This is a genomic window from Sulfitobacter sp. 1A12779 (assembly GCF_043557315.1).
In the GTDB taxonomy this organism is placed as follows: domain Bacteria; phylum Pseudomonadota; class Alphaproteobacteria; order Rhodobacterales; family Rhodobacteraceae; genus Sulfitobacter; species Sulfitobacter faviae.
In genome coordinates this window covers 1-57379 of sequence record NZ_JBIFFU010000013.1, presented here as the reverse complement: position 1 = coordinate 57379, position 57379 = coordinate 1, and the positions used below count along the sequence as shown (strand labels likewise).

Below are 57379 nucleotides of genomic sequence, written 5' to 3'. Positions count from 1 at the left end.
ACCAATGCGCTTGGCTCCCCCGATACCTCCGTCGGGCCGGTGACGCCGGGGACCGAGTGCAAGATCGACGACCAAGCCCCCGGCGGCAACGGCGCGGGCGAGGGCGAGGTGCTGGTGCGCGGCCCGCATGTGATGAAGGGCTATTACCGCAACCCGACCGAGACCGACAAAGCCATCGACGCCGAAGGCTGGCTACACACCGGCGATCTGGGCAAGCTCGATGAGGAGGGGCGGCTGCACATCCTCGGACGCTCGAAAGAGTTGATCATCCACGGCGGTTTCAACGTCTACCCGCCTGAGGTGGAGGCCGCGTTGAACGATCACCCGCGCGTGGTGCAATCGGCGGTGGTCGGACGGCGACGCGAGGGCGATGAAGAGGTGCTGGCCTTCGTGCAGGTGGCACCGGGGGACGAGGTCACGGCGGAGGAGCTGCGCGGTTTCGTCAAGGAACGGCTCACCGGCTACAAACGACCCGCGCAGATCATCGTGGCCACTGATCTCCCCGCAGCGCCCACGGGCAAGATCCTGAAACACCGCTTATTGACGGCCTTTGCCGATCAATTGGCGTGACGGGGCGGGGCGCAGAAGCGCCCCGCATCTTTATCAGACGTAAGTCCCTTCGGCGGCTGCGCGGATCGCGCGGATGTTCTCGCCGTAGGGCGCCGGATCGCTGACCGAGCCGCCTTTGAAGACGGCGGAACCCGCCACCAGCACATCGGCCCCGGCCTCAGCCACCAGTGGCGCGGTCTTGGGATCGACCCCGCCGTCGATCTCGATATGCACGGGCCGGTCGCCGATCATGCTGCGCAGCTCGCGGATCTTGGCGGTCATGTCGATGAACTTCTGCCCGCCGAAACCGGGGTTCACGGTCATCACGCAGACCAGATCGACCATGTCGAGGATCTCGGCCACGGCGCTTGCCGGCGTGCCGGGGTTCAGCGCCACGCCTGCCTTCGCACCCGCGCCACGGATCGCTTGCAGCGTGCGATGGATATGGGGCGTGGCCTCCACATGTGCGGTGATGAAATCGGCGCCCGCCTTGGCGAAGGCTTCGATATAGGGATCGACCGGGGCGATCATCAGATGCACGTCCATCACGCCCTTGATATGGGGCCGGATCGCCGCGCAGGTGGCGGGGCCGAAGGTGATGTTGGGCACGAAATGCCCGTCCATCACGTCCACATGCACCCAATCGGCGCCTTGGGCTTCGATGGCTTCACATTCGGCGCCGAAATTGGCGAAATCGGCGGCAAGGATGGAAGGGGCGATCTTGATCGAACGGTCGAAAGTCATGGGGGCAGGCCTTTGTTACGAGGGTTGGCCCCTCATAACGGCTGACCGCCCCCGGGGAAAGAGGGCTAGAGGTCGAGCTCCAGCACCCCGCCGGGCTGTGCTGCGCGGGACTGGCAGAGGATGATCGCCCCCTCGCGTTGCTTGGAGGAAAGCACGAAGTCGCGGTGCTCCACCTCGCCTCCGCGCAACACGCATTTGCAGACGCCGCAGATGCCGTCGGAGCATTTCAGATCCACCGGCACCCCCGCCGCGATCAGCGCCTCGGCGGCTGTCTCCTCGGCCCCGACGTCGATCTCGCGGCCCGAGGTGAGCTTGAGCGTGAAGGGGTGGTTCTCGTAATCCGGCAGCTCGGGTGTAGAGAAATACTCCAAGTGCCGCGCCTCCTCGGGGATGCCGGCGTCTTCGGCGGCGCTGAGCACCGCCTGCATGTAGGGCTCGGCCCCGCAGGTGTAGACATGGGTGCCTTCGGGCGCGCGGGCCATGATCGCGGGCAGGTCGGCGCGGCTGCCCTCGGCGGAGATATGCAGATGCACCCGGTCGGCCCATGGCATCGCGGCCAGTTCCTTGGCAAAGGCCGCGGCTTCGCGGGTCGAGGCAGAGTAGTGCAGATCGAAAGGCCGCCCGAGCGCATGCAGACGATGCGCGAAGGCGATCATCGGCGTGATGCCGATGCCGCCGCCCATCAGCAGGCTGTGGGGGGCGTCTTCGATGAGTTCGAAATGGTTCACCGGCTTGCCGACGAAGATGCGCCTGTCCTTGGAGAACACCCGGTGCAGCAGCGCCGAGCCGCCCCGGCCCGCGTCCTCGCGCAGCACCGCGATGCGGTAGCGACTGCGGTCTTCGGGATCGCCCAAGAGCGAATAGGGGCGCAGGTATTCCGGGGCCACCACCAGATCGAGATGCGCGCCCGCCGTCCATGCGGGCAGGTCATGCCCCTCGGGGTGGGCGATGTCGTAAAGCCGGGTCTTGGCGTTCAACTCCTCCACCGCGGTGATCCGCAGGTCGAGCACCGGGGTATCGCTGCCGACTTTGTAGAGATGCAGGTGCTCGGTCTCCCCCGCTGCCGTCTTGCGGCGATGTTCGTCGGCGCTGATCAGGGCGGCATGGGCCTTGATCCCGGCCTCGCGGTTCATCGGGTCGGGATAGGGCCACGGGTGCGGGGCCAGCGGGGCGGGGTAGACGGCGAGGGTCTGGTCTTCAAACTTGAGGTCCAACTCCGGTTGCAGGTCGCGCGCGTTCACGGGTTGCGCGGGGGTGTCGAACTGGCCCGAGGGCTTGCGCTCGATGTCCCACCACCATTTCTTCACCGGGTTCAGGCGTCCTTTACCGACCTTGTCGTCGAGCTTGGCCAGCAGGGGTGCGGCGGCGGGGATGTTCGACGCGGCCCAACGAAAAGGCGCCTCGGCAAAGAGCCCTTCGAGGTTCCACGGGCAGGTCTTCATGCAGCGCCCGCACATGGCGCCGCCTTGGTTGGTGATCCGGTAGGTGGCGCATTTCTGGCTGTCGGATTTCCAAATCTCGTAGCCGTTGAACATCTTCTTCGGCCCGGCGGTGATCGCCCCTGAAGGGCATTCGCGGGCGCATTTGTTGCAGGCCTCGCAGAACTTTTGCAGGCCGAAGTCGATGGGCTTGTCGTGGGTCACGGGCAGGGTGGTGGTGACCACGCCGGATTTCAGCCGCGGGCCGAGGAAGGGGTTCAGGATCACCTCCCCGATGCGGCTGACCTCGCCCAAGCCCGCCAGCAGCAGAAGCGGCGGTTGCAGCACGTCGCCGTCCATCACCGTATGGGCCTTGGCGGAATGCCCGAGGTTGCGCAGATGCTGCGCCAGCACGCCGCCGAGCATCGAGAACCGCAGGTAGGCGCGCATGGATTGCGACACGGCGATCCAGTCATCACCCGAGGACCCCTCCATCGTGTCATAGCCTTGGTCGATGATCAGGCTCAGCGCTTGGTCATGCGGCGGGGTGATCGGGGTGCCGGTGGCGTCGTGGCTGTACCATGTCCAGTCCGGGCAGGCCGAGAGGCCCGCGGCGTCGGCGCCGAGGAAATAGCTCGCCGCCTTGAGGTTGGCGGCATTGCGGGCGGCGTCCTCGGCCTCGGGGGCGTCTTCGTTCACCGGCCCGTCCTGCAACAGGATCAGCGCGCCCAGCAGGCGGCGCTGTGCGGCGGAGGGGGCGGATTTGATGACGTGGTGCCCGCCCTTCATGGCGTTCTGCACCTTTGGCCCCATGTCGCCGAACTGGCCGCGCGCGAAAAGATCACCGCGTTTCGGCACGCGCGGCACGTTGGCGGCGTCGATATAGGTCGTGGGCTCCTCGACCCTCTTCAACGTCTCGAAAGGATGCGGCCCCATGGCATAGTCGCGCCGGGCGTAAGGGTCGACGTCGCGGGCGCTGACCCCGCCGTGGGTGCCCAACTGCCAATGCGGGCCTTTAAGCACCGACCAGGGCTGTTCGGCCAGAGGGGCAAGCGGCATGTCGGGCGCGAGGGCCATGTCGGTCGTCACCACCGCAAGGCCGAAGCGCGGGCCGATCCATGGCGCTTGCAGGATGTCGTCCTCCATCACAGCCAGCCCCGCCGCCACGGCCAGTTGCCCGAGGCTCACGTCGGAGGTGGTGGCCGAATGCACCTTGGCCGCGAAGCCCAACTGCCGGATGTATTCGGCAAGCACGGTGGCGTTCTCGGTCCCGCGCAGGCAGGCGCGCTCGGCTTGCGCGTCCATGATCCAGTCGCTGCCCGGCTCGCCCTCACGCGGGTCGCGGGGGTAGGCGGTGAGGATCACCAGCGCATGACTGTGGCCGTCGATCGGGGTTTCCGGCGCATCCACGGCGTCGCGCAGGTTGGCCATGATCACATCGACGCCCGCGGCCAGCGTCTTGGTCTGGCGGCTGCGCAGACCTTCGGCCAATTGCGCGGTGCCTTGGCTGCGGCGCGGGTAGGGTAGCCGCGCCTCGCGCGGCAAGGCGCCGACGCCCATCATCGAGGCATCGTTGTAATAGCCAAAGGATTTCAGGTGGTTGGCCCGATCCTGCGGGCTGTCGGGGATCACCGCGCCCGCCCTGTTGACCGGCCCGTCGCGCAGCACGTCCATCATCGCCTGAAAGGGCGCCATGGCGTTGCAGATGCTCTGCGGTGCCTCGGGCCGCTCAAACCGCAGTTCCGGCTCGGGCGTCTTGGGCAGCCGGTCATGCGGTGCCTGCAACCGGCGCAGCCGTTCCAGCGGAAAGGGGCCGAGATGCATGGGGCGGGTCTTGGATGAAAAGAGCTTCATGGGCAAATCGATGCCACGCTTTGGGATGATATGCTAGTCTTGGTTGTATCGGTAAACACTGCTCTCGCTTGACTTTTTGCGCAGCCGCCGACCATGCTGCGGCAAAATTGGAGGAGTAAGATCATGACCCTGTTCACCCGCCGTCAGGCCATCGCAACTTTGGGCGCCGCAACGGCTGTGGGGCTGGCGGCACCGGCACTGGCGCAGAACCGCAAGATCACCCTGGGCGCGCTGCGTTTCACCAGCCACGCGGGCAGCTTCGTCGGCTTTGAACGGGACTATTTCAAAGAGGCCGGTCTGGATGTCGAGCTGCGCTTTTTCGAGGCCGCGCAGCCGATGGCTGTGGCGATTGCCAGCGGCGATGTGGACTATGCGATCACCGCGATTTCCGGCGGGCTGGTGTCGCTGGCGCAAAAGGGCGCGGTCAAGGTGATCGGCGGCGGCCTGCAAGAAGAGCAGGGCATCGACGGGCAAAAGTTCCTCGTCTCCGACGCGGCCTATCAGGCGGGCATCACCGCGCCGGGCATGTTGGACGGCAAGAGCTTTGGCATGACGCAGGCGGGGTCGTCCTTCCACTACATGGGCTCCAAAATGGCCGCGGCTGAGGGGATCGACCTCAAGTTCAAGCCGCTGCAAAAGGTCGGCGCGGTGATCGGCGCGCTGAAGTCGGGCCAGATCGACGCATGGTCGATCGTGCCGCATATCGCCAAGCCGCTGGCCGGGTCGGGTGCCGTGCATATCATCGGCGATGTGGCGACCTATCTGCCGGATTATCAGGTGACCACGGTCTTCACCTCGACCAAAAACGCCAGCGACGAACAGGAGATGACCAAGAATTTCCTCGCCGGTTACTCCAAAGGCGTCGCCGATTACAACGCGGCGATGATCGCTAAGGAAGGCGGCGATGCGGGCGTGGATGAGATGGTCGATCTGATCCACAAATATGTCTACACCGACCGCCCGCGCGACAAGGCCGCACCTTCGATCATCAACGGCACCATGCGCCTGAACGAAGGGGCCAAGCTGAATGTCGCCTCGGTCCGCGATCAGTTGGAGTGGTTCCAATCCGAAGGGTTGGTCGATGCCGACATCACTTTGGAGACGCTGCTCGACACCTCTTATGTCGAGACCGCGGGCAGCTAAACGCTCGCCCCTCTGGAAGGCTACGCTGCTCAAGGCGCGCTCGCCACGGGCGCGCCTTTTGCTTTCGGGCCTGCGAGGGGATTTCGGCAACGCATGACTGGCAATGCCGCCGCGCCAAGATACCTATGATGCTGATATGGGGCCAAGCCCCTGAGCAGAAAACGGGAATCGGCAGTGAGCGACGGCAGTTTTTTCGCCCTGAACGGCTATCATTTCGCATTGGGGGCCGTGGGGGCGGTGGTCATCCTTGCCCATTGGCTGCCCCGCTTTTTCAGCCGTCGAGAGCCTGCGGCCTCGGGGTTGTTGATCCTGTTGGGCATGGGGGTTTTCGCCCTTGTCCCCGGCATGCCGACATTCCCCGACCCCCGCGCGATGCCCTTCCCATGGGAGGTCGTCTCGGAGCTTTGCGTGATCGTCGCGCTTTTCGCGACGGGGCTGCGGATCGACCGGCTTTCGGATTGGTCCCGCTGGGGGCCGACGGCGCGGTTGCTGGCGCTGACCATGCCGTTGACGATCCTGTCGGTCGCGCTGATGGGCTGGGCCTTTGCGGGGATGACTGCGGCGGGCGCGATCCTCTTGGGGGCGGTGATGGCGCCCACCGATCCGGTTCTGGCCGCCGATGTGCAGGTCGGCCCGCCGCATGAGGGCGGCGAGCATCCGGTGCGTTTCGCGCTGACGACCGAGGCGGCACTCAATGACGGCTTGGCCTTTCCTTTCGTCTACCTTGGCATTCTGGTCGCTGCCGAGGGGTTGGCCCCGGCGTCTTGGGGCGTGGAATGGCTGGCGCGCGATGTCTTTTGGCGCATCGCCGTGGGGGCCGCCATGGGGGCTGCGGGGGGCTGGGCCTTGGGGCAGGTTCTCTTTGCGGTGCCGCGCAATGCGGTACTGGCCGAAACCTCCTCCGGCGTGGTGGCCTTGGCGGGGGTGCTGTTGTGCTATGGCACCACCGAATTGGCCGAGGGCTATGGCTTTATCGCCGTGGCAATGGCCGGTCTGGTGATCCGGCGGGTCGAGGCGGATCACGCATTTCACCGGCGTTTGCACGATTTCACTACCGCTGTCGAACATGCGTTGACGGCGCTTGTGCTGGTGGCGATCGGCGCGGTGCTGCCTGCATTGCTGAGCGATCTGACCCTTGCAGGCGCGGTGATCGTGCTGGCGCTGATCTTTGTTGTGCGCCCCTTGGCGGGGTGGCTGTCGCTTATGGGCACGCCGCTTGAGACGCGCCCCCGCTGGGTTATCGCGCTCTATGGGATACGGGGGATCGGGTCGATCTATTACCTTGCCTATGCGGCGGGGAAGGTTGAGTTTCTGGACGAGGAGCCGCTGTGGGCGATGGTGGGTTTTGCCATCCTTCTGTCGACCTTGGTGCATGGGTTCACCGCCGGGATCGCGGTGGATGGGCTGCGCGGCAAGGGGCAGCCGCCCTCCTAACCGACCCCGCGGTGCAGGGCGGTCGCGCCCGCTTGCGGATCGCACATTGCGCACGGTGCGTTTTTGCTGAAAAAGGGCGGCATGGACCTCAAGCTTTCCTCCGTCAGCCATTACTATGGCGATACCCAAGTGCTGCGTGACATCACGCTCGACATTCCCTCCGGCCAGATCGTCTGCATCGTTGGCCCGTCGGGCTGTGGCAAATCCACTCTGCTGCGGATGCTGGGCGGGTTGGAGCGCCCCAGCGAAGGCCGGGTGTTGCAAATGGGCGATGCGCCCGAGGGCTGTCTGAACCCGCTGACCTATATTTTTCAGGACTTCGCCCTGCTGCCTTGGCGCAGCGTGCGGGGCAATGTGGCGCTGGTGCTGGAAGGGCATGGGCTGGGCAAGGCGCGGCGCGAGGCGATCATCGCCGATGTCTTGGCGCGCACGAAGCTCACCGATTTCGCCGATGCGCTGCCCAAACAGTTGTCGGGCGGGATGAAACAGCGGGTGGCGATTGCTCGGGCGCTGGCGGTGAACCCCGCCGTGATGCTGATGGATGAGCCGCTGAGCGCGCTTGACAGCCAGACCCGCGAATTGCTGATGGATGACCTTGTGGCGCTCTGGACGCGGCAGCCTTTCACGGCGGTCTATGTGACCCACAACCTCGCCGAGGCCGTGCGGCTGGGGCATAAAATCGTCGTCCTGTCGCGCCGTCCGGGCGAGCTGCGTGAGGTGGTGGAGTTGGACATGCCACTGGCCGAGCGGCGCCACGGCGACCCGGGTTTGGAGGCGCAGCAGCAGCACCTTTGGGGCTTGATGCGTGATGAGGCCGCGGCGGCGGATGCGGAGTTGATCGATGGCTGAAATGACGGATGTGAACGCCCGCGAGGTCACCTTTCGCGGCGGTGGTTTCCAGCCCGGCACGCGGCGCGGCGTGGGGCTTGCGGTTTTCGTGGTGCTGATCCTGCTGGCGGAATGGGGCACGCGCAGCGGCTTCATTTCACCCCTGACCCTGCCGCGGCCCAGCGATGTCTTGCTGACCTTTCAAGAGCTTTATCAGTCGGGGATGCTGTTCAAACATCTTGGCCCCTCGCTGACCCGTTTGGCGGTGGGCGCGCTGATCGGTGCCTCATTGGGCATCGGCATTGGCGTGTTGATCGGGTTGTTTTCCTTGGTCCGCGCCGGGTTGGTGCCGCTGGTGGCGGCGATCTTCCCGATCCCCAAGATCGCGCTGTTGCCGCTCTTCGTGATTTGGTTCGGCATCGACGAGGCCAGCAAATACGCGCTGATCGCCTTCGGCACCTTCACGCCCACGGTTGTGGCGACCTATGCGGCGGTCGACAATGTGGACCGGGTGCTGATCCGCATGGGGCAGAGTTTCGGCCTCGGCTGGTGGTCGGTCGTGTCCAAGATCGTGGTGCCCGGCGCGATGCCGGGGATCCTTTCGGGACTGCGGATTTCGCTGACGATCGCGATTATTCTGCTGGTGGCGGCAGAGATGCTGGGCGCGGAATATGGGATTGGGGCGTATATCCTGCAGGCGGGGAGCTTGTATGATCTGGAGCGGCTTTTCGCGGGCGTGGTGATCTTGTCGCTACTGGGGGTGGCGGTGTCTGCGGCTGTGGCGGCGGTGGAGCGGCGCGTGTTGAGCTGGCGGGTATAACACAAGGGCCAGCGCCTGCCCGCGGGTCGGCGATCCAAACGGCGGTTCATGCCACTTTATGGCTCAACCGTGATAAGACCTCGCCAGGGCGGGCCTAGCCTCACCAAATCGCCTACCCGTCCGGGCGGGCAGGCGATGGCCCGGCGCCTGCGGCTTGATTCCGGGCTTGGGGTGGTAGTCAATACCGGGGGAGGGCCGGGCGCCAAACACTCAGTTCCGGGCCGGGGTGGTAAGAGCGCATCATTTGCGTATCAATACCGCCAACCGCCCTCACCAACGGACCCCCACCATGACCGAACACACCACCACCCACGCCGCCGACGAAGACGCCCGCAACCGCGACATCAAGATCTACGTCAACGGCGACATCGTGCACCGCGACGAAGCCAAAGTCTCGGTCTATGACGCGGGCTTCATGCTGGGAGACGGCATTTGGGAAGGCATGCGCCTCTATAACGGCACATGGGCCTTCTTCGATGAGCATATGGACCGCTTCTTCAACTCCTGCAAAGCGATCTCGCTCGACGTGGGGATGGACAAGGCCGGCATCGCCGACGCCCTGCGCCGCACGGCGGAGGCGAACGACATGCATGATGACGTGCACTGCCGCCTGATGCTGACCCGCGGGATCAAGGACAAACCGTTTCAGCACCCTTCGCTCAGCACCACCGGGCCAACGCTGGTGATTATCATGGAACATTCCAAACCCGTCGACCGGCTGCAGTCCAAGGGCATCCGTCTGGCCTCGGTCCCGCAGGTGCGCGGCCTGCCGCACAGCCAAGACCCGAAGCTCAACAGCCATTCCAAGCTCAACTGCATCATCGCCTGCCTTCAGGCCGAAGAAGCGGGCGCGGATGAGGCGCTGATGCTCGACCCGCATGGTTTCGTGAACACCACCAATGCCTGTAACTTCTTCATCGTGCGCCGGGGCGAGGTTTGGACCTCCACGGGCGACTACTGCATGAACGGCGTGACGCGGCAGAAGGTCATCGACCTCTGCCATGAAAACGGCATTCCGATGCGGGAGAAGAACTTCTCGCTCTACGAGGCTTACGGCGCGGATGAGGCTTTCCTCACCGGCACCTTCGGCGCGCAGACCCCGGTGGCCGAGATCGACGGCAAACCCATCGGCACGGGCGAGCGCCCTGTCACCAAACGCATCCAAGCGCTGTACAAAGAGCTGATCAAACAGCACACGGCCTGAAAGCCGATGGGTGCCCGCCCCCGCGAAGAGGGGCGGGCGGCATCTTAGGAGACCATGCGCTTGAGCGCCGGCACGCGGCGCAGCAGGAGCCAATCCAGCAGACCTACGACCAGCAGGGTGACCCCCGCCATCGGAAAGGCCAGCGCCACGGCCAGACCGACCACAACCGCACCTTTCCACAGCGTCATATTGCGCGGCGCAGGCGGGGCCGAAAGCCAACCGGCAGGATTTGCCGGGCGGCGTTTCCACCACATCACCACGCCGGAGACGCAGAGAAAGATCACCGAGAGGCAAAACAGCGTATTGGCCAAAACGCTCGGCCAACCCAAGGTGCCCATATGCAGCGCGATGCCTACGGCCATCGCCTTGCCGGCCAGCGAATAATCCGCATAGCGCACATCGGCGAGGATCTTGCCCGTGTGCCGGTCGATATGCACCGTCCGGTCGCTGGTGGGGTCTTCGGCATCGGTGTTCATCGAATCCCGGCTCAGCGTCCAAACACCGTCCTCGCCGCGCGGCAGGTTCATCTGATAGCGCGCGTCAAAGCCGATCTGCCGGGCCAGCGCGTCGATGGTGTCAAGTGTGGCGGGCGTGCCTTCGGCCAGTCCCGCCACCCCGGCATCGCTGCCTGAGGCGGGCATCGGGGTCTGCTCCAGCGCCCAAGGCACCTCCTTGGGTCCGTGGTTCATGCTGGCGTGAAGGTCATCTGACAGCGGGGCCTCCCATTTCTCCGCCGGGAACTGGCTCCATGCCTGCACCATCTTTTCACCCCAAATACCGGCCCAAGAGAGGCCTGAGATCAGGAAGAAAAACAGCACCACAGAGACCCAAAGCCCGATCGCCCCGTGCAGAGATTTCCACAAGGCGCGCCCACGGCCCAGTCGCGGAAGCAGCGCGGCCCGCAAACCGGTGCCGCGCGGCCACCAGAGGTAGAGCCCCGTGGCGATCAGCACCATGCCAAGCGAGGCCGCGATCTCGATCATGCGGTCGCCGGTGACACCCAGCAGCAGGCTGCCGTGGATGTTGTCGGCCATGTCGTACCAACCGCTGCGGCGTGGGAAACTGGCGAGGACTTCGGCGGTATAGGGATCGACGGCGACCATGGTCGCCACGTCATGCGCGTCCACCCGAAAGATCGCGGCCAGATCATCGGCGCGGGGGGCGACATATTGCACAAGGGTGCCGCCTTCGATGCTGGCCTGCGCGGCGGCGGCCTGATCGGAGAGGGCGAGGGGTGCGTCTTGGGGCGTGACGGCAATCCGCTCTCCGTCCCGCCCGCCGATGAAGGCGATCCAGAGCATCACAAGCCCCGTTAGGGCGAGCATGATGAAAAAGGGGATGACATAGACCCCGGCATAGAAATGCCAGCGCCAAGCGGCGCGGTAAAAGCTGTTCGCACGTTGCGTGTTGTCGTTTTGCAGGGCTGCCGTGCCTGCAGGATCGATGGAAACCATGTGTTTGGTCCTCTGACTGAATTGATATGTGGTAGGTGGGAGGTCAGAGAAACCGTGGCGGCGCCCTTGCGCGTTTCACAGCCGTGCGGCGCGGTTTGGGGCGCGTTGCCGGGGCGGGGGGCAGCGGTGGCGCCGGGTGAAAGGTGACGGCCAAGGGCTGCACCGCCAGCCCCCTGCGTAGGGCCGCGAGGGAGTGCTGGTTCCAATCGCAGGGCTTGTGTTCGGGCTGCACCGGTTCGCCATCCGGCCCGATGGTCACCGTCTCGACCCCGTAGCCCGTGCACAGCACCATGGTCAGCGCGCCTTGCTGGCGCTCTGGCATGGTTCCGGGCGCGAGCGCCGAGAACGCCCCAAACAACAACACCACCGCCCAGAGGCAGAGGTGTTGAAGCGGGCCGGTCAACGCCTTGCGGCGCATTCTGCGATGGGCTGGGGCTTAGTGTTTATGCTCGTGCGAGGAGTGATCCATTCCGCCCGCGTCATGCCCGCGGCGGCTTTCGACATTGAACGTCACATCCAAGGTCCCGGCCTTTTCAAAGGTCAGGGTGGCGGGGATTTTCTCGCCTTCCTCAAAGGGATCACCGTCGAGGCCCATGAACATCACATGCAGCCCCCCGGGTTTGAGGGTAACGGTTTCGCCCGCGGGCAGGTCGATGAAGTCCACATGGGACATGCGCGCGACGCCCATGTCATCGGTGGTCGTCTCATGGAGAGAGACTTCGTCAAAGCCCTCGGCGCTGATGCTGACAAGACGGTCGGCAGTGTCGCCGCCATTGGTGATCGTCAGATAGCCGCCGCCCACGCGGGCGGTTTTCGGGGTCTCATAGGCCATCGGGTGATCGACGGTCAAAGCGCCTGCGGTGTACTCATGCGCGGCGGCGGGCAGGGCGAGGAGGGCAGCCAAGGCTGCGGTATAGAAAGATTTCATTGTCATGTTCCATTGTCTGAGATGTGCAAAAAAGGTCGTAGCTCAGACGAAGGGAGGCCCCCGGACAGGCGGTGGCGCCCCGGCGGGACTGCGTGGTGCGCCCAGGGCGCGGGTCAGGCGGGGCGTGGCAAAGTGCAGCGCCGCGCGCGGCAGCAAGACATCCGCCGGGCTGGGCAAGATCAGCGCGTTGACGATGCGGCAGGCTTCGCAATCCAATGCCGCATGGTTCTGCCCTTCGACCGGCCCATCGCAAAGGTCGCTCAACGTGCCGCCCGCTTGGATAAAGGCGATGAACGCCGGATCCTGCTGCACCTGCGCGGTCGCCCGATGGGCGAAAGGCAAGCTGGCAAGGGCCAGCAGCAGCAAGAGGGTCAGACTGACCCGAAGCGAGGATATGCGCGAAACGGCGGACATGCGCCCTGATACCCCGGCTGTCGCGGCAAGGCTATAGGGTGCTTTGATCTGCGACGCGATGTCATAGGCCGGGCGCTGCGCAGGGGGGCTATCGGGGGAGAGTGTTGGCTGGGATGGTAGGATTCGAACCTACGGTACACTGTACCAAAAACAGTTGCCTTACCACTTGGCTACATCCCAACACAGGGCGCTAACTAAAGTTCTCTGGCCCGGGGTGCAAGACCCGTTTTAAAGAAATTAGCCTATTCTTCGGCAGCATCAACAGAGAGCAGGTCTTTGCTGGGCAATTCGGCACGTTCCTGCGCGACGATGCGGGTCAATTCCCGCTCGGTTTGGGGCTCGACGGGCTGGGCGGCGGCCGGATTCGTGGGTGCGGCTGCCGTTTGCGGCGAATCGATGGGCGCGTCGGAGGGCGATTCGCTTTGAGAGAGTAGCTGATAGGCCGGTGGCCCCGCGGTGAGGCCCGCCGCATCGAAAGCCGAAAGGGTCAGGCGAATCGCTTCGCTACGGGCGGCGAGCAGATCGGTGCTTTCTTGATTGATCCAACCGGCGAATTGCATGTTGATCCAGTGATCGGCGACCTCGTCCACCCAAGCGGCGGCTTCGGGGCTGGATAGGACAAAGGGCAGACCGTTCAGCACCTCCAGCGCCAAATCACGGGCGCGGGCCAGATCGGCGTCGCTGGCGACCGAGAGGGTAAAGGTGAACCGCCGTTCGGCGTTGCGCGAATAGTTGGTGATCCGGCTTTTAAAGACGGTGGCATTGGGGATGCGCAGGTGGTTGCCGTCAAAGGTCAGCAGGATCGTGGCACGGCTCGTCAGGCGGATCACCTTGCCGGTGTCGCCGTCGATCTCAACGGTGTCGTTGGGGCGAAAGGGCTGGCGGATCGATAGCATGATGGAGGCGATGAAATTCTCGACCGTGTCGCGCACCGCAAAACCGATGGCGAGGCCGACAATCCCCGCCGCGCCAAGGATGCCCGACAGCAGCGCCGTGGCGCCTAGGATATCCAGCGCCACCACCAGTGCCGCGATGACAAAGGCCAGCCGGATGATCTGGCGGTAAATGTCAGCGATGAACGCGTTGGGGGCGAGCCGATCCCACGGGTTGCGCAGCCGCGCCAGCGCCAGCCCGGCGACGACGATCAGGCCAAAGACCCCAAGCGCCACCAAGGCCAGCGGCAGGAAGGCCAGGACTTGCGCCATCCGGTCACGGAAGCGCTCTACGGCGGGGTTGAGCCGCTCGGCCACATCGGTGCTTTCGCGCACCTCGTTGCGGATCGCCACCACCCCTTCGACACGGCCCGCCAAATCGTTCAGCCGCGCGGCGCTGGCGGTGTCGAGCGTGGTGCCGGTCAGCGTGACGATGCCGGAGGCGACAGAGACGCGGACCTTCTCGAACCCCTCAAGCTCGCGCAGGATGGCGCGGATGCGTTTGGCGATGGCGGCGTCTGCCGTGGCGTCGCCTTCGACGGCGATGGTGCCTTCGGGCTGGTCGCTCGTTTGCGCAAAGGCCGGGGTGAGGGGCAGCGCGCAGCTCAGCAGCAGGCAGAGGAACAGGCGGGGCAGGGCGGCGGTAAGGCGCATGGGGGAACTCCGTCAGCGGGATGGGCCACCGCCCCCGGGCGACGGGGACGGCAGCTTGGCCAATTAGCGTGTTACCCCTGACAATCGAGCAGCACCGCCCCGCTGCGCTGTCCGGCCTCGACCAACTCATGGGCGCGGGCGGCCTCAGAAAGCGGCAGGACCGTGTCGACGGGGCAGCGCAGGGCGCCGTCCTCCAACGCGTGGTGCAACCGGTTGATTGCCTGTTCGCGCGGGCCTGCGGGCAGCAGGTAGATCAGGATGATGTCGATTGTGACCGCTTTGAACAGCAGCGGATAGAAGGGCAGTACCGGCGACATCTCCGCCGCCGAGCCATAGGCGGCGATGCGGCCATTGGGGGCGATGACCTCGGTGTCGGTGGTGATGTTCAGGCCGAACTCCGTCTCGACGATGGTGTCGACCGGGTTGCTGCCATTGGCATCGAGCACGGCGGCAGCGAGATTGGGGTCGGCGTAGTTGAACACGGCATCGGCGCCTGCGTCGCGCAGCAGATCGTTGTCGCGGGGGCTACAGGTGGCGATCACCTTGGCCCCGCCCCATTTCGCCAGTTGCACAGCAAGATAGCCCACCGTGCCTGCGCCGCCTTGGATCAGCACGGTTTCCCCAGCCACCCCGCCGCCGCCAAAGACGGCGTGGCAGGCGGTGAGCCCCGGAATGCCAAGCTGCGCGCCGACCTCCGGCGAGACGCCATCGGGCAGGGGCACGGCTTGATGCGCGGGCAGGGTGATCTGCTCAGCCGCCGTGCCAAAGCCGCGTTGCCACTGGCCGTTCCAGATCCAGACCTTCTGGCCCACCCGGCCCGCATCGACGCCCGCGCCCACGGCGACGATCTCTCCCGCGCCATCGCTATGGGGGATGACCTGTGGGAAGGGCGGTTTGGTCACGCCGGGGCGCGTGCCCGCGCGGGCCTTCACGTCCGATGGGTTCACGCCCGAATGGCTGAGCGCGACGCAGACCTCTCCGGCTTGCGGGGCGGGGCTGTCGACCTCCGACAGGCGCAGCACGTCGGCGGCGGCTCCGAATTGGTCATAGGTGATGGCTTGCATGGCGCTCTCTCCGGCTTGAATTTTGCCGGCAGAGTGGCGCAAGCGCCGGGATCATGCAATTGCGGCGGCGAGGGCGGGCGTTACTCGCGCAGTTCCTTGGGGCCGACGCCCCAGAGCCGCACCTTGGGCGCCCAGCCGGTGAAACCGCCCGAGCGCAGTTCGCACCATTCCAGCGTGCATTCGCCCAGACGGGCCACGACGCCCAACTCAAGCCGCGCCACCACGGCGGCTTTTGGGTCGGGATTGATGCGCAGTTGCAGCATGTCCTGTTCGACCAGCACCGTGCGGGTGCCCGACAAAAGCGAGTAATGCACCCAGCCGCCCATACCGTCGCGGTCTTCGACCCGGCGCCAATGGCCATGTTCGGCGGTGATCCTCAGCGGCAGGTCGCGGCGTTTGTAGACCCAGTCGATCCGGTGTGACAGGGACGGGCCGCGGCGCACATTGCCTTCGGAGGCTTTCATCGAAACGAAACGGGGCAGGGGCAGGTTCGTGACCTGACCACGCGCCTCTTCTGCAACGCCGGAGGTCGGCTGTGCCAAAAGCAGCGCGCCCACCATCAGGGCGCTGCGAAAGAAAGCGGTTATCATGGAATTGCCTGCTATGCGGTTCACTGCTGTGGGTCGGTGCTGTGCAAATCTGCGGGTTATTGTTGCTCTTTTTCCGGCGCGAGTTCTTGTGCCTCGTCGCTGCATGAGACACCATGCCCGCGAAACGAGGCGACGCCAAGACCGGGAGAGCAGGCATGTCAAAGAAGCGGTTGAGTGTTGTAGTGACGCGACGGTTGCCAGAGGCCGTGGAAACACGGCTGTCAGAGCTGTTTGACGTGACCCTGCGCGAAGATGACAGGCCGATGACCCGCGAGGAATTGGGCGCGGCGATGCGTCAGGCCGATGTGCTGGTGCCCACCATCACCGATGAGATCGACGCGCCGCTAATCACCCAAGCGGGCGAGCGGCTCAAGCTGATCGCCAATTACGGGGCCGGGGTCGATCACATCGATGTGGCCACCGCGCGCCAGCGCGGCGTGCTGGTGTCGAACACCCCAGGCGTGCTGACCGACGATACCGCCGATATGACCATGGCGCTGATCCTCGCTGTGACCCGTCGCATGCCCGAGGGCATGGCGGTGATGCAATCGGGCAATTGGGACGGCTGGGCGCCCACGGCACTCTTGGGCGGGCGCGTTGGCGGGCGCCGGCTGGGCATTTTGGGCATGGGCCGCATCGGTCAGGCCGTGGCGCGCCGGGCGCGGGCCTTTGGCATGCAGGTGCATTACCACAACCGCAAACGGCTGCGCGAAGAGATCGAGGGCGAGCTAGAGGCCACCTATTGGGAAAGCCTTGATCAGATGGTCAGCCGGATGGACGTGATCAGCATCAACTGCCCCCATACCCCCAGCACCTTCCACCTGATGAACGCCCGCCGCTTGGGCCTGATGAAGCCCGACGCGGTGATCGTGAACACCTCCCGCGGGGAGGTGATCGACGAGAACGCGCTGACGCGGATGCTGCGCTCGGGCGATATCAAGGGCGCGGGGCTGGATGTCTATGAACATGGTCGCGAGATCAATCCGCGCCTGCGCGAGTTGAAGAACGTCGTGCTGCTGCCGCATATGGGCTCCGCCACGCTGGAAGGGCGGATCGAGATGGGCGAGAAAGTCCTGATCAATATCAAGACCTTCGATGACGGCCACCGCCCGCCGGATCAGGTCGTGCCCTCCATGCTCTGACCCACGGACGGCTGCGGCAACGCGGGCCTTTCGTGTGATTGATTTACAAAGATGCCGCCGGAGGATTCTGCGGCGTGAGGATGCTATTGGGAGATAGAACGTGACGAAAATCGCAGATTTGCCGCGAAATGAGGTGGGGATCACCGCCGCGCTGGACGAGTTGCAACAAGCCTTCGGGGACAATCTGCTGACCGGCCAAGCCATTCGCGAACAGCACGGCCATACCACCACATGGATCGACACGCAGGCGCCCGACGCGGTGGTCATGGCGCGCTCGACCGAAGAGGTGGCGCAGGCGGTGCGTATCTGCGCCGCCCATCGGGTGCCGGTGATCCCCTTCGGCACGGGCACCTCTCTCGAAGGGCATGTGAACGCCCCCGCGGGCGGGATTTGCATCGATGTCATGCAGATGGACCGCGTGCTTGAGGTCAATGCCGGCGATCTGGATTGCCGGGTGCAGCCCGGCGTGACCCGCGAGGCGCTCAACACCCATCTGCGCGATCAGGGGCTGTTCTTTCCGATCGACCCCGGCGCCAATGCGTCGCTCGGGGGGATGACCGCGACGCGGGCCAGCGGCACAAATGCGGTGCGCTATGGCACGATGAAGGACAACGTCCTGAGCCTTGAGGTGGTTCTGGCCGATGGCCGGGTGATCCGCACCGGCGGGCGGGCGCGGAAATCTTCGGCGGGCTACGATCTGACGCGGCTTTTCGTGGGCTCTGAAGGGACGCTTGGGATCATCACCGAGATCACCCTGCGCCTGCAAGGCATCCCCGAGGCGATGTCCTCGGCCCGCTGTTCCTTCCCGACGGTACAGGCCGCCTGCGAGACCGTGATGGCGGTCATCCAATACGGCCTGCCCGTGGCGCGGATCGAGCTTCTAGACGCCGATGTGGTCAAGGCCGTGAACGCCTATTCCAAGCTGACCCTGCCCGAAACGCCGCTTTTGCTGCTGGAATTCCACGGCTCCGAGGCGGGCGTGGTGGAACAGGCCGAGACCTTTGGCATGCTTTCAGAAGAGTTCGGCGGCAGCGGCTATGCCGCGACGACGACCCCCGAAGAGCGCAGCAAGCTATGGCAGGCCCGCCATGACGGCTATTGGGCGGTGCTGGCGCTGAGACCGGGCTGCAAAGCGGTGGCCACGGATGTCTGCGTGCCGATCTCGCGCCTCGCCGATGCCGTGGTGGCGGCTCAAGCGCGGGCGGAAGAGTTGCAGTTGATCGCCCCCATCGTGGGCCACGCAGGGGACGGGAATTTTCACGCGTCCTTGTTGATCGACATGGACGACCCCGCAGAAGTCGCGCGCGGCGAGGCCTTCGTCAGCTGGTTGGCGGAACTGGCGATTTCGATGGATGGGACCTGCACCGGCGAACATGGGATCGGGCAGGGCAAGCGGCCCTATCTGCGCAAGGAATTGGGGGCTGCGGTGGATGTGATGGCGACCCTAAAGGCGGCGCTGGATCCGCAGGATATTTTGAACCCAGGGAAGATTTTGCCGGAGTGAGTTGGGTGTTTTGCCCTGATGTTGTGCGGCGGGATGGGTCGTGCAGGGTATTTGGGAAAGGATGAAGGTGGGGGGCGGTGTGGTCTGCGTAGATGTTGTGCGATGGGAGAGGTTGTGCAGGGTATTTGAGAAAGGATGAAGGTGGGGCGCGCGCGCTTGGGCTGAGGTGGCGCTTTGGGTGAGCGGGTGAGGTCGGTTTTTGGCGATGTTGGGTCGGCTGCTGCCTGCGGGGCGTGGTGCTGCTGCGTACAACGGGAGTGGGCCTAGCGCAGGGGGATTGGCAGATGAAAACGCAAGTCAAAGCATTGGTTGTCGGGGGCGGCGCGGTTGGCACGTCGATCGCCTATCATCTGGCGAAGGCCGGTTGGGATGATGTGATGCTCTTGGAGCGGGACGAGTTGACCTCTGGCTCGACATGGCATGCGGCGGGGCTGTTGCCCTTGTTCAACATGTCTTATGCGACGACCCATATTCATCAATATTCGGTCGAGTTTTATAAGACGCTGGAGGCGGAGACGGGGTTGAACGCAGGCTTTGCCGTGGTGGGCAATCTGCGCATGGCCCAGACCGACGCGCGGATGGATGAGTATATGCTCTATGCTTCCACCGCCGAGACCTGTGATGTGCCCTATCAATGGCTTACCCCCGATGAGATCAAGGCGAAGTGGCCGCTGATCGAGACATCGGACTTGAAGGGGGCGCTTTATCACCAGACCGATGGCTATATTAACCCTGCCGATGTGACCATGGCGATGGCCAAGGGCGCGCGGCAGCGTGGTGTGGCGATCGAGCGCAAGTGGCAGGCGGATGGGTTCCATTGGAATGGAACGCATTGGGAGGTGACCTGCACCAAGATGGTCGAGAAGGGCGGCAACCTTGTCCCGTCGGACGAGCAGATCGTCATCACGGCGGAACATGTGGTGACCGCGAGCGGCAACCATGCGCAGCGCACGGCGCGGATGCTGGGCATCAAGATGCCAGCGATTCCCGTGGAACATCAGTTCATCATCATGGACCGCGATCCGGCCTTGGTCGATTATCGGGCGGCGGGCAACGGGGAGCATCCGGTGATCCGCGATGCCGATGCGCAGAGCTATGTGCGCGAAGAGCGTGGTGGCTGGATCCTTGGGGTTTATGAGAAGGGCGCGCCGGCGCGGTTTGAATATGGGGTGCCGGACAGTTTCCGGGCCGATCTGTTTCAGCTCGATCTTGAGCGGATCGAAGATCAATATATAGCGATGAACCACCGCATCCCCTCGGCCGAGGATTGCGGGCTGAAGGATGATTTCAACGGACCGATTTGCTATACGCCCGATGGCAACCCCTTGGTGGGGCCAGCGCCGGGGCTGCGCAATATGTGGCTGGCGGAAGGGTTTTCCTTTGGGATCACGGCGGCGGGCGGCACGGGCTATTATCTGGCGCAGATGATGGTGGAGGGCGAGTCCGAGATCGATATGGCGAGCCTCGATCCCAAACGCTACGGCGATTGGATGACCACGGAATATGCCGCGCGCAAGAACGAGGAAGCCTACGACCACGTTTATATTCTGCACCATCCTGATGAGGAGCGGCCCGCGTGCCGCCCGCTGCGCACCTCGCCCGCCTATGACCGGCAGGCGGCGCGGGGGGCGCAGTTCGGGCAGGTGAATGGTTGGGAGCGGCCGAATTATTTCGCGCCGGAGGGGTTTAGCGATCATGACAGCCGCTCGTTCCGGCGCGGGGGCTGGTGGCAATATGCGGTAGAAGAGGCGAAAGCCATCCGTGAGGGTGTGGGTCTGATTGATGCCACGGCCTTTACCAAACATCTGGTCCGCGGGCCGGGGGCGACGGCGTTTCTGGATTGGTTCACCTGCAACAAGCTGCCTTCGGTGGGGCGGATCAACCTGACCTATGCTTTGACCGGGGCGGGGACGACGCGGACGGAATATACCATCGTGCGTTTGGCGCAGGACGAATATTACCTCGTCTCGGCGGGGGCGTGGACGGCCTATGACAGCGATTATCTGCGCAAGGCGATTGCCGATAAGATGCCTGAGGTCGGCTACGTGGAATGTCATGACGTGACCACGCAGTGGGGTGTCTTCGCGATTGCCGGGCCGAAGTCGCGGGATGTTTTGGGCGCCTTGGTGCGGGATGCGGCGCCGGAGACGGTGTTGGGCAACAAGCGGTTCCCGTGGCTCACCATGCGCGACATCGAGTTGGGCATGGTGCCGGTGCGCGCGATCCGGGTGGCCTATACCGGAGAGCTCGGCTGGGAGTTGCATCACCCGATCGAGATGCAGAACCATCTGTTCGACCAGTTGGAGAAGGCCGGCAAGCCGCATGGGATGAAGCTGGTCGGTGCGCGGGCGCAGAACTGGCTGAGGCAGGAGAAGAGCTATCGCGCCTTTGGGCATGAGTTGGGCCGGGATGCGACGCCTTTGGAAGCGGATTTGCCGCGCTTCGTGGACCTGAACAAAGAGTTTCACGGGAAGCAAGCGATGGTCGATCACGGCATCCGCGCGAAATGCGTGACCGTGCTGATCGACGGGCCAGAGGATGCCGATCCTTGGGGCCGCGAGGTGCTTTACAATGGCGAGACCCGGACCGGGCGGCTGACCTCGGGGGGCTATTCCATGACCTTCGGCAAGAGCATCGGCATGGGCTATGTCAAACCCGAGGATGCGGTGGTAGGCACGAGGCTGAAGGTAAAGATGCTTGATCAACTGTGGGAGGCCGAGGTGGTCGAAGACAGCCCCTATGATCCGAAGAACCAGCGCATCCGGGTGGACGGTTGATCCGGCGCGGGCTGCTTGCACTCTTTTGCGTATTGGCGCTGACGGCGGCGCTGCTGCGCGACAATCCCGTGGTCAGCGCGGCGCAGGGCTATGCCGCGGATGTGGCGACCACGGCGGCGGCCTCCTATGTCACGTTGCGCACGTTGAACGCCTTTCTCTCCACCGCGCAGGAGATCGAGGTGGGGCTGTCCTTCATCGCCTCCGGCTCGGCGCGGCCTTTAAAGGTGTTGGAGCCGATTGACGACACGGTCGAGCGGATCGCGGGGCTGGTTTTCGGTGTCATGGTGGCCACGGGGGTGATCGCCGTGGCGCTTGGTCCGGTGAGTGCGATTGGGTTGGGGCTGTTGTCTGTCGCACTGGCGGTTTGGGCCTTGAGCAAGCGCGGTCATGCCGGGCTGCCCCGTCGGTTGGCGTGGTATGGCGGGTTTCTGGGGCTGGCGCTTCCGCTTGCCTTGGTTGTGTCTGAGCCGCTGGCGGGGACGCTCACCGAAGGGGTCTATCTGCGGAACATGGAGGTGATCGAGGAGATCACCGCACATGTGGGCGGCAGCGAAGCTTTGGGTGAGGAAGAACCGGGTTTGACGGAGTATCGGCAGCTTGCCAGCAACCTTTGGAGCCGCGCGGATGAGTTGATCGGCGCGCTGTTGGCAGTGCTCGGGGTGCATGTGTTTCGGATATTCTTGTTGCCGCTTTTGTTGGTGGGCGGGCTGTTCGTTGTGGCGCGGTATTATGCGCGGGGGTGAAGGCTGGCGTGGCGTCTGGGGTGGGCGTTGTGCAGAGGTATTTGGGAAAGGATGAAGCGGGCGGGGTGGCGTTTTCGTTGGAGCCGTTTGGTTTGGGGAGAACCGATCGCGTCGCTTTTGCGGCGGGGTGGCGCAGAGGTATTTGAGAAAGGATGAAGGAGGGGAAGGGGTGCTCCCCCGTTCATTTTAGCGCAGGGCGCGGGTGGCGACCCAGTTTTGCCAGTCGGCGCGGCTGCCGGAGAAGGCGTTGAGGTCCACGTCGCCGCCGATGCCCGCGACGATGCCCGTGGCGCTGTATTGCCAGAAGCGCCATGTTTGGCCGGGGTAGGTTTCGGCTGGGGTTTTGGCGGTGGTGCGCAGCCAGAAGTCGTATCCCCGGAACCGGCCAAGATCGTTCTCACGGTAGAATTTGGGTGTGGTGTAGATGATCGGGCGTTGGCCGTAATGGGCCTCGACCAAGCGCAGCCAGCGGCGCATTTGATCGCGGACGGCGGCAGCGGGCGGGCGGACATGGGCGCAGGTGGGGGAGAAGGGGTTCCATTCCATATCGAGCACCGGGGGCAGCATGCCGCCTGTCTTGGGCACGTTGCGGATGAACCAGCGGGCCTGATCCTCGGGCGGGGTGCAGAAATAGTAGAAATGATAGGCGCCGCGTTTCACGGCGGCCTGGCCCGCGCCTTGCCAGTGGCTGTCGAAGTTGATGTCTTTGAGGTCGCCGCCTTCGGTGGCTTTGATGAAGGCGAAGTTCACCCCCGCGCGTCGGGCGGTGTTCCAGTCGATATCGTTTTGGAAACGGGCCACGTCGATGCCGTGCACGGGGTAGGCGGCGGGGGTGCGGCCTTTGAAACTTACCGGATCGCTGTCGCCGAAGGCGGCGGGGAAGAGCACGCCGGGCGGGGCCGGGGGCGGGCTGCCGGGGGAGCCGCAGGCGGCGAGGGCGAGAAGCGTCAGGATCAGGGCGCGGCGGAGGATCATGGGCTGGGCTTTCTGGCGATGAAGGCGAGGTTGTTGGCGGGCATGTCCACTTCGTCGATCGGGCTGAGGGCTGCATCGCTGAGCCAGCGGGCCATCTCGGTATTGTCCTTATAGCCGATCGCGGGGTCGGCGGCGCGCAGCTGGGCGTCAAAGCGGGTGTCGCCGGGGGAGGTGGTTTGGCCGTCGCGTTTGAACGGGCCGTAGAGGATCAGCGTGCCGCCGGGGGCGAGGGCTGCGGCGGCTTCATCGATCAGGCTCCGGGTGGCGAAGGTCGAGATCAGATGCAGCAGATTGGCCAGCATGATCAGGTCGAAGGGGCCATGTTCGCCCGCCCAGCCGGGCGTGGTCGCGTCGAGCGGCAGGGCGGGGGCGATATTGGGCGAAGCGGCCTCGGCTGCATAGGCGTTAATGCTGGCGCGGCGGGCGGTGTCGATGTCGCTGGGTTGCCATCTAAGGCCCGGCAGGCGTTTGGCGAAGCCCACAACATGTTGGCCGGTGCCGCTGGCGATTTCCAGTGCACGGCCCCGGGGCGGGGCATGGGCGGCCAGCAGGTCGCAAAGCGCGTCGAGATTGCGCGCGGCGGCGGGGGCGAAGAGCCGGTCGCCGCCTGCCTCTTCGGCGACGCTGGCGTTGGGAGGCAGGCGGCTCATGCCTGCTCTTCCAGCCGGTCGGTGGCCGGGGGCGGTGTGGGCGACAGGGCGGAGATGGCAGCGTAGGTCTGCGGCGTCATTAGGTAGGTCAGCGCGGCGAGCGACGGCTCTAGTTGGGCCAAGGAGCGGGCCGAGATAATCGGCGTCGGCTTCGTGGGATGGGCCGCTGCCCAGGCCACGGAGAGGGTTGCGGGATGGGTGCCCAGATCACGCGCGAGGGCGGCAAGACCGGCAGCGGCGCCGTGCATTCCCTCTTGCCCGTAGCGGGCGGCATAGCGGTCATCCTCGCTCAGGCGGCCAGTGCCGCCCTCAGCGTATTTCCCGGTCAACAGTCCACCGCCCAGCGGGGAGTAGGGGGCGACCAATATGTCGAGGTCATGGGCCATCGGCAGGATCTCGACCTCGGCCTGACGTTTGACGAGGTTGTACATCGGTTGGATCACCGCGATCTCAAGCCCGAAGTCGGCGGCGATATGGGCGGCTTTGACGACCTGCCATGCGGCGAAGTTCGACAGGCCCACTTGGCGGATATGGCCCTGTTGTTGCAGGTCGGCCAGCGCGGCGAAGCTTTCGGTCAGCGGGGTCTCGGGGTCGAAGCGGTGGAGGTAGAGCACATCAAGCGTATCAAGCTGCATCCGCTGGCGAGATGTCTCGGCAGAGGCGAGAATATTAGCCCGACCCGCGCCGCCGGTATAGGCGGCTTTGGTGGCGATGATCAGGCTTTCGCGGCGGTCTTGGACGAACTGGCCCAACAGCCGCTCTGACGCCCCGTCGGTATAGACATGGGCCGTGTCGAAATGGGTGATCCCGGCCTCGATACATGCGTCGAACATCGCGCGGGAGGCTGCCGCATCGGCGCGCCCGCCGAACTGCATGGTGCCGAAGGCGAGGCGGCTGGCGGGGGTGCCATCAAGGCTGGTGAGCATCTGTATCATGCCAGATTGGTGGCATGTGCGCTGCCCGCGCGCAATGGGTTTACGCAGGGGCAGGCGGCGGCGCGCTTGGGGATTGCACGCATGGGGCCCCGACCGGGGCGGCGACGAAAAAGGGGCGCGCGGTTGCCCGTGCGCCCCTGTCGTCGGTCAGCCGGTTCGGCTTACTCAGGAATGGTGCCTTCGATGCCTTCGACATAGAAGTTCATGCCCGCCAGCGTGCCGTCATCTGCGGTCTCGCCTTCGGCCAGCCATGCGGAACCGTCCTGTTTGTTGATCGGACCGGTGAAGGGGTGGTACTCGCCCGATGCGATTTTCTCTTTCAGTTCCAGCGCTTCGGCTTTCACATCTGCGGGCACGGCGTCGGTGATCTCACCAATGCCGACCATGCCCGGCCCGATGCCGTCCCATGTGTCTTGGCTTTCCCATGTGCCGTCCATGACCGCTTTGACGCGGTCGATGTAGTAGGGCGCCCAGTTGTCGATGATCGAAGACACGCGCGGCTTGGGGGCATATTGCGCCATGTCGGAGGCTTGGCCAAAGGTGATCACGTTGCCCGCTTCCTGTGCAGCCGCTTGGGGTGCTGTGGAATCGGTGTGTTGCAGCACCACGTCGGCACCCTGTTCGATCAGCACCTTGGCGGCGTCGGCTTCCTTGGCCGGGTCAAACCACGTGTAGGCCCAGACGATTTTGAACTGAACGTCGGGGTTTACCTTCTTGGCGTGGATATAGGCGGAGTTGATGCCGCGGATCACTTCCGGGATCGGGAAGGAGCCGATGTAGCCGATGATGTTGCTCTCGGTCATGGAGCCCGCGATGTGGCCCTGAATGGCGCGGCCTTCGTAGAAACGCGCGGAATAGGTCGAGACGTTGTCGGCGCGTTTGTAGCCGGTGGCGTGCTCGAATTTCACATCGGGGAATTTCTTGGCGACATTGATGGTGGGGTCCATGTAGCCAAAGGAGGTGGTGAAGATCAGATCGGCACCATCGAGCGCCATCTGCGTCATCACACGTTCGGAATCGGGGCCCTCGGCGACGCTTTCGACGAAGACGGTTTCGACCTTGTCGCCGAACTCTTCTTCGACGGCCAAACGGCCTTCGTTATGCTCATAGGTCCAGCCGCCGTCGCCCACGGGGCCGACAAAGACAAAGCCGACCTTGGTCTTGTCTTGGGCCACAGCGCCCGAAGCAAGGCCGAGCGCAAGGGCCGCGCTGGTCATAAGGGTGGATAGTTTCATGAGGTTTCCCCTGTTTGCGTGCCCCTTGCCGGGGCTTGATGTGCGGCGCAGGGCCGCGTGACGTGATGCCCCTAGTTCGAGGCGTGGAAGGTACGGCCCAGCGAGGCCGGCGCGGCGCTTTTGTCCGCCGACAGCACCACCAAAACGATGATGGTGATGATATACGGCGACATTGCCAGATACTCTACCGGAATGGCAACGCCCGCGCCTTGCAAGTTCAACTGCAACTGGGTGATGCCGCCGAAAAGATAGGCACCCAAAAGCGCACGCCACGGCTTCCACGAGGCGAAGACGACAAGGGCAAGGGCGATCCAGCCGATGCCGGCGGTCATGCCTTCGGTCCATTGCGGCACGCGAATGAGGCTAATGTAAGCCCCGCCCAAGCCCGCGCAGGCGCCGCCAAAGAGGATTGCCGCAGTGCGGATGCGCTTGACCTTGTAGCCGAGCGCATGGGCCGCGTCGTGGCTTTCGCCAACCGCGCGCAGGATCAGACCCGCGCGGGTGAATTTCAGCACCGCCCAAACCCCGGCGACCAGCGCGATGCCGAGGTAGAGGATGATGTCATGGGTGAAGAGGATTGGCCCGATTACGGGAATATCGGCCAGCGGGCCGAAGTCGATGTCACCCAGACGTGGCGGTTTGATCCCGACGTAGCTTTGCCCGATCAGGGCCGAGAGGCCGAGGCCGAAGAGCGTGAGCGACAGGCCCGAGGCGACCTGATTGGCCAGCGCCACTTGGGTCAGGAAGGCGAAGAGCAGGCTGAGAACGGCACCGCCCACAGCGGCGGCGGCGAAGCCCAAAAGCGGCGATCCGGTCTCAACCGCCGTGGCAAAGCCGCAGATCGCGCCGGTGATCATCATGCCTTCGACGCCGACGTTCAGAACGCCGGATTTCTCGACCACCAATTCGCCGATGGCGGCGAAGATCAGCGGCGTCGCGGCCACGAGGAAACCTGCGACGAACAAGAGCGGGTTGATTGCGGAAAGATCCATCAGGCAGCCTCCGCCGCGCCAAAGCGCAGCCGGTAATGAGTGAAAACGTCCAGCGCGAGCAGGAAGAACAGGAGCATGCCTTGGAACACCTGAATGGCGGCGGCGGGCAGGCCGAGGTTGGACTGCGCGATGTCCCCGCCGATATAGGTCAGTGCCATCAGCGCCCCAGCAAGCAGGATGCCAATCGGGTGCAACCGGCCAAGGAAGGCCACGATGATCGCCGTAAAGCCATAGCCCACGTTAAAGTCGATGGTCACCTGACCCGAGGGGCCAGCGACCTCGAACATGCCCGCAAGACCGGCGAGCAGGCCAGAGGTGCCGAGGCAAAACAGCACCAGCCGCGCCGGGTTCACGCCGGAAAAGCGCGCCGCGCGGGGGGCCTCTCCGGTGACGCGGATGGCAAAGCCAAGCCGGTGCCGCGCCAGCAAGACATAGGCAAAGATCACCGCGATCAGTGCTGCGACCACGCCCCAGTGCATGCCAGAGCCTGCGAAGAGTTCGGCGTTATGAGCCGAGGCGTATTGTTGCAGGTTGCGCGAGCCGGGAAAGCCGTAGCCTTCGGGATTTTTCAGCAATCCGAGTGACATGGAGGCAAGGAACTGTTCCGCCACATAGACCAGCATCAGCGAGACGAGGATTTCATTGGTGCCAAACCGCACCTTGAGAAGGGCCGGGATCATCGCCCAGAGCCATCCGCCGAGCGCCCCGGCGAGGACCATCAGCGGGAAGATATACCACGCCTCAAGCGGGTAGAATGCCAGCCCCACGCCCGCGCCAAAGAGGGCGCCCATGATATACTGGCCCTCGGCCCCGATGTTCCAGATGCCCGCTTTGAACCCAAGGCTGAGGCCAATGGCGATCAGCACCAAGGGTGCGCCTTTGATCAGCAGTTGGGGGCGGTAGTAAAAGGCGTAGTCGCCAAACAGGGGTTGCCAAAAGATCGTTTGCAGCGCCTCGATCGGGTCTTTGCCCAAGGCCGCGAACAAAAGCCCGCCAAAGATGAAAGTGGCCAGCACCGCCATGATCGGTGTCGACAGCGAGAGGGCCCGGCTGGGCTGCGGACGCTTTTCAAGGCGGATCACTGATCACCCCCAATGGTCAGAGTGAAAGATGCGAGGTTCGGCTTAGACATGCGCGACCTCCATACCATGTGCCCCGCCCATCATCAGGCCGATCTCTTCGACGGTCAGCCCCTGCGCGGGGCGGGACGGCGACAGGCGGCCTTCGTTCAGGGCGGCGAAATTGTCGGAAATCTCCATCAGCTCATCAAGGTCTTGGCTGATGACGATCACCGCGGTCCCGCCCGAGGCGAGATCGAGCAGCGCCTGCCGGATCGCGGCGGCGGCAGAGGCATCGACCCCCCATGTGGGCTGGTTCACGACCAGCAGCTCGGGCCGTTGCAGCACCTCGCGCCCGATGACAAATTTTTGCAGGTTGCCGCCCGAAAGCGAACGCGCGGCATTGGCGGGGCCGGGGGTGCGCACGTCGAAGGTCTTGATGATCTTCTCGGCAAAGCTGCGCGCCTTGCCCCAGTCGAGCATGCCGCCGCGCTCCAGCCCCTCACGGGCGGCCCCGGTCAGCATGGCGTTTTCCGTCAGCGACATGTCCGGCACGGCGGCATGGCCCAGCCGCTCTTCGGGGGCGGTCAGCACGCCAAGCGCGCGGCGGGCGGTGGGGCCGAGCAGGCCAATGTCGCGCCCGTCAAAGGTAATCATGCCCGCGCCGACCAGTGTTTCGCCCGAGAGCGCGTTGAGCAATTCGTCCTGCCCGTTGCCCGCGACGCCGCCGATGCCCAGCACCTCGCCGCGCCGCACCTCGACGGAAATATCGCGCAGCGGCATGCCGAAAGCATGGGCCGACCGGGCCGAGAGGTTGTTCAGCGTCAGCGCCACTTCGCCCGGTTCCTTGCTGTCGCGGGTCGGCGTTTTCAGCGCGGAGCCCACCATCATCTCGGCCATGTCGCGGGCCGACGTCTCACGCGGGGTGCAATGGCCGACGACCTTGCCCAAGCGCAGGATCGTGGCGCTGTCGCACAGGCTGCGGATTTCTTCGAGCTTGTGCGAGATATAGAGGATCGCGGTGCCTTCGGCGCTGAGTTTGCGCAGGGTTTTGAAAAGGATTTCAACCTCTTGCGGCGTCAGGACCGAGGTCGGCTCGTCCATGATCAGCAGTTTCGGCTCTTGCAGCAGGCAGCGGATGATCTCAACCCGCTGACGCTCCCCCGCTGAGAGGTCGCCGACGGTGCGGTCCGGCGCAAGCGGCAGGCCATAGGTGTCCGATACATCGCGGATCTGTTGGCTAAGCTCGCGCATCCGCGGCGGGTTTTCCATGCCAAGCGCGATGTTTTCCGCCACGCTGAGCGCGTCGAAAAGCGAGAAATGTTGAAACACCATGCCCACACCCGCCTGCCGTGCGGCGTGCGGGTCGGTGGGGGCAAAGCTCTCGCCCCGCATCAGCATCTGGCCCGCGTCTGGTTTGACCAGCCCGTAGATCATTTTAACCAAAGTGGATTTGCCCGCGCCGTTCTCGCCCAGCAGGGCGTGAACCTCGCCCGGTGCGATCCGCAGGGAAACGTCATCGTTCGCGACGACGCCGGGGTAGGCCTTGGTCAACCCGGTGAGGTCGAGAAGTGAATCAGTCATGCGGAAACCTTTGTCTGGGTCCGGGCGATGAGGGCGATCAGCGCGCCATGGGCAATTTGCGCAGGCAGCTTGCCCAGCGATTTATCGCCAATTGGACAGGTGATGCCAGAGGGATCCAACCCCATGTCACGCAAGCGGCGGGAAAACCGTGACTTTTTTGTGTCAGAGCCGATCAGCCCGACGCTCGCAGCCCCGCGATTGAGCAGCGCGGCACAGAGTGCGAGGTCGATGTCATGGGAATAGGTGAAGATCAGGTGATGCGCCTCGCGCGGCGCATGGGCGGCCAGCCGCGGCATATCGGCGGCGGGGGTGACGGTGACATGGGGCGGGATGTCGTCGGGGAAGCGGTCGCGGGCGCTGTCGATCCATGTCAGATCGAAGGCCCGGGGCGGGCAGGCGGCCACCACCGCCCGGCCCACATGCCCCGCGCCCCAGAGCCAGAGCGGCACGTCGCTGTGTACATCCGGCAGGGGCAGGGGGGTGGCCGCGTCCAGCGGGCGCGGCGTCGTGGTGTAGCGCAGGCTCACCGCGCCGCCGCAGCACTGGCCCAGACCGGGGCCGAGCGGCAGGGTCTGGCTGTCATCGCACCGGCCTTCGGCCAGCATCTGGCGGGCGTGCGCGATGGCCTGATGCTCCAGCGCGCCGCCGCCGATGGTGCCCGCGATTGCATCAGGCGTGACCTTCATCGCCGTGCCCGCATCCCGCGGGGCCGAGCCGCGCGTGGCGGTGACCTCGACGAAGATCGCGGTCATTTCCGCGCCCGTCCAACGGCGGCGAGCACGGCCTCGGCGGTGGCCGGGGCCTGCAGGTCGCCGTAATGCGGGCCACAGGCCGCCACCGCATCCGACAGCGCCATGAAGACCGAGATGCCCAGCATGAAGGGCGGCTCGCCCACGGCCTTGGAGCGGTAGACCGTCTGCGCCGGGTTCGGCTGGTCCCAAAGCGCCACGTTGAAAACCGGGGGGCGGTCCGAACAGGCGGGGATCTTGTAGGTCGAGGGCGCATGGGTGCGCAGGGTGCCACTCTCGTCCCAGACCAGTTCCTCTGTTGTCAGCCAGCCCGCGCCCTGCACGTAGCCGCCCTCGATCTGGCCGATGTCGAGCGCAGGGTTCAGCGAGGCGCCGGTGTCATGCAGGATGTCGGTGCGCAGGATGCGGTTCTCGCCGGTCAGCGTGTCGATCACCACCTCGGTGCAGGCCGCGCCATAGGCGAAGTAGTAGAACGGCCGCCCGCGCCCGGCGATCCGGTCCCATTCGATCTCGGGCGTCTTGTAGTAGCCGGTGGCGGAAAGGCTCACGCGGTTCTCATAGGCCGAAGCGGCGGCGGCGGCGATGGTAATCTCCTCTCCGCCGATGCGCACCATGCCGTCGGCGAATACCACCTGATCGGGGGTGGTCTGGTAACGCTCGGCCAGATGCGCGGCCATGCGGTCGCGGATGGTGTCGCAGGCGTTCTGCGCCGCCATGCCGTTGAGGTCCGAGCCCGAAGAGGCTGCGGTGGCCGAGGTGTTGGGCACCTTGGCGGTGTCGGTGGCGGTGATCTTGACCAGTTCGGGCGAGACGCCGAAGCGCGAGGCCGCGACCTGCGCCACCTTCTGGAACAGCCCTTGGCCCATCTCGGTGCCGCCGTGGTTCAGGTGGATCGAGCCGTCTTGATAGACATGCACCAGCGCGCCCGCCTGATTGAGGTGGGTGAGCGTGAAGGAGATGCCGAATTTCACCGGGGTGATCGCTATACCGCGTTTCATTAGCGGGCTTTGCGCGTTCCACGCGGCGATGGCGGCGCGGCGCGCCTCGTAATCGCAGCTCTCGACCAGCCGGTCGGTCAGCGCGTTAACGATGCAGTCGGTCACCGGCTGCTGGTAGGGCGTGGTCTGCACGTCCGAGGGGGTGGCCGGGATCGACGGTTGCGCGCCGGGCGCAGGGGGCGCGCCGCGTGATGATAGATCGGCCTCCGCATCCGGCGGGGTGCGGTTGTCGATCGCGGTGCCGGTGTTTTCCACCTCGGTCGGGCGGTGGGCGTTGTCGCTGTAGTAATTCGCCCGGCGCACGGCGAGCGGATCGAGGCCCAGCTCATGGGCGATATGGTCCATTACCCGTTCGATGCCGACGATCCCCTGCGGCCCGCCGAAGCCGCGAAAGGCCGTGGCGCTGGCGGTATTGGTCCGCAAACGGTGCGAGGTGATCCGCACGTCGCGCAGATGATAGGCGTTGTCGGCATGCAGCATGGCGCGGTCGGCCACGGGCAGCGACAGGTCCATCGACCAGCCGCAGCGGGTGTAATGGGTCACGTCCAGTGCGGTGATGCGGCCATCGTCATCGAAGCCCACGTCATACGCGACGCGGAAGTCGTGCCGCTTGCCGGTGACGATCATGTCGTCGTCGCGGTCATAGCGCATCTTACAGGGCTTGCCGGTCAGCGATGCCGCCACGGAACAGGCGATGGCCAGCGCGTTGCCTTGGCTTTCCTTGCCGCCGAAACCGCCGCCCATGCGCCGGGTCTCGACCCGCACGGCGTGCATGGGGCGGCCAATGGCATGGGCGACTTTATGCTGAATCTCGGTCGGGTGCTGGGTCGAGGAATGCACCAGCATGTCGCCATTGTCTTGCGGCAGCGCCATGGCGGCTTGACCCTCGAGGTAGAAATGCTCCTGCCCGCCCATCTCGATCTGGCCCGCGAGGCGACGGCTGGCTTTTGACAGCGCGGTTTCGGCATCGCCCTTCTGATAGATGCGGGGGCCATCCTCGAAACGGCTGTTGGCGTCGAGCGCCTGTTCCACCGTCAGGATCGGATCGCGCGGGGTGATCTGCGGCTTGCCCAACTGGGCCGCCCGGCGCGCGGCGAGGTGGCTGGTGGCCACCACCAGATAAAGCGGCTGGCCCGCGTAATGCACCTGATCGGTCGCCAGAAGCGGCTCGTCATGGTTCGAGGGCGAGGTGTCGCAATCATGCGCGAGGTCATCGGCGGTCAGCACCGCGACGACGCCGGGAGCCTCGCGCACGGCGGAGAGGTCCAGACCGGTCAACGCACCCGCCGCGACGGGGCTGAGGCCAAAGGCCAGATGCAGCGTGCCGCGCGGGGTGGGGATGTCGTCGACATAGCGCGCGGCGCCGGTGACATGCAGCTTCGCGGCGTCATGGGGAAGGGGCTTTGCAACGCTCATGCCAAGACCTCCAGCAGATTGGTGGGGGTGCCATTGGCGTCGTGGAAATAGCGTAGCAGCATGTTCTGCGCCGCCTGCATCCGGTAGGCGGCCGAGGCGCGCATGTCCGACAGCGGGGTGAAGTCCTGCGCCATCGCCTCCATCGCCTTGCGGATGGTCTCTTCGTTCCACGGCTGGCCGACGAGGGCGGCCTCCGCCGCGGCGGCGCGTTTCGGGGTGGCGGCCATGCCGCCGAAGGCCACGCGGGCGGTGAGGATTTCAGAACTGTTGCCGGTGATCGAGATGCAGCCGCAAACCGCAGAGATGTCCTGATCGAAACGCTTCGACAGCTTGTAGCAGCGCAGCGTGTCGTGCTGGCGCGGCACGGTGATCGCCTCGACAAATTCGCCCGGCGCGCGGTCCTGCTTGCCGTAGTCGAGGAAGAAATCCTCCAGCGGCAGTTCGCGCCGCGCATCGCCACGGCGCAGGTGCAGCGTGGCACCGAGCGCGATCAGCGCGGGCGGGCCGTCACCGATGGGCGAGCCATTGGCGATGTTGCCGCCCAATGTCGCCGCGTTGCGCACCTGCGTCGAGCCGTAGCGGCGCAGCATCACGCCCAAGCTGGGGAAGAGGGGGGAGAGCTTTGCCTCGACTTCGGTCAGCGTGGTCATGGCCCCGATGCGCAGACCGGTCTCATCCTCGGTAATGCCGCGCAGATCGGCGCAGCGGTTAAGGAAGGCCACGGCGCCCAGATCGCGGAAGCCCTTGGTGACCCAGAGCCCCACGTCCGTCGCCCCGGCGATCAGCGTCGCGTCGGGGTGGTCGAGGTACCACGCGGCCAGCTCATCGCTGCTCTCGGGCTGCACATGCGGCGCGCCCTCGGCCTTGGCAGGGGCGGGGATGTCCTGCGCGAGCTTCGATTTGAGGCCCAGCAGATGCTCTGGCACGGGCTTGTCCGCCGCGGCTTCGGCGGCGCGGATGATCGGCGCGTAGCCGGTACAGCGGCAGAGGTTGCCGGCAAGCTGCACGTCGTGGTCCCGGGCGCCGTTGAGATGCGCTGTGGCCATCGAGACCACGAAGCCCGGGGTGCAGAAACCGCATTGGCTGCCGTGATGTTCGACCATGGTCTCCTGCACCGGGTGCAGGGTGCCGTCGGCGCCCGCCATGCCTTCGACCGTGGTGACGGCCTTGCCGTTGATCTGGGGCAGGAACAGGATACAGCCATTGAGCGCGCGGTGCCCGCTCTCATCACTGATCATGACCGAACAGGCCCCGCAATCGCCCTCGTTACAGCCCTCTTTCGTCCCCGTCAGGCCACGCTCTTCGCGCAGCCAGTCAAGCAAGGTGGTGGTCGGGGACACGTTGGAGAGTGACACGACTTCTCCATTGAGAAGAAAAGTGATGTCCATTGGTTCTCATCCGCCGCGGTACAAAGTGGCCCGTAAACATGCGCGGGTTCGATGCGGCGTAGAACCGGGCGCGGGCGAGGTAGAGGTCAGGCTAGCGGGGCGGGGGGCGTTTTGGCAAGAAAAAATACCTTGGGCGAAAAATGCGCGCGCGCGGCATCCGGCGCTGGTGCCGGGCAGGCGGCTGGCATAGTTTGCGCCCATGTCAGATGCTCCCCGATTCATTCACCTGCGCAGCCACTCCGAGTATTCCCTGCTGGAGGGCGCGCTGCGGCTGAAAAAGCTGCCCGGCATGTGCCGTGACGCGGAAATGCCCGCGCTGGCGCTGACCGATACCAACAACATGTTCGCAGCACTCGAGTTCTCCGTCGCTATGGCGGGGGCGGGCGTGCAGCCGATCATCGGCTGTCAGGTCGACGTGGCCTATGTCGAGGTGCAGCCGGGCGAGAAACAACGCCCGCCCGCGCCGGTGGTGCTGCTGGCGCAGAGCGAATTGGGCTACGAAAACCTGATGAAGCTGAACTCCTGCCTCTATCTCGACAAGGGCGGGGCGGCGGCGGAGGTAACGCTGGCGGAACTCGAGGCGCTGAGTGCCGATCTTATCTGTCTCACCGGCGGTCCTTCGGGGCCGGTGGGGATGCTGTTGCAAGGCGGCCAGCGCCCGGCGGCGGAAGCGCTTATGGCGCGGCTGCACAAGGCATTCGGCGACCGGCTCTACGTCGAGTTGCAGCGTCACCCGGAAGACGGCGGCCAGCCCGAGGCCGAGCGGCTGACCGAGCGCGGCTTTGTCGAGATGGCCTATGCCATGGACATCCCGCTGGTGGCGACCAATGACGTCTATTTCCCCAAGCCCGACATGTACGAGGCCCATGACGCGCTGATCTGCATCGCCGAAGGCGCCTATGTCGACCAGAGCCAGCCGCGCCGCCGTCTGACCGCGCAGCATTACTTCAAGTCCCAAGCCGAGATGGCGACCCTCTTTGCCGACCTGCCCGAGGCGCTGAGCAATACCGTCGAGATCGCCAAGCGCTGCGCCTTTATGGCCTATCGCCGCGATCCGATCCTGCCCAAGTTCGCCGACGACGAGGTCGCCGAGCTGCGCCGCATGGCCAATGAAGGGCTGCAGGCCCGTCTGGCGGTGATCCCCCACGCGGTGAGCGTGGAGGAATACCAAAAACGGCTCGATTTCGAACTGGGCATCATCGAGGGGATGGGGTTCCCGGGCTACTTCCTGATCGTTGCCGACTTCATCCAATGGGCCAAGGACAACGACATCCCGGTCGGGCCGGGGCGGGGCTCCGGTGCGGGTTCGCTGGTGGCCTATGCGCTGACCATCACCGACCTCGACCCGCTGCGCTACTCGCTGCTGTTCGAGCGTTTCCTCAACCCCGAGCGGGTCTCCATGCCCGACTTCGACATCGACTTCTGCATGGACCGCCGCGAGGAGGTGATCCGCTACGTGCAGGAGAAATACGGCCGCGACAAGGTGGGGCAGATCATCACCTTCGGTGCGCTTCTGTCTAAGGCGGCGGTGCGCGACATCGGGCGCGTGCTGCAGATGCCCTACGGGCAGGTGGATCGCCTCTCGAAGATGATCCCGGTGGAGGGGGTGAAACCCGTCTCCATCGAGAAAGCGCTGGCGGATGAGCCGCGCCTGCGCGAGGAGGCCAAGAACGAGGAGGTCGTCGACCGGCTGCTGACCTACGGCCAGCAGGTCGAGGGGCTTTTGCGCAACGCCTCAACCCACGCCGCGGGCGTGGTGATCGGCGACCGACCGCTGGATCATTTGGTGCCGCTCTACCAAGACCCGCGCTCGGACATGCCGGCAACGCAGTTCAACATGAAATGGGTCGAACAGGCCGGGCTGGTGAAGTTCGACTTTCTGGGTCTGAAGACCCTGACTGTCATTCAAAACGCGCTCGACCAGATCAAGGCGGGCGGGCGGCATCTGCATATCGCCGCGGACGGGCGCCAGATCTACGAACCGCCCGAGGGCCATGTCGATGACGTGGCCACCATCCCGCTCGACGACAAGGCGACCTACGACCTTTATTCCAGCGCTAAGACCGTCGCGGTCTTTCAGGTGGAATCGAGCGGCATGATGGATGCGCTCAAGCGCATGAAACCGACCTGCATCGAGGACATCGTCGCCCTTGTGGCGCTTTACCGCCCCGGCCCGATGGAGAACATCCCGGTCTATTGCGAGGTCAAGAACGGCAAGCGCGAGTTGGAATCGGTGCATCCCAGCATCGACTACATCCTCGAAGAGACCCAAGGCATCATCGTTTACCAGGAACAGGTGATGCAGATCGCGCAGGTCATGGCGGGCTATTCGCTCGGCGGTGCGGACCTGTTGCGCCGCGCCATGGGTAAAAAGATCGCCGAGGAGATGGCCAAGGAACGCCCCAAGTTCGAAAAGGGCGCGATGGCCAATGGCGTCGACAAGAAAAAAGCGGCGGAGGTCTTCGACCTTCTGGAAAAATTCGCCAACTACGGCTTCAACAAGTCCCACGCCGCGGCCTATGCGGTGGTCAGCTACCAGACCGCATGGCTAAAGGCGAACCACCCCGTCGAGTTCATGGCCGGGGTCATGAACTGCGATATCCACCTCACCGACAAGCTGGCGATCTATTTCGAGGAGGTGCGCAAGCATCTTGAACTGCCCTGGGTGCCGCCCTGCGTGAACCGCTCGGATGCGACCTTCAAGGTGGTCGACGGCGCGCTGGTCTATGCGCTGGGCGCGCTGAAGAACGTCGGGCTGGAGGCAATGCGGCTGGTGACCGAGGGGCGCAAGGTGGATGGTGTGGACAAGCCCTTTGCTACGCTCTTTGACCTCGCCCGTCGGGTGGACCTGAAACGTGTGGGCAAACGTCCCTTGGAAATGCTGGTGCGCTCGGGCGCGTTCGACCAGCTCGACAGCAACCGGCGGCGGGTGTTCCAATCGCTCGACGGGTTGGTGAGCTATTCGGCGGCGATTCACGAACAGAAGGCCAGCAATCAGGTCTCGCTCTTCGGGGAGGCGGGCGACGACCTGCCCGAGCCGCGGATGCTGCCCTGCGACGACTGGCAGTCTGCCGAACGGCTGGCCGAGGAGTTCAAGGCCGTGGGCTTCTACCTCTCGGGCCATCCGCTGGACGACTACATGCCGCCCCTGAAACGCAAATGGGCGCGGGAGACTGGTCTGCCCTTCCTCACGCTTGATGAGCTCAATGAAAAGGTCTCGACCCGCGGCGCGATGAACGCGCGACTTGCGGGCGTGGTGGCGGGCCGTCAGGAGCGCAAGTCGGCGCGGGGCAACCGCTTTGCCTTTGCGCAACTCTCCGACCCCACGGGCGGCTACGAGGTGACGATCTTCTCCGACGTGCTCGAAGCCTCGCGCGATCATCTGGAGGTCGGCTCCAAGGTCGTCGTCACCGTGGAGGCCACGATGGAAAGCGACCAGTTGAAGCTCTTGGCCCGCGGCATCGGGCCGATCGACGCGGCGGTGGCGGATGCGGGCAGCATGGGGCTGCGGGTCTTCATCGACGGGCCGGGGGCGATCCAATCGGTGGCCGATGTGCTTGACGGGGCGCGGCAGGCGGTGAAGGCAGCAGGCAAGGGGCCGGTGCAATTCTGCCTGATGGACCCAAGCCTGCCCGGTGAGGTCGAGGTTGATCTGGGGCGCGAATTCCCGGTGACACCGCAGATCAAGGGCGCGATCCGCTCGCTCGACGGGGTGATGGAGGTCGAGGAAATCTGACCTCCGCGCCGCCTCGGCGGCCTCCCGCGTTGCCACATCCAGTGGACGGCGGCGGGTGGCTGCGCTACCTGCCTGCCAAGCAACGGGGAGCAGAGCATGAAACGACGCATCGGCCTTTTGATTGTGGGGACGTTGCTCTCCGCCTGCGCCATGGCCCCCACCGCGCCGAACCCTCAAGTCTCCGAAGTTTCATTCGGCACCGTCCTGCCATTTGGCGAGGTGGCCCGTGTCTGCGATCTGGATCTGAGCGAATTCGGGCAACTGGTCGAGGAACCCGCGGCGCGGGGCTACCGGTTGTTCGATTCGCAGCCCGGCAGCGCCGGGGCGCGCAGTTTCTACATTACCGGCTTTGCGGACGATTGCGCGCGTCAGTTGACGGCGGCCAATGTGCTGTTCGGCAAACCTTCGGTCTATGAACAACTGCACTACGGCCCGGGGGGAGAGAACCTGCCCACAGCCGAGACCGACGCGGCCTATGAGACGATCAAGGCCCGCGTCTGCGGTGCGGGACGCGGGAAACCCTGCGGGCGGCAGATCGGCAAGCTGGACAAGACCACCTTTTTCGTCAGCGCCTATGAGCGTTTGGGCCAGACCGCGCGCTGGTCCGAAGTGCTGGTGCATGACGGGGCCGTCGCCGCCGTGGCAATGAAATCAGCCAATTGACGGGTGCGCGGCGCTGCCGCTCAGTAATGCGGGGGGCGCTCATTGCCCAAGAGCACCGCGCCACCGCCCGAGGCGTCCCGCTCTCCTTCGCGCTGCATCAGCATATGGACGCGGCGGTTCAGGGTGACGATCTCGGCCTCCTGACGGGTGACAATCTCTGACATATCGTCGACCGCGCGGGTCAGATGGGCGATCTGCTCTTCAAGGCGGCTGATATGCTCGGCTGTTTGGTCTGGGGTGTGATCAGGGCTTTGGTCAGTCATGGCACGCATCCTTTTTGCGCGATCTAGCACGGACCGGCGGCACGGGACAGGGGCGGGATGCCGCGTTGCTTGCTCTTGCGGGGGGCTTGGGCTAGACGCGAGGCCAATTGATGCACCGAGGATCCTTGCCATGGCAAAGCCCAAGAAAACCCCCCGTCCCAAGGCGCAAACCCCGAAAGGGTTCCGCGATTATTTCGGGACCGAGGTGACCCATCGGGCCGAGATGCTGAACAAGATCGCCGCAGTCTATCACCGCTACGGGTTCGACGCGCTGGAAAGCTCGGGCGTTGAGACGGTCGAGGCGCTTGGCAAGTTCCTGCCCGATGTGGACCGCCCGAACGAGGGCGTCTTTGCTTGGCAGGAGGATGCCGAGGGCGATAAGCCCGGTGATTGGCTCGCGCTGCGCTATGACCTGACCGCACCCTTGGCGCGGGTCTATGCCCAGCACCGCAATGACCTGCCGATGCCTTACCGCCGCTACGCCATGGGCCCGGTCTGGCGCAACGAGAAGCCCGGGCCGGGGCGCTTCCGGCAGTTCTATCAATGCGACGCCGATACCGTCGGCGCGCCCTCGGTGGCCGCGGATGCGGAGATCTGCGCCATGCTGGCCGACTGCCTTGAGGAAGTGGGCATTGCACGCGGCGACTATGTGGTGCGGGTGAACAACCGCAAGGTGCTGAACGGCGTGCTCGAAGTGGCCGGGCTTGCGGGTGACGACAAGGAGGCCGAACGCGGCATCGTGCTGCGCGCCATCGACAAGCTCGACCGGCTGGGGCCGGAGGGCGTGCGCGCGCTTCTGGGTGAGGGCCGCAAGGACGACAGTGGCGATTTCACCAAGGGCGCCGGGCTGGGCGAGGCGCAGGCCGAAGTCGTGATGGGCTTCATGCAGGCCAAGCGCGAGACCGGGGCCGAGACGGTGGCGCGGCTGCGCGAGTTGGTGGCAGGCTCCGAGGTCGGCGTGCAGGGCGTGGATGAGCTTCAGCTTATCTCGGACCTGTTGGCAGCGGGTGGCTATGGCCCCGACCGGGTGGAGATCGACCCCTCGGTCGTGCGCGGCCTTGGCTACTACACCGGCCCGGTCTTCGAGGCCGAACTGACCTTCGAGATCAAAGACGAGAAGGGCCGCGCGCGCAACTTCGGCTCGGTCGCCGGCGGCGGACGCTATGACGATCTGGTGAAGCGTTTCACCGGGCAGGAAGTGCCAGCGACCGGCGTCTCCATCGGTGTCGACCGTCTGCTCGCCGCGCTGGCCGCCAAAGGGCGGCTTGAGGCCGAAGCGACAGGCCCCGTCGTCGTCACCGTGATGGACCGCGACCGCATGGCCGATTATCAGGCCATGGTGGCCGAGCTGCGGCAGGCGGGCATCCGGGGGGAGGTTTATCTGGGCAATCCGAAGAACTTCGGCAACCAGATGAAATACGCCGACAAGCGGCAAAGCCCCGTGGTGGTCATCGAAGGCGGTGACGAGAAGGACCGCGGCGTGGTGCAGATCAAGGACATGGTGCTGGGTGCGCAACTGGCGCAAGAGGCCAGCCATGACGAGTGGAAAGAGCGCCCCAACCAATATGAGGTGCCGCGCGGCGATCTGATCAAAGCGGTGCGCGCTATTCTGGATCGGACAAGCTGATGCTCACACGTTCCGAAAGGCTGGCGCGCGCGGCCTCCCTGCGCGCGATTTTCGAGGGGCAGGGCGCCGTTCTGGTCGAGCCGCCGATTTTGCAACCGGCGGACACGCTACTGGACCTTTATGGCGAGGATATCCGTGCGCGCGCCTATGTCACCTCGGACGCGCTGCGCGGGGAGCAGATGCTGCGCCCCGATTTCACCGTGCCCGTGGTGCAGATGCATATGGCCCATGGGGCCGAGCCTGCGCGCTACACCTATTCAGGCGAGGTTTTCCGCCGTCAGGAACACGACCCGAACCGCGCCAACGAATACATTCAGGTGGGTTTCGAGGTTTTCGACCGCGCCGATCCGGCGGCGGCGGATGCCGAGGTTTTCGCTCTGATCGCCGAAGCGATGCAAGGGCTGCCGGTACGCCCGGTGACCGGCGACATCGGCGTGCTGATGGCGGCGGTGCAGGGCTTGGGCACATCGCTTGCGCGCAAACAGGCGTTGATGCGTCACATCTGGCGCCCGCGCCGTTTTCGCGCGCTGCTTGACCGTTATGCCGGGCGCAGCCCGGTGCCCGCGGGGCGCAAGGCGCTGCTGGCCGAGGCCGAGGTGACATGCGACGCGCCGATGGTGGGGCTGCGATCCCGCGCCGAGATCGAAGCCCGCGTCGCGGCCCTGCGCGAGGATGCGCAGACTCCGCCGATCTCTGCGCAGCAGGTCGATCTTTTCGAGGCGCTGTTGGAGGTGCGGGAAACCCTGCCCAACGCGCTGAGCCGCCTGCGCGATCTGGCCGTCGACATGCCCGCCATCGGCGATGCCGTGGCCCGTGTCGCGGCCCGCGCCGATGCGATGCGCGCCCGCGGGATCGACACCGACGCGCTGCTCTTTGAGGCCAGCCATGGCCGGTCTTCGATGGAATATTACGACGGTTTCGTCTTTGCCTTCCGCGCCGCTTCGCGGCCCGATCTGCCCAGCATCGCCTCTGGCGGGCGCTATGATGCGCTGACCCGGCGGCTGGGGCAGGGCGATGAAATCCCGGCGGTGGGCGGTGTGATGCGCCCCGGCCTGATGCTGGAACTGGAGGCCGGGCAATGACGCTGAAACTGGGTGTGCCGTCCAAGGGGCGGCTGATGGAGAAGACCTTTGAATGGTTCGGCGCCCGCGGCGTCAGCCTGCAACGCACCGGGTCCGACCGCGAATATGCGGGCAAGGTCGAGGGGATCGAGGATGTCTCGCTCGTGCTGCTTTCGGCGGGTGAAATCCCGCGCGAACTCTCGGCAGGGCGGATCCACCTTGGCGTGACTGGCACCGATCTGGTGCAAGAGAAGCTGGCGCTTTGGGATCAACTGGTCGAGCCGCTGGAAGAGTTGAACTTCGGCCATGCCGATCTGATCATCGCCGTGCCGCAGGCTTGGGTCGATGTCGACACGCTGGATGATCTGGATGCCGCCGCCGCCGCCTTCCGCGCCGAACATGGCTTCCGCCTGCGCATCGCCACCAAGTATCACCGGCTGGTGCGGGAGTTCCTGCGCACCCACGGCGTGGCCGATTATGCGCTGGTCGACAGCCAAGGCGCGACCGAGGGCACAGTGCTGAACGAGACCGCCGAGGCGATTGCCGATATCACCTCCAGCGGGGAGACTTTGCGCGCCAATCACCTGAAGATCCTCAGTGACGGGCTGATCCTGCAATCGCAGGCAACGCTTTGGCGCTCGCGCATGGCGCCCCTTGAGGATCACAGCCGCAAAGCGCTGAAAACCCTGATCGCACAGCTGACCTGACGTAGCGTCACAGCCACGGGGTTTTCCCTTCCCTTCCATAGCATTGCACCTTCCGAGCCGCTCCGGCGCGGGGGCGCTTTGCCGCGCGTCTTATCGAAAGACTTGCGAGATGCCGCGCTTCGGATAGGGTGAAAGGGTCAACAGGCCGATACCACAAGCACCGCCAAAAGGGGCAGGGGTCGGGACATAGGGAGGATCCGTCGATGATCGGATGTCACGCGCCCCTTGCGGGGGGCCGCAGCCGTCGCCGCATGGGAGTGGGCGATTGCTGAGGGTTGAGGATTTGCATCTGTCCTTTGGCGGCATCAAGGCGCTGCAGGGGGTGAATTTCGAAGCCAAGGCCGGAGAGATTACCGGGGTGATCGGCCCCAACGGCGCGGGCAAAACCTCACTTTTCAATGCGATTTCAGGGTTTTACAGGCCCGACCGAGGCAGCGTGTCCTTTGATGGTCAGGATATCACGACGCTCAGCCCCGACAAGCGCGCGGGCCTTGGCCTCGCGCGGACCTTCCAGAACATCGCGCTGTTTCGCGGCATGACCGTGCTCGACAACATCAAACTCGGCGGCCACACGCGGCTCAAAACCAATGTCTGGCAGGCGCTGCGCTATTTCGGCGCGGCGCAGAAGGCCGAGTTGGAGCTGCGCCGCGAGATCGAGGAACAGGTGATTGATTTTCTCGAGATCGACCACATCCGCAAATATCCCATCACCATGCTGCCCTACGGCCTGCAAAAACGGGTCGAACTGGGCCGTGCATTGGCGATGCGCCCGCGCGTGCTGCTGCTGGACGAGCCGGTGGCGGGCATGAACCGCGAGGAGACCGCCGACATGGCGCGCTTCATCCTCGACGTGCAGGAGCAATTCGGCACCACGATCCTGCTGGTGGAACACGACATGCACATGGTGATGGACATCTGTAGCCGCATCGTCGTGCTGAACTTCGGCCAGCAGATCGCCAGCGGCACGCCCGAGGAGGTCTCCAACAACCCGGCGGTGATTGAAGCCTATCTGGGGGCCGCGGCATGACGATTTCTTTGAAAGAAATCGGCCCGGAATTTTTGAAAAATTCCGAAGCTAAGGAAAGGGAGGCGCTCTGATGGGGCAGTTCGTGCAGTTTGCGATCAACGGGCTGATGGCCGGGGCGATCTACGCGCTGATCGCCGTGGGGATCGTGAGCGTCTACAAGGCCACCAAGGTGGTGAATTTCGCCCATGGCTACCTGATCATGTTCGGGGCCTATTTCTATTTCACCTTCGCCGTGATCGTCCCCGCGCAACCTTGGGCGCCCGGCTGGCTGGCCTCATGGCAGCCCGGCTGGATGGTCGAGATGCGGGGCGATTTGCCGATGTTCTCCCCTGTGGCGGCAGTGCTCGACTGGGTGGCGAACCTGCCGCGCATCCTCTTGGGGCTGGCGGGGGCGCTGGTCTGCAACGCGATCCTCGGCCGGGTGATCGAGCGGGTGCTGATGCGCCCGCTGATGGGGCAGTCGATCTTTGCCATGATCATGGTGACGGTCGGCCTAATCTCAATCCTGTCGGGCGCGGCGCAGTTGATTTGGACGGCGGATGCCGCCTCCGTGCCCTATATCGCGCCTAACATGCCGATCCGGTTCGAACTGTTTGGCACGATGATCTTCCTTTTCGGCACCGATCTGGTGAACATGGCCGTGGCGCTGCTGCTGTTTGGTGGCATCGTCGCCTTCGTGAAGTTCACCAAGGGCGGCATCGCCATCCGCGCCACGGCCGAGGACCAATCCACCGCCTATTCCATGGGCATCTCGGTGCCCAAGGTCTTTTCCCGCGCCTGGGTGCTGGCCAGCACCACCGGGGCCATCGCGGGGGCGATCCTCGCCACCCGCAACGGCATTTCGCCGAGCCTCGGGCTCTTTGGCTTCTCGGTTCTGGCGATCGTGCTGATGGGCGGGCTGGATAGCTATGTGGGCGTGCTGATCGCCGCGATGGTCGTGGGCGTGCTCGAAGCGATGACCCAGTGGCAGATGGGCGGCGGCTGGGCCGAGATCGTGCCTTACGTCACCGTGTTGGTGGTGCTGATTTGGCGGCCGCACGGGCTGATGGGGCAAAAGGAGGTCGAGCGGATATGATCAACGCCAATCTGAAGTCCAGCTATGCCGCCGACGAGCGGGTGCTGAACAACCGCTACAAACAGGCCTTCGTTTACGGGTCGATCCTTGCGCTCGTGCTCTTCACGCTGTTCGGCAACGACTACCTCATCCTGATCGCGAGCCAGATGGGCATCCTGCTGATCGCGGTTGTGGGGATCAACATCCTGACGGGCTATACTGGTCTGGTGTCGCTGGGCCACGGTGCTTTCGTCGCCATCGGCGCCTATGCGGTGACGATCTTCGGCAACCTCGGGGCGGGGGTGATCCCGGCGGGGCTGATGCCCTTTGTCTCGGTGCCCTTGGCTGTAGCGCTGGCGGCGGCGGTGGGCGTGCTGGTCGGCCTGCCAAGCCTACGGGTCAAGGGGCTGTACCTCGCCGTGGCGACGCTGGCGGCGAATTTCATCGTGATCTTCCTGATCGAGGAAGACCTCTTTGCCCCCTGGACCGGCGGCATGGTGGGGCTCAACACCAACGTGCCCAACCTGCTGGGCTGGGAGCTGGATACCAAGCGCGAGATGTTCGGCCTGATCGCAGTGGTGGGGCTGATCTCGCTACTTGCGGCGCAGAACCTGATCCGCACCCGGGTGGGCCGTGCCTTCATCGCGATCCGCGACCGTGACTATTCTGCCGAGATCCTCGGCATCTCGCTTCTACGCTACAAGTTGATGAGCTTTGCCCTCTCGGCGGCCTACTGCGGCCTTGCCGGGGCGCTTTTCGCCTATTTCTACGCTCGCATCCTGCCCGAGCAGTTCGAACTGGCGCTCTCGCTCAACCTCGTGGCGGCGCTGATCATCGGGGGCATGGGGCGCACGATGGGGCCGGTCTTCGGCGTTATCATCGTCGTCATGGTGCCCGAGCTGATCAAGGTGCTCTTTGGCGCGCTGGCCGGGGACAGCGCCGGGGCGGGGCAGCTGCGCGCGCCCCTGCAGCAGATCGCCTTCGGCGTGCTGCTGGTGTTGTTCCTGCTCAAGGAGCCCTTGGGCATCAACCAGATCGTCGACCGCATCCTGCGCGCCGCAAACCGTTGGCCGTTTGCGCGCGGGTAATCAAAAGGCCACATCAGGGAGAAGACAGATGACCATGAACCGCCGATCCTTCCTCGCCACCACGGCTGCCGCCACCGCGGTCGTCGGCACGCCGATGATCCTGCGTGCCCAGCCCAAGGAATATGTGCTCGGCGCCTCGCTGCCGCTCACCGGGCCCTTCGCCACGGCGGGGCAGTTGGTCGCGCCTGCCTTCGCCATGGCCGCGAAACTGTTCAACGACGAGGGCGGCGTGGCGGGTGTGCCCATCCGCTTCGTCACCGAGGATTCGGGCTATGTGCCGCAGAACGCGCTCAATAACTACCAGCGCGCGCTGGCCTCGGAGGGCAAGAACATGATCGGCTATTTCGCCGACAGCACCGGCGCGATGAAGCTGATCGCGCCTGAACTCAAGGGCGAGAACGCCCGCATCATGGGCTCGACCTCCTTTGCCTCGGAACTCGCCAACCCCGAGACGCACCCCTACCAGTATCTCTCGGGGCCGACCTATCAGAGCCAGTTCGATATCCTGCTGCAGAACATCAAGAACGAGGGCGGGCAGAAGGTGGCCTTCATCTTCTCCAACACCGAGTTCGGGCGCGATCCCATCGAGCATGGCCGCAAGACCGCCGAGGAGCTTGGCCTCGAGGTCGTGCTGGAGGAAAGCACCAAGGCCGAGGGCGCCGACATCCCGACCCATGTCACCAAGCTGGCGCAATCCGGTGCGGATCACTGCATCCTGCAGGGCTATGTCACCGGCGTCTGGCCGCAGCTCATCGGCGGCGCGCGGCAATTCGGCCTGCCGGTCAAGTTCAAGGGCACCTTCTGGGGCATGGAAAAACTGATCGCCGACCGCATCACCGCCGAGGCCGGGCCCTTCCTTGCGGGCTACGAAGGCGTCATGCCCTACCGCTATTTCTACGACCGCGAAGACGCGCCGCGCTACCAGCAGTATGCCGAACTCAGCAAGCAGATGTTCGCGGGCACGCCTCTGGAGAACTACATGTCGACATGGGCGATCCAGACCATGTGCGGGCTGGAGATCGCCATGAAGGCCTTCCGCGACACCGCCGAGGCCGGGTTGGAGCTGACGCCGGACAATATCGCCGAGAAGCTTTCGGGCATCTCAAACTGGGATTCGGGCGGCTTCTTCGGCGGGCCCGTGAGCATGGAGAACAACGCCATCGGGACCGGCCGCGTCTATGGCTACAACCCCGAGGACGGGCTGTTCACGCCGAAATCGGACTGGTTCACCGTTTGATAAATGCGGGGCGTCCCGCGGGCGCCCCACACCCTAGAGAAAGGAGCGCCCGTGCTGACCATCGAGAACATCGAAGTGACCTATCACCACACGGTGCAGGCGCTGCGCGGGCTGTCGCTTGAGGTGCCGGACGGTAAAATCGTCACGCTTCTGGGCACCAATGGCGCGGGCAAGACCACGACGCTGAAGGCGGCGAGCAACCTGCTTGGCCTCGAGAACGGCGAGGTGGGCGAGGGGCGGATCTCCTTCAAGGGGCAGTCGATCATGTCGATCCAGCCCGACCGTCTGGTGCAGCAGGGGCTGTTCCATGTACGCGAGGGGCGGCGGATCTTCAGCGAGATGACGGTGGAGGACAATCTGATCGCCGCCTCCTACGCGCTGGACCGGCGGCAGGCGAAGGCGGATTACGACAAGGTCTATGCTTTCTTCCCGCGGCTGAAGGAGCGGCGGCGGCAGATCGCGGGCTATCTGTCGGGCGGGGAGCAGCAGATGCTGGCCTTTGGCCGGGCGATGATCGCGCGGCCCGAGTTGATCCTGATGGACGAGCCGTCGCTGGGGCTGGCGCCCAAGGTGGTGGCTGAGATTTTCGACACGATCAAGCGGCTGAACCAAGAGGACGGCACCGCGATCCTGCTGGTGGAGCAGAACGCGGGCGTGGCGTTTTCGGTGGCCGACTACGGTTACATCATGGAAAGCGGCCAGATCGTCATGGAAGGCGATGTGGAGAAGCTGCGTGGGGACAAGGACATCCAGTCCTTCTACCTCGGCATGGGCGAGGAGGGCGGCGCGCGGCAGTCCTTCCGCGACGTGAAGCATTACAAGCGCCGCAAACGCTGGCTCAGCTAGGGAGGCCCGTGATGGCATTCGACGAGTTCAAGGGCGATTTCGCGCCGCTGGTGCGCATGGTGCACAACCATGCCAAGAACCGCCCCGACGGGGTGGCGATGCGGCAAAAGGAATTCGGCATCTGGAACGAGATCACCTGGGCGGGTCTGCAGGAGATCATGCAGGCGGCAGCGGCAGGGCTTGTCGATCTGGGTCTGAAGGCGGGCGATCACGTCGGCATCCTGAGCGAGAACCGCAGCGAATGGGTGCAGGCGCAGTTCGGCATCAACGCGGCGGCGGGCGTGGTCGTGGGCATGTATCCCACCAGCCCTGCGGCGGAACTGGAACATCTGATCAACGCCTCGGACAGCACGGTGCTGTTCATCGAGGATCAGGAACAGCTCGACAAGATCAAGGAATTGGGCGACCGGGTGCCGCAGCTGCGTCAGCTGGTGATTTTCAACCCCAAGGGCACGCGGGGCGAGGATCTGCTGGGGCTGATCAGTTTCGATGACCTGCTCGACCGGGGCCGGGCGCGGCTGGCGGAACTTGCCGACGACCTGCGCGCGCGGCAGGCGGGGATCGAGCCCGACGACACCGCCATGATGGTCTTCACCTCCGGCTCCACCGGGCTGCCCAAGGCGGCGGAGATTTCCTATGGCAACATCCACGCGGGCGTGGGCGTGGCGCGGGATGTCTTCGGCGACTACCCGCCCGGGACGGATGTGCTGAGCTACCTGCCTCTGTGCCACATCGCGGAACAGGCGGTGACGGTGATCAACGGGCTGGCGCAGCAATTCGTGATGAACTTCGGCGAGAGCCTTCGGACCATCACGCTCGATCTGCGGGAGGTCGCGCCGCAGGTCTTCTTCGGCGTGCCGCGGATCTGGGAAAAGATGCAGGCGGGCGTGTTGGTGCAGGCGCAGACCGCCGGAAGGATCAAGGGGCCGATGACGCTGATGGCGCTGAAGGGCGCGCAGCGGCGCGGCATGATCCGACGCGACAAATGGAGCGCCGGGGACCGGCTGGCCCATGCCTTCTGGGACGCGCTGATCTACCGTCATATCCGCAGCTATCTTGGCCTTGGGCGGACGACCTTTGCGATCTCCGCCGCCGCGCCGATCAGCGCCGAGCTCTTAGGTTTCATGCGCGGAATCGGCGTGAATATCCGCGAAGCTTGGGGCATGTCCGAAACCTCGGGCGTGGGCACGATCCAGCGCTCATGGGGCCAATGCGACGGGCGCATCGGCTTCCCGGTCAGCGGGGTGCGCACCCGGATCGCCGAGGATGGCGAGGTGCTGTTCTCGGGCGGGACCATCTTCAAGGGCTATTACAAGAACCCCAAGGCCACCGCCGAAACGCTCCGTGACGGCTGGCTGCACACCGGCGATGTGGGGCGAGAGGAGGCCGACGGTTCGATCACGCTGATTGACCGTAAGAAGGACATCATGATCAATGCCGCGGGCAAGAACCTCGCGCCCGCGCATATCGAGAATGTCATCAAGGCCAGCCCCTTCATCAAGGAGGTCGTCGCCGTGGCCGACAAGCGGCCCTATGTGACAGCACTGGTGCAGATCGACATGGATACGGTCCGGCTCTGGGCCGAGGGGCAGGGGATCGCCTATACCACCTTCCGCTCGCTGGCCGAGCACCCTAAGGTGCAGGAATTGATCGACGCGGAGGTGGCCAAGCAGAACCGCGATCTGGCGCGGGTCGAACAGGTCAAGAAGGTCTGGCTGATGCGCAAGGAGCTTGATCACGACGACGGCGAGGTGACCGCGACGATGAAGGTGCGCCGGGCCAAGGTCTACGAGCTTTACGGGGATCAGATCGAGGCGCTCTACGCAGACTGAGGCTCAGAGCACGCCGATCTCGGCCAGGGCGCGGTTCAATTCCACGGGCAGTTCCGCCTCGGCCTCGCGGCCCTCGGGCAGGTCGGGCGGGGCATCCTCGGGCTTGAGGTAGCGCCAACCTTGGAAGGCGCGGCGCAGGCTGTTCTGGGTCCGGATGATCTCGGGGTCCAGCACGATGGCGCAGCGGCGGATGCCGTCGGCGCGGGTGACCTCCTCCAGCCGGACGATGCGCTGGCGGGCTTGGATCACGCCCTTGATGACCCAGTAAATCGAGCCGCCGTTGAGAATCTCGGCCTCGCGCTTGGGCCACATGCGGGTCACATGGCGCGGCAGCCCGTCATGCGTGCGCACGTCCTTGCGCGCCTGCCATTTGGCGAGGCTTTCGACGCCTTCGGTGCCGACCGAAAGCTTTATCAGGTTCATTTTGCCGGTCACATCGCCCCCCAGCGATTCCTTTGATCCACGCCATATAAGGTAGTTGGATTTCAATCACATGCAAATTCTTGTATGATGGGACGTAACTTTCCGGTTTTCTCTCACGCAGAGCCTAGCTAATAAGAGCCCCTGCCACTGACCTCAGGAGTTACCTCATGTCCCGCTTTACCGCCCCGATCGCCGAACAAATCTGGGATATGAAATACCGTTTTAAAGGGGCCGATGGCACCCCGAAGGACGTCACGGTGGAGGACACATGGCGCCGCATCGCCCGAGACCTCGCGCAGGTCGAATCGAAGGCGGAGGTCTGGGAAGACAAGTTTTTCAACGCGCTGGAGGATTTCAAATACCTCCCCGCGGGCCGCATCACCGCAGGCGCCGGCACCGCGCGCCGCGTGACGCTGTTCAACTGCTTCGTCATGGGCACCGTGCCCGACAGCATGTCCGGCATCTTCGACATGCTGAAAGAGGCCGCGCTGACCATGCAGCAGGGCGGGGGAATCGGCTATGACTTCTCCACCATCCGCCCGCGCGGCGCGGATGTGCTGGGTGTCTCGGCGGACGCCTCCGGCCCGCTGTCCTTCATGGACGTCTGGGACGCCATGTGCCGCACCATCATGTCCGCAGGCTCCCGCCGCGGTGCGATGATGGCGACCATGCGTTGCGACCACCCGGATGTGGAGGATTTCATCGCCGCCAAATCCGATCCCGCCCGTCTGCGCATGTTCAACATGTCCGTGCTGGTCACCGACCCCTTCATGGAGGCCGTGAAGGCCGATGGGTCCTGGGACCTCGTCTTTGGCGACAAGGTCTACAAGACCGTGCAGGCGCGCGATCTGTGGAACAAGATCATGCAGGCGACCTATGATTACGCCGAGCCGGGTGTGATCTTCATCGACCGCATCAACGCTGCGAACAACCTGAACTATTGCGAGACGATCGCCGCCACCAACCCCTGCGGTGAGCAGCCGCTGCCGCCCTATGGCGCCTGCCTTCTGGGCTCGATCAACCTTGCCCGTCTGGTCGCCCAGCCTTTCGAGGACGACGCCCATCTCGACCAAGACGCGATGAGCGAGTTGGTCGCCACCGCTGTTCGCATGATGGACAATGTGGTCGATGTGTCGAACTTCCCACTGCCCGAACAGGCTGCCGAGGCGCAGAACAAGCGCCGCATCGGTCTGGGCGTCACCGGCCTTGCCGATGCGCTGTTGATGGTCGGCCTGCGCTACGGCTCTGATGAGGCGGCGGCGCAGACTGAGGCATGGCTCAAAGCCATCGCCCGCGCCTCCTATCTGGCGAGCGTGGACCTGGCGAAAGAGAAGGGGGCCTTCCCGCTTTTCGATGCCGAGAAGTTCCTCGCCTCCGGCACCATGCAGCAGATGGACGATGACGTGCGCGAAGCGATCCGCGAGCATGGCATCCGCAACGCGCTTTTGACCTCCATCGCGCCCACCGGCACGATCAGCCTCTACGCGGGCAACGTGTCCTCGGGGATCGAGCCGGTCTTTGCCTATGCCTACACCCGCAAGGTGCTGCAAAAAGACGGCAGCCGGACCGAGGAAGAGGTCGTCGACTACGCCGTGCAGATGTGGCGCGAGCTCAAAGGTGACGCGCCGCTGCCCGACTATTTCGTCAACGCCCAGACCCTGCCGCCCGCCGACCACGTCAAGATGCAGGCCGCGGCGCAGAAATGGATCGACAGTTCGATCTCCAAGACCATCAACTGCCCCGAGGACATCTCCTTTGATGCCTTCAAGGACGTCTACATGCAGGCGTGGGACACGGGCTGCAAAGGCTGCACCACCTATCGCCCCAACGATGTGACCGGTTCGGTCCTGAGCGTCTCTTCCGAGAAGAGCGACAAGGCCCCCGCCGACAGCCCCGATCAGGTCAGCGAAGGCGGCGAGATCGTCTATATGTCCGACCCGCTGGACCGCCCCGCCGAGTTGGAGGGCAACACCTACAAGGTTAAATGGCCCGATAGCGAGCACGCGCTCTACATCACCATCAACGACATCGTGCTGAACGGCCACCGCCGTCCCTTCGAGGTCTTCATCAACTCCAAGAACATGGAGCATTTCGCCTGGACCGTGGCGCTGACCCGCATGGTCTCGGCCGTGTTCCGCCGTGGCGGAGATGTCTCCTTCGTGGTGGAAGAACTGAAAGCCGTCTTCGACCCGCGCGGCGGGGCTTGGATGCAGGGCAAATACATCCCCTCGATCCTCGCGGCCATCGGCGGCGTGATCGAGCGCCACATGATCGCCACCGGCTTTATCGCGGGCGAGGGCATGGGTCTGAAGACCGACCCGCAGGCGAAGGTCGTGGGCCTCGACGCCCCGCGCGGCAAGTCCTGCCCGTCTTGCGGTCAGTTTGACATGCGGATGATCGAGGGCTGCATGACCTGCGGGAGCTGCGGGCATAGTAAGTGTGGGTGATCAAACGCGCCTTATGTGTGGTGTAACTGAAAGGACTAATTGTCCTTTTTGGGTGGTTTTTTGGCCATTCTGATAAGCATAACGTGACCACCGGGCGGAAATGCCCGGTTTTCGCGTATTTCGAGCCTGCACCTTGGGTGCAGGGTTCGACTCTGTCCCGAGGAAGATGGTTCCGGGAGTCACGCGGCCAAAAGGGTTTTCAAAAATTTTCTCGCAAGGATGATCCTTCGTGCTCGCGTTGCATCTGGCGGAAAACACGGATCGAAAGCGCTATTCCAAGTGTGCGGACCTTTGTCACGCTGTCCTGCGCGTAAGGACCTTCTCGTATCCAAGCTACGCTGGCAGTCCAGGAACCTGCCATGACTTCAGGGGCGCGAAGAACTAAGCGCTGCAATCTCAAGTGTCAGGCGGCATGCTCCGACCGTGGTCGGTCGACTGATTTTTCTCCGCGACGACAGATAGGAGGGCAGCGGGTGGGGGCCATCGATCGAAGGCGTTTCATACCGGGATCCAATTTCTCGCCGTGCGAGCGCGGCTCAGTATTTTGGCCTTGGGCCGGTCCGACATCACCGGGAACGCAAAAAGGGCGGCTTGCGCCGCCCCTTTTTAAGGTCCCGATGAATTCCCTATGGTGACCGCCAGCGCCGCAACGCGCCCTCGATGCGCGCGTAGGCCTGGATGGCCTCATGCCTCGAGTGATGGCCGTCGCAGAACTGATGGCCGTAAGTATCAGCGCCCGTATCGTCGATCATGTAGCCGAGGGCGAGAAACGCCGCGTGCGCCGCGTCGGTCAGCCGCGCTGGGTGCGCAGGCGAAGTCATGACAGTCACGCCGGCGATCTCCCGTCCGATCTGCGTGTAGTGACGGTCCACCCAGACGTGGACACGAGATAGGCTGTGCTTCCCGATGAGCCACAGCGTCACGTCGCATATGTCCTGCTCCATCCCGAACTGATCGGGATGGACGCTCAGGCGGCGCCGGCGCGCCCGCTGAAGGACACAGCGTGCCCCGGTCTCAGTCGGCATGACGGAATCGCCCGAGAAGCTCGCTGACGCGCGCGCCATGCCACCGGGTCATGTCGGAAGCTGGCAGGCCCCTCTCATGCCCGATCCTGTCGAGCGACGTCGGCGCCTGGTCGGCCAGGATACGACGGATATCGCGCAGCGCGGCCTCGACGGCATCGGCATCCGGGATAGGCTGCCCGAAGGCACCATGCAGATCGCAGAGCGCCGCGAACCCGCTCGGATCATCGAGCGCGTCGAGCAGGTCGCAGAGGCTCGCACCGTGTCGGCGGAGGTGCTGCTCGACCGTGTAGGCCGCGCCAAGACGCGCCTCGGCGGTGTCGAAGGTGGTGGTGTTGAGCATGATGATCTCCCTTTCATGCGGTGCGGAAACGGTGCTGGTGTGCCTATTCTTCGGCGTCATGTTCCGGCGCGTGGGAGACCTTGGGCGTTGGCAGGGTCCTTTCGGTTGGTGGCAAAGGCTGGTCATCGGTGCTGGTAACGAGAACATTGGTCGTTCATTGAATTGACGAAGAAGAAATCTGCTCTGCGCTTGAAATTTCTTTCGGCGGCCGCCAACGATGTCCCGAGGCGGTTGACGGCCGGGTATCGGACCTTGCGTTGGTCCGAGGGCAGGACGCCGGCCATGCAAACCCTGCATGGCCGAAGCCACTCTTCAGGCCGCGTCCTGAGCCAGGAGGGCGAGCGCCAGGGCGTCCCGATCATCATCCATTTCTCCCATCTCGACCAGGAGATCGTAGAGCCGGTCGGTGAGCAGGCAGAGCTCTTCCACTTCGGGACTGGCAGGGTCGAGGAGCATCCAAGACGACAGGTCAGGCTCGAACGCGTCGATGACGGGGTCGAGCGACAGGAGCCGATGCAGATCGACGAGCCTACGTCGCGTCGCCCGCTCGAGGCGCGACGCTTCGCGCAAGCGGGACATGAGGCGCAGCACGCGGGCCGTTCCGGCCTCGCCGTCGATCAGCTCGGCGGCGTTGCACAGCGCGGCTCCGTGCTTGTCGAAAAACTCGCGGACGGCGGTGAGTTGCAGGTCTACGGACAGGGTCTTCGTTGGGAGCTTGCGCAGCATGTGGGGCCTCCTGATTGTTGCGCGTCTGCCGGTCGTGGCAGCATCAAGCCTGTCCGCGGTCTTTTCCTGGGGTGACGTTCCTTGTTCCTGCTTGGGGTTGAATGGCCGTTGCTTCGCGTCTCTCGATTTAGAGATTGGCCAGCCGCCCGCGGCACGAAGAAAAAACTTCCGCTCTGTTCGAGACCGAAGCCGATTTCCTCTGACCAGAGCCGTTGATCGGCCCCGTGACGCCGATCGATTACTCTGGCAGAGAGCCTTGGTGCCCCCATCTGAAGGACGCCATCCTCGTCCCCATCGGACGGCTCGTTGGGAGCAGGCTGAAACCGAGCGAGGCACGAGAGGGGGCTAAGAGCTGACTTTTTCGGTTTCCGACCACGGAAGTGTTTTGGTCCGGAGCCTGTCGTTCCATTTCTTCCGTATGACGGACGGGCATGAGGATGCCGCCGAGGACTGCACGGTCGAGCGAAGAGAAAGGAGGCTGCACAAAATCCAGAACGACTGGAAGCTCGCGAGAAACCGTTGCGCATCACCGAAAACGCAGCGCGCTGCGGGGATCTGATCACTCCCCGGAGGTGATGACATCCGCGAGAGCGGAAGCGACGACGTGCATCCGTGGCGAAGTTCCATTTCGTCTGTCAGAGAAGGCCGTCCCGGGCGGTCTTCGAAGTCCCGGCCACCGACGGGAGACGACCACGAGCGCGGTGGCGCTCGTTTTCATGAACAGAGGAAACGCGCCGACGCTGATAACGGAAGGCGGAAATTCTAACAAGAAGACCACGCCGGATGATGCCCCCGGTTCGTGACGGTTTGGATCGTCGGCGCACACAGTGCCGCGACCGGCGCTTGCCTACAGGCTCCTCCCGCCCCCCTCCCGGCGGGCGGTTTGCCTCCGCGTGCTATCTCGGGAGAAACTCATGAACGCGACCGGCCCAGTGCCGCCATTCCACCTGGCGCGGCGGACGGCCGGAACGAGCACAAACTCACCGATGCTGCGACCGGTACGAAATTCCACTTCTGGCCGGACGACGAAATCAGAAGACAAATGTTTCACGGTGACGCCGAGACCCTTCGACGCCCGATTCAGTGAGCATTGTTTCGCTCCTATTTATCAATGCGTCAGGTCCACACATGAACACTTCACGCTCGTACAGGTCCGCAACGGATTGAATGTCATCGCTCTCCATGCGTCGCTCCTCAAGTCTCAGTACGTTGTCGGAGAGCGTTTCGCGCAGACCGGTCCGAGCGGATCGTGCTGCGAATGGGGACGTGCTTGTGCTTTGAAAGGCAGCGATGCGGAACTTCACGTGACCGGGTAGCGCGCCATGTGGCAACCCGAAGTGCTTCAAGACGCTGATATCGTCATCACGCCCGGCAAACAGAAGCACGATGTCGGTCGAAACCAGATCCGGGTGTGCTTTTGCAACTTGGAGTATACCGTCCCACATCGACATGAAAGGTGTAATGCCAACCCCGCCTGCGATCCAAAGCATCTTTGGCAGGACGGTCGCGGGCGTGCCGCTGGGACCTTTCGCGAAACAGGTGAACCCGGCGCCCGTTCCCTTGAAGGCGACCGGCAGAGTGTTCGCGATGAGTGTGTGGGCATTGTCGTGCAGCACATTTGACAGCAATCCACCCGGTTTGCGTTTAACGGTAACGCTGACATGGTCGGTTGCTCGGAAGTCATTGGTATTCCGGTCAAATTGCGGAGCGCTGGAAAGTGTCCATGTTCGGACGAAATCTTCGTTCACCAACTGGGGGTTGGCCTCGTTCATGTGGCTGTAGCCACGTTCCAGCAGGCCCGAGAAATCAAAGGCACCAAATCCACCGGGCAAGGGCGCAGCGATCGGCGATGAGAGCCGGAAGTTGAATGTCTTGATACTGTCGGACAGAGTTTGTGTTGAAACGAGTGTGGCAAAAAGCGCCTCCTTGGCCTCGGCCAAGGGGGCGTGCCCCATCTGTTCCAGTTCTTTCCGTAACAGTCTGACGGGCGGATTATAGGGCGAGAGCTGCTCCTCGGACGCGAGTGTCAGATCAAGCCCCTCTTTGACCAGAACAGCCCCAGTTACCTTGATACGCGTCGCCAAGCTCACCCGCGGCATCAGGGCTTCTGCTTCGTCGTCCAACAGGTTTTCAGCCTCACCCGTGACGTAGAACACATCGCCCGTGGCGAAATCGGGGAAGACAAGGCCGACCTGAGGGTCCGTCTCGATATTGCCCAGAGACTGATAAAAGCGATTGCCGGAATGGTCCGGCAAAACGAGATAGGTCGAGACCTCGTCATTCGCCGTTTCTTCGTAGATACGGACAAAGCCCGGCGCACCGCCGCGATGGTTCAGGCCCATATCGGTCTGTGTGCCCGCAACATCGTCCTTTGCTATGTGTTTTGTCGCCAGAAAGACGGTGCTTGCACGGTCAATCACGGCTTTGGCAGCTTCGGGCAGGGCAGAGGTGATACTGTCAAAGCTGTCAAGTGCTACCTCGGCCTTGCGCCGAGTGGGCGCTAAACTGCGGACGGTTATGTATTTCGGGCAGTTCCCAAGATGTTGATCGGAGAGTAGCTGAAGCTGTATCTTCCCTTCGGCGTCAACAGAGGCACAGCTGATTTCTCCGGCGATCTTGTTGCGCCGACGGTTGGCGAAATCTATGCCGACGCCCGCAAACAGACGCTTTTCGCCGCCAGATATCGGTGCTTGCTGCAAGGCCCGCGCGAACGCGTCAAAGGGGTTGGCCTGGGCTATGACATCCGTTGTGTTGCCATCCGATATCGTGATCCCGATGGATGGAGTGTCATCCGATATAGTGACCAGAAGGCTAACCCAAGGACGCCCCCGCCCGTCGAGCGTTGCAAGGGGCAGGTAGGGCAGTCCCGCAAAGAACTCCGCATGCTGTTGGGGCATGTGTCTGTCGATGGTCTGAGGAATGGCGGCCCGAAGCTCTTTGGGGGTATTGCGCCGTTCTTGCAGCAGCAACTCCCCCTTATGTGACCGATGAATTTGCGTCATTGTCGGTTCCTTCCGCCATTGCTGTTGATTGTCACTGAGAACTGACCCGGTAGCCCCATAAATTGTCACTGAGAATTGACCCATGTGAACACACTTCCC

At 64.4% G+C, this 57379-nt stretch carries 48 protein-coding genes and 1 tRNA gene (1 of these 49 cut by a window edge); 23 read left to right on the top strand and 26 right to left on the bottom strand.

Annotation, left to right across the window (positions count from 1 at the left end):
• On the top strand, positions 1 to 570 hold the end of the coding sequence (locus ACGYLQ_RS14825; RefSeq protein WP_394443618.1) for a class I adenylate-forming enzyme family protein. Its footprint begins 930 nt before the window's first position; 570 of the gene's 1500 nt are visible here — the last part of the coding sequence; its start codon lies beyond the left edge, outside the window; its stop codon occupies positions 568 to 570.
• Positions 571 to 603: 33 nt separating this feature from the next.
• Here the strand turns inward: ACGYLQ_RS14825 and rpe are convergent, their stop codons facing one another.
• Both rpe and ACGYLQ_RS14815 read right to left on the bottom strand, forming a co-directional pair.
• Positions 604 to 1293, bottom strand: coding sequence for a ribulose-phosphate 3-epimerase (rpe, locus tag ACGYLQ_RS14820; protein WP_394443617.1), 690 nt, complete (start codon positions 1291 to 1293; stop codon positions 604 to 606).
• Between the two features lie 65 nt (positions 1294 to 1358).
• Entirely contained in the window at positions 1359 to 4565 is a 3207-nt protein-coding gene (locus tag ACGYLQ_RS14815; RefSeq protein WP_394443616.1) for a 2Fe-2S iron-sulfur cluster-binding protein, read from the bottom strand.
• 123 nt (positions 4566 to 4688) lie between these two features.
• On the opposite strand from ACGYLQ_RS14815, the gene ACGYLQ_RS14810 reads away from it, so the two are divergent.
• The 5 genes from ACGYLQ_RS14810 (at position 4689) to ACGYLQ_RS14790 (ending at position 9994) form a co-directional block, all read left to right on the top strand.
• On the top strand, positions 4689 to 5708 hold the full coding sequence (locus tag ACGYLQ_RS14810; protein WP_394443615.1) for an ABC transporter substrate-binding protein: 1020 nt from the start codon (positions 4689 to 4691) through the stop codon (positions 5706 to 5708).
• 174 nt (positions 5709 to 5882) lie between these two features.
• Positions 5883 to 7142, top strand: a complete 1260-nt coding sequence (locus tag ACGYLQ_RS14805; protein WP_394443614.1) for a cation:proton antiporter — start codon at positions 5883 to 5885, stop codon at positions 7140 to 7142.
• Positions 7143 to 7223: 81 nt separating this feature from the next.
• The gene (locus ACGYLQ_RS14800; protein ID WP_394443613.1) at positions 7224 to 7991 is read left to right on the top strand and encodes an ABC transporter ATP-binding protein; all 768 of its coding nucleotides are present in this window, start codon (positions 7224 to 7226) and stop codon (positions 7989 to 7991) included.
• The gene (locus ACGYLQ_RS14795; RefSeq protein WP_394443612.1) at positions 7984 to 8790 is read left to right on the top strand and encodes an ABC transporter permease; all 807 of its coding nucleotides are present in this window, start codon (positions 7984 to 7986) and stop codon (positions 8788 to 8790) included. The genes ACGYLQ_RS14800 and ACGYLQ_RS14795 overlap by 8 nt, the downstream gene beginning before the upstream one ends.
• A gap of 289 nt (positions 8791 to 9079) precedes the next feature.
• Positions 9080 to 9994 carry a D-amino acid aminotransferase gene (locus ACGYLQ_RS14790; RefSeq protein WP_394443611.1) on the top strand — a complete coding sequence of 305 codons (915 nt, stop codon included), beginning with the start codon at positions 9080 to 9082 and terminating at the stop codon, positions 9992 to 9994.
• A 44-nt stretch (positions 9995 to 10038) separates the two neighbouring features.
• On the opposite strand, the gene ACGYLQ_RS14785 is transcribed toward ACGYLQ_RS14790, so the two are convergent.
• From ACGYLQ_RS14785 to ACGYLQ_RS14750, 8 genes are all read right to left on the bottom strand, one after another.
• On the bottom strand, positions 10039 to 11448 hold the full coding sequence (locus ACGYLQ_RS14785; protein WP_394443610.1) for a PepSY-associated TM helix domain-containing protein: 1410 nt from the start codon (positions 11446 to 11448) through the stop codon (positions 10039 to 10041).
• Positions 11449 to 11491: 43 nt separating this feature from the next.
• Complete coding sequence (locus ACGYLQ_RS14780) at positions 11492 to 11851, bottom strand: hypothetical protein (RefSeq protein ID WP_394443609.1); 360 nt, start codon at positions 11849 to 11851, stop codon at positions 11492 to 11494.
• Positions 11852 to 11884: 33 nt separating this feature from the next.
• On the bottom strand, positions 11885 to 12376 hold the full coding sequence (locus ACGYLQ_RS14775; RefSeq protein WP_271692204.1) for a copper chaperone PCu(A)C: 492 nt from the start codon (positions 12374 to 12376) through the stop codon (positions 11885 to 11887).
• A gap of 42 nt (positions 12377 to 12418) precedes the next feature.
• Positions 12419 to 12790, bottom strand: a complete 372-nt coding sequence (locus tag ACGYLQ_RS14770; protein WP_394418996.1) for a polyketide synthase — start codon at positions 12788 to 12790, stop codon at positions 12419 to 12421.
• Between the two features lie 105 nt (positions 12791 to 12895).
• Positions 12896 to 12970 (bottom strand) — tRNA-Gln (locus ACGYLQ_RS14765).
• Between the two features lie 62 nt (positions 12971 to 13032).
• On the bottom strand, positions 13033 to 14376 hold the full coding sequence (locus tag ACGYLQ_RS14760) for a mechanosensitive ion channel domain-containing protein (RefSeq protein WP_394443608.1): 1344 nt from the start codon (positions 14374 to 14376) through the stop codon (positions 13033 to 13035).
• Between the two features lie 71 nt (positions 14377 to 14447).
• The gene (locus tag ACGYLQ_RS14755; RefSeq protein ID WP_394443607.1) at positions 14448 to 15440 is read right to left on the bottom strand and encodes an NADPH:quinone reductase; all 993 of its coding nucleotides are present in this window, start codon (positions 15438 to 15440) and stop codon (positions 14448 to 14450) included.
• Between the two features lie 80 nt (positions 15441 to 15520).
• The gene (locus ACGYLQ_RS14750) at positions 15521 to 16000 is read right to left on the bottom strand and encodes an SH3 domain-containing protein (RefSeq protein ID WP_271689927.1); all 480 of its coding nucleotides are present in this window, start codon (positions 15998 to 16000) and stop codon (positions 15521 to 15523) included.
• A 185-nt stretch (positions 16001 to 16185) separates the two neighbouring features.
• Between ACGYLQ_RS14750 and ACGYLQ_RS14745 the strand changes: the two genes are divergently transcribed.
• The 4 genes from ACGYLQ_RS14745 to ACGYLQ_RS14730 all read left to right on the top strand — a co-directional run bounded on the left by ACGYLQ_RS14745 (position 16186) and on the right by ACGYLQ_RS14730 (position 22196).
• Positions 16186 to 17172: a D-glycerate dehydrogenase gene (locus ACGYLQ_RS14745; protein WP_067262987.1), complete on the top strand. Its 987-nt coding sequence runs from the start codon at positions 16186 to 16188 to the stop codon at positions 17170 to 17172.
• A gap of 100 nt (positions 17173 to 17272) precedes the next feature.
• Complete coding sequence (locus tag ACGYLQ_RS14740; protein ID WP_394443606.1) at positions 17273 to 18676, top strand: FAD-binding oxidoreductase; 1404 nt, start codon at positions 17273 to 17275, stop codon at positions 18674 to 18676.
• Positions 18677 to 18960: 284 nt separating this feature from the next.
• Entirely contained in the window at positions 18961 to 21453 is a 2493-nt protein-coding gene (locus tag ACGYLQ_RS14735) for an FAD-dependent oxidoreductase (protein WP_394443605.1), read from the top strand.
• Entirely contained in the window at positions 21450 to 22196 is a 747-nt protein-coding gene (locus ACGYLQ_RS14730) for a hypothetical protein (RefSeq protein ID WP_394422420.1), read from the top strand. The genes ACGYLQ_RS14735 and ACGYLQ_RS14730 overlap by 4 nt, the downstream gene beginning before the upstream one ends.
• A gap of 186 nt (positions 22197 to 22382) precedes the next feature.
• Here the strand turns inward: ACGYLQ_RS14730 and ACGYLQ_RS14725 are convergent, their stop codons facing one another.
• From ACGYLQ_RS14725 to xdhA, 10 genes are all read right to left on the bottom strand, one after another.
• Positions 22383 to 23171: a GH25 family lysozyme gene (locus ACGYLQ_RS14725; protein WP_394443604.1), complete on the bottom strand. Its 789-nt coding sequence runs from the start codon at positions 23169 to 23171 to the stop codon at positions 22383 to 22385.
• Positions 23168 to 23821, bottom strand: a complete 654-nt coding sequence (locus ACGYLQ_RS14720; RefSeq protein WP_394443603.1) for a DUF938 domain-containing protein — start codon at positions 23819 to 23821, stop codon at positions 23168 to 23170. Before ACGYLQ_RS14720 ends, ACGYLQ_RS14725 begins: the two co-directional genes overlap by 4 nt.
• Complete coding sequence (locus tag ACGYLQ_RS14715) at positions 23818 to 24756, bottom strand: aldo/keto reductase (RefSeq protein WP_394443602.1); 939 nt, start codon at positions 24754 to 24756, stop codon at positions 23818 to 23820. The genes ACGYLQ_RS14720 and ACGYLQ_RS14715 overlap by 4 nt, the downstream gene beginning before the upstream one ends.
• 161 nt (positions 24757 to 24917) lie before the next feature.
• Positions 24918 to 25991: a BMP family ABC transporter substrate-binding protein gene (locus ACGYLQ_RS14710; protein ID WP_394443601.1), complete on the bottom strand. Its 1074-nt coding sequence runs from the start codon at positions 25989 to 25991 to the stop codon at positions 24918 to 24920.
• 71 nt (positions 25992 to 26062) lie between these two features.
• Complete coding sequence (locus ACGYLQ_RS14705) at positions 26063 to 26983, bottom strand: ABC transporter permease (protein WP_394443600.1); 921 nt, start codon at positions 26981 to 26983, stop codon at positions 26063 to 26065.
• Positions 26983 to 28065 carry an ABC transporter permease gene (locus ACGYLQ_RS14700; RefSeq protein WP_209217190.1) on the bottom strand — a complete coding sequence of 361 codons (1083 nt, stop codon included), beginning with the start codon at positions 28063 to 28065 and terminating at the stop codon, positions 26983 to 26985. Before ACGYLQ_RS14700 ends, ACGYLQ_RS14705 begins: the two co-directional genes overlap by 1 nt.
• A gap of 42 nt (positions 28066 to 28107) precedes the next feature.
• Positions 28108 to 29625, bottom strand: a complete 1518-nt coding sequence (locus ACGYLQ_RS14695; RefSeq protein WP_394443599.1) for an ABC transporter ATP-binding protein — start codon at positions 29623 to 29625, stop codon at positions 28108 to 28110.
• Positions 29622 to 30377, bottom strand: a complete 756-nt coding sequence (xdhC, locus tag ACGYLQ_RS14690; RefSeq protein ID WP_394443598.1) for a xanthine dehydrogenase accessory protein XdhC — start codon at positions 30375 to 30377, stop codon at positions 29622 to 29624. The genes ACGYLQ_RS14695 and xdhC overlap by 4 nt, the downstream gene beginning before the upstream one ends.
• On the bottom strand, positions 30374 to 32788 hold the full coding sequence (gene xdhB, locus ACGYLQ_RS14685) for a xanthine dehydrogenase molybdopterin binding subunit (protein ID WP_394443597.1): 2415 nt from the start codon (positions 32786 to 32788) through the stop codon (positions 30374 to 30376). The genes xdhC and xdhB overlap by 4 nt, the downstream gene beginning before the upstream one ends.
• A complete protein-coding gene (xdhA, locus tag ACGYLQ_RS14680; protein WP_394443596.1) occupies positions 32785 to 34176 on the bottom strand; it encodes a xanthine dehydrogenase small subunit in 1392 nt (463 codons plus the stop codon). The genes xdhB and xdhA overlap by 4 nt, the downstream gene beginning before the upstream one ends.
• Positions 34177 to 34375: 199 nt before the next feature.
• Between xdhA and dnaE the strand changes: the two genes are divergently transcribed.
• Both dnaE and ACGYLQ_RS14670 read left to right on the top strand, forming a co-directional pair.
• Positions 34376 to 37912 carry a DNA polymerase III subunit alpha gene (dnaE, locus tag ACGYLQ_RS14675; protein WP_394443595.1) on the top strand — a complete coding sequence of 1179 codons (3537 nt, stop codon included), beginning with the start codon at positions 34376 to 34378 and terminating at the stop codon, positions 37910 to 37912.
• Positions 37913 to 38008: 96 nt separating this feature from the next.
• Positions 38009 to 38575, top strand: coding sequence for a hypothetical protein (locus ACGYLQ_RS14670; RefSeq protein WP_394443594.1), 567 nt, complete (start codon positions 38009 to 38011; stop codon positions 38573 to 38575).
• Positions 38576 to 38595: 20 nt separating this feature from the next.
• On the opposite strand, the gene ACGYLQ_RS14665 is transcribed toward ACGYLQ_RS14670, so the two are convergent.
• Complete coding sequence (locus ACGYLQ_RS14665; RefSeq protein WP_394443635.1) at positions 38596 to 38790, bottom strand: SlyX family protein; 195 nt, start codon at positions 38788 to 38790, stop codon at positions 38596 to 38598.
• Between the two features lie 178 nt (positions 38791 to 38968).
• Between ACGYLQ_RS14665 and hisS the strand changes: the two genes are divergently transcribed.
• From hisS to ACGYLQ_RS14620, 9 genes are all read left to right on the top strand, one after another.
• Positions 38969 to 40465, top strand: coding sequence for a histidine--tRNA ligase (hisS, locus tag ACGYLQ_RS14660; protein ID WP_394443593.1), 1497 nt, complete (start codon positions 38969 to 38971; stop codon positions 40463 to 40465).
• The gene (locus ACGYLQ_RS14655) at positions 40465 to 41547 is read left to right on the top strand and encodes an ATP phosphoribosyltransferase regulatory subunit (protein ID WP_394443592.1); all 1083 of its coding nucleotides are present in this window, start codon (positions 40465 to 40467) and stop codon (positions 41545 to 41547) included. The genes hisS and ACGYLQ_RS14655 overlap by 1 nt, the downstream gene beginning before the upstream one ends.
• The gene (hisG, locus tag ACGYLQ_RS14650; protein ID WP_067624598.1) at positions 41544 to 42233 is read left to right on the top strand and encodes an ATP phosphoribosyltransferase; all 690 of its coding nucleotides are present in this window, start codon (positions 41544 to 41546) and stop codon (positions 42231 to 42233) included. Before ACGYLQ_RS14655 ends, hisG begins: the two co-directional genes overlap by 4 nt.
• Before the next feature lie 211 nt (positions 42234 to 42444).
• Positions 42445 to 43260, top strand: a complete 816-nt coding sequence (locus ACGYLQ_RS14645) for an ABC transporter ATP-binding protein (RefSeq protein WP_209217199.1) — start codon at positions 42445 to 42447, stop codon at positions 43258 to 43260.
• A gap of 70 nt (positions 43261 to 43330) precedes the next feature.
• Positions 43331 to 44335, top strand: coding sequence for a branched-chain amino acid ABC transporter permease (locus ACGYLQ_RS14640; protein WP_394443591.1), 1005 nt, complete (start codon positions 43331 to 43333; stop codon positions 44333 to 44335).
• Positions 44332 to 45402, top strand: a complete 1071-nt coding sequence (locus ACGYLQ_RS14635) for a branched-chain amino acid ABC transporter permease (protein ID WP_209217201.1) — start codon at positions 44332 to 44334, stop codon at positions 45400 to 45402. The genes ACGYLQ_RS14640 and ACGYLQ_RS14635 overlap by 4 nt, the downstream gene beginning before the upstream one ends.
• A 28-nt stretch (positions 45403 to 45430) precedes the next feature.
• Positions 45431 to 46639 carry an ABC transporter substrate-binding protein gene (locus ACGYLQ_RS14630; RefSeq protein ID WP_394443590.1) on the top strand — a complete coding sequence of 403 codons (1209 nt, stop codon included), beginning with the start codon at positions 45431 to 45433 and terminating at the stop codon, positions 46637 to 46639.
• Between the two features lie 3 nt (positions 46640 to 46642).
• Positions 46643 to 47485: an ABC transporter ATP-binding protein gene (locus tag ACGYLQ_RS14625; RefSeq protein ID WP_394443589.1), complete on the top strand. Its 843-nt coding sequence runs from the start codon at positions 46643 to 46645 to the stop codon at positions 47483 to 47485.
• An 11-nt stretch (positions 47486 to 47496) separates the two neighbouring features.
• A complete protein-coding gene (locus tag ACGYLQ_RS14620) occupies positions 47497 to 49317 on the top strand; it encodes an AMP-dependent synthetase/ligase (protein ID WP_394443588.1) in 1821 nt (606 codons plus the stop codon).
• A 3-nt stretch (positions 49318 to 49320) separates the two neighbouring features.
• On the opposite strand, the gene ACGYLQ_RS14615 is transcribed toward ACGYLQ_RS14620, so the two are convergent.
• Positions 49321 to 49740: a DUF1489 family protein gene (locus ACGYLQ_RS14615; RefSeq protein ID WP_067260830.1), complete on the bottom strand. Its 420-nt coding sequence runs from the start codon at positions 49738 to 49740 to the stop codon at positions 49321 to 49323.
• Positions 49741 to 49907: 167 nt separating this feature from the next.
• Here ACGYLQ_RS14615 and ACGYLQ_RS14610 point away from each other — a divergent pair, with 167 nt between their 5' ends.
• Positions 49908 to 52187 carry an adenosylcobalamin-dependent ribonucleoside-diphosphate reductase gene (locus tag ACGYLQ_RS14610; RefSeq protein ID WP_394443587.1) on the top strand — a complete coding sequence of 760 codons (2280 nt, stop codon included), beginning with the start codon at positions 49908 to 49910 and terminating at the stop codon, positions 52185 to 52187.
• Between the two features lie 626 nt (positions 52188 to 52813).
• Here ACGYLQ_RS14610 and ACGYLQ_RS14605 read toward each other — a convergent pair.
• Entirely contained in the window at positions 52814 to 53212 is a 399-nt protein-coding gene (locus ACGYLQ_RS14605; RefSeq protein ID WP_394443586.1) for a hypothetical protein, read from the bottom strand.
• Positions 53202 to 53552 carry a hypothetical protein gene (locus ACGYLQ_RS14600; RefSeq protein WP_394443585.1) on the bottom strand — a complete coding sequence of 117 codons (351 nt, stop codon included), beginning with the start codon at positions 53550 to 53552 and terminating at the stop codon, positions 53202 to 53204. The genes ACGYLQ_RS14605 and ACGYLQ_RS14600 overlap by 11 nt, the downstream gene beginning before the upstream one ends.
• On the opposite strand from ACGYLQ_RS14600, the gene ACGYLQ_RS14595 reads away from it, so the two are divergent.
• The gene (locus ACGYLQ_RS14595; RefSeq protein WP_394443584.1) at positions 53545 to 53718 is read left to right on the top strand and encodes a hypothetical protein; all 174 of its coding nucleotides are present in this window, start codon (positions 53545 to 53547) and stop codon (positions 53716 to 53718) included. The genes ACGYLQ_RS14600 and ACGYLQ_RS14595 overlap by 8 nt on opposite strands.
• 146 nt (positions 53719 to 53864) lie before the next feature.
• On the opposite strand, the gene ACGYLQ_RS14590 is transcribed toward ACGYLQ_RS14595, so the two are convergent.
• Together ACGYLQ_RS14590 and ACGYLQ_RS14585 are read right to left on the bottom strand one after the other, a co-directional pair.
• Entirely contained in the window at positions 53865 to 54278 is a 414-nt protein-coding gene (locus ACGYLQ_RS14590; RefSeq protein WP_394443583.1) for a hypothetical protein, read from the bottom strand.
• A 1031-nt stretch (positions 54279 to 55309) separates the two neighbouring features.
• A complete protein-coding gene (locus tag ACGYLQ_RS14585; protein ID WP_394443582.1) occupies positions 55310 to 57280 on the bottom strand; it encodes a pyridoxamine 5'-phosphate oxidase family protein in 1971 nt (656 codons plus the stop codon).
• Between the last annotated feature and the right edge of the window lie 99 nt (positions 57281 to 57379).

Bases quoted from the DNA above. Each gene is read 5' to 3' on its own strand.
- ACGYLQ_RS14585 (WP_394443582.1), bottom strand. From the start codon at position 57,280: ATGACGCAAATTCATCGGTCACATAAGGGGGAGTTGCTGCTGCAAGAA.
- ACGYLQ_RS14630 (WP_394443590.1), top strand. From the start codon at position 45,431: ATGACCATGAACCGCCGATCCTTCCTCGCCACCACGGCTGCCGCCACC.
- dnaE (WP_394443595.1), top strand. From the start codon at position 34,376: ATGTCAGATGCTCCCCGATTCATTCACCTGCGCAGCCACTCCGAGTAT.
- ACGYLQ_RS14770 (WP_394418996.1), bottom strand. From the start codon at position 12,790: ATGTCCGCCGTTTCGCGCATATCCTCGCTTCGGGTCAGTCTGACCCTC.
- ACGYLQ_RS14725 (WP_394443604.1), bottom strand. From the start codon at position 23,171: ATGATCCTCCGCCGCGCCCTGATCCTGACGCTTCTCGCCCTCGCCGCC.
- ACGYLQ_RS14815 (WP_394443616.1), bottom strand. From the start codon at position 4,565: ATGAAGCTCTTTTCATCCAAGACCCGCCCCATGCATCTCGGCCCCTTT.
- hisS (WP_394443593.1), top strand. From the start codon at position 38,969: ATGGCAAAGCCCAAGAAAACCCCCCGTCCCAAGGCGCAAACCCCGAAA.
- ACGYLQ_RS14790 (WP_394443611.1), top strand. From the start codon at position 9,080: ATGACCGAACACACCACCACCCACGCCGCCGACGAAGACGCCCGCAAC.
- ACGYLQ_RS14775 (WP_271692204.1), bottom strand. From the start codon at position 12,376: ATGAAATCTTTCTATACCGCAGCCTTGGCTGCCCTCCTCGCCCTGCCC.
- ACGYLQ_RS14800 (WP_394443613.1), top strand. From the start codon at position 7,224: ATGGACCTCAAGCTTTCCTCCGTCAGCCATTACTATGGCGATACCCAA.
- hisG (WP_067624598.1), top strand. From the start codon at position 41,544: ATGACGCTGAAACTGGGTGTGCCGTCCAAGGGGCGGCTGATGGAGAAG.
- xdhB (WP_394443597.1), bottom strand. From the start codon at position 32,788: ATGAGCGTTGCAAAGCCCCTTCCCCATGACGCCGCGAAGCTGCATGTC.
- ACGYLQ_RS14720 (WP_394443603.1), bottom strand. From the start codon at position 23,821: ATGAGCCGCCTGCCTCCCAACGCCAGCGTCGCCGAAGAGGCAGGCGGC.
- ACGYLQ_RS14625 (WP_394443589.1), top strand. From the start codon at position 46,643: ATGCGGGGCGTCCCGCGGGCGCCCCACACCCTAGAGAAAGGAGCGCCC.
- xdhC (WP_394443598.1), bottom strand. From the start codon at position 30,377: ATGACCGCGATCTTCGTCGAGGTCACCGCCACGCGCGGCTCGGCCCCG.
- ACGYLQ_RS14695 (WP_394443599.1), bottom strand. From the start codon at position 29,625: ATGACTGATTCACTTCTCGACCTCACCGGGTTGACCAAGGCCTACCCC.
- ACGYLQ_RS14590 (WP_394443583.1), bottom strand. From the start codon at position 54,278: ATGCTGCGCAAGCTCCCAACGAAGACCCTGTCCGTAGACCTGCAACTC.
- ACGYLQ_RS14760 (WP_394443608.1), bottom strand. From the start codon at position 14,376: ATGCGCCTTACCGCCGCCCTGCCCCGCCTGTTCCTCTGCCTGCTGCTG.
- ACGYLQ_RS14600 (WP_394443585.1), bottom strand. From the start codon at position 53,552: ATGCTCAACACCACCACCTTCGACACCGCCGAGGCGCGTCTTGGCGCG.
- ACGYLQ_RS14610 (WP_394443587.1), top strand. From the start codon at position 49,908: ATGTCCCGCTTTACCGCCCCGATCGCCGAACAAATCTGGGATATGAAA.
- ACGYLQ_RS14635 (WP_209217201.1), top strand. From the start codon at position 44,332: ATGATCAACGCCAATCTGAAGTCCAGCTATGCCGCCGACGAGCGGGTG.
- ACGYLQ_RS14640 (WP_394443591.1), top strand. From the start codon at position 43,331: ATGGGGCAGTTCGTGCAGTTTGCGATCAACGGGCTGATGGCCGGGGCG.
- ACGYLQ_RS14605 (WP_394443586.1), bottom strand. From the start codon at position 53,212: ATGCCGACTGAGACCGGGGCACGCTGTGTCCTTCAGCGGGCGCGCCGG.
- ACGYLQ_RS14785 (WP_394443610.1), bottom strand. From the start codon at position 11,448: ATGGTTTCCATCGATCCTGCAGGCACGGCAGCCCTGCAAAACGACAAC.
- ACGYLQ_RS14715 (WP_394443602.1), bottom strand. From the start codon at position 24,756: ATGATACAGATGCTCACCAGCCTTGATGGCACCCCCGCCAGCCGCCTC.
- ACGYLQ_RS14750 (WP_271689927.1), bottom strand. From the start codon at position 16,000: ATGGTGGGCGCGCTGCTTTTGGCACAGCCGACCTCCGGCGTTGCAGAA.
- ACGYLQ_RS14710 (WP_394443601.1), bottom strand. From the start codon at position 25,991: ATGAAACTATCCACCCTTATGACCAGCGCGGCCCTTGCGCTCGGCCTT.
- xdhA (WP_394443596.1), bottom strand. From the start codon at position 34,176: ATGGACATCACTTTTCTTCTCAATGGAGAAGTCGTGTCACTCTCCAAC.
- ACGYLQ_RS14670 (WP_394443594.1), top strand. From the start codon at position 38,009: ATGAAACGACGCATCGGCCTTTTGATTGTGGGGACGTTGCTCTCCGCC.
- ACGYLQ_RS14810 (WP_394443615.1), top strand. From the start codon at position 4,689: ATGACCCTGTTCACCCGCCGTCAGGCCATCGCAACTTTGGGCGCCGCA.
- ACGYLQ_RS14795 (WP_394443612.1), top strand. From the start codon at position 7,984: ATGGCTGAAATGACGGATGTGAACGCCCGCGAGGTCACCTTTCGCGGC.
- ACGYLQ_RS14615 (WP_067260830.1), bottom strand. From the start codon at position 49,740: ATGAACCTGATAAAGCTTTCGGTCGGCACCGAAGGCGTCGAAAGCCTC.
- ACGYLQ_RS14745 (WP_067262987.1), top strand. From the start codon at position 16,186: ATGTCAAAGAAGCGGTTGAGTGTTGTAGTGACGCGACGGTTGCCAGAG.
- ACGYLQ_RS14755 (WP_394443607.1), bottom strand. From the start codon at position 15,440: ATGCAAGCCATCACCTATGACCAATTCGGAGCCGCCGCCGACGTGCTG.
- ACGYLQ_RS14655 (WP_394443592.1), top strand. From the start codon at position 40,465: ATGCTCACACGTTCCGAAAGGCTGGCGCGCGCGGCCTCCCTGCGCGCG.
- rpe (WP_394443617.1), bottom strand. From the start codon at position 1,293: ATGACTTTCGACCGTTCGATCAAGATCGCCCCTTCCATCCTTGCCGCC.
- ACGYLQ_RS14645 (WP_209217199.1), top strand. From the start codon at position 42,445: ATGTCACGCGCCCCTTGCGGGGGGCCGCAGCCGTCGCCGCATGGGAGT.
- ACGYLQ_RS14735 (WP_394443605.1), top strand. From the start codon at position 18,961: ATGAAAACGCAAGTCAAAGCATTGGTTGTCGGGGGCGGCGCGGTTGGC.
- ACGYLQ_RS14620 (WP_394443588.1), top strand. From the start codon at position 47,497: ATGGCATTCGACGAGTTCAAGGGCGATTTCGCGCCGCTGGTGCGCATG.
- ACGYLQ_RS14705 (WP_394443600.1), bottom strand. From the start codon at position 26,983: ATGGATCTTTCCGCAATCAACCCGCTCTTGTTCGTCGCAGGTTTCCTC.